Origin of the sequence: Variovorax glucosi (assembly GCF_051216695.1) — a bacterium.
Classification (GTDB): Bacteria; Pseudomonadota; Gammaproteobacteria; order Burkholderiales; family Burkholderiaceae_C; genus Variovorax.
This window is the reverse complement of record NZ_JBPJZE010000002.1, coordinates 964466-1021291: the sequence shown is the minus strand read 5'-3', so window position 1 is coordinate 1021291 and position 56826 is coordinate 964466. Positions and strand designations below refer to the sequence as shown.

Here is a 56826-nt window from a genome sequence, read left to right as displayed (position 1 = left end):
CTCTTCCTTCAGCGCGAGGTCGATCTGCGACGGCAACAGCGGCCGGACGCGGGCCAGCGCCGACGCGTCCGCGAGCCCCAGCGCCGCGAGCGCCGCATCGGCCTGGCGCTCGGCAGTCCTGATGCTGCCGGGCAACGTCTTCAGCTTCTGCAGCGTCGAATCGTTGCGCGCGACTTCGGCCTGCGCGATGCGCAGCGCGGTCCGCGACTCGGCCGACGGCAACGGCTCCGCCTGCACGTCCGAGGCAGCCGCTTCCTGCCGACCGAGATCGTCGTGCTGGTCGAAGGCCTGACGCGCCGACTCGAATTGCCGGACGGCCGCCTCGATCGCGGCCCGCACGGTGCGGGACGGCGCCTGCGCAACCACATCGGATACCGCGCGCCCCGGCGCGATCTGCGCGGCGATGTCGTCGAGCAGGCGCGTCTCGCGTTCCACTTCGCCGCGGGCCTCGACGATTTCGTGCCGCTGCGGATCCACGGTTTCTGCTGCGGCCATCAGGCGCTGGATGGCGGCGCCGGCTGACAGCACGGCCGCATCCGGCAGCAGGGTTTCGAGCACCATGCGATGGCGTTCCGCCTCGGTTGTAGCCTCGCGTGCGTTGTGCAGCGCGTCGAACAGACCGCTTTCGGCTGCCGCGCGCATCGCCGCGGCGTCGGGTGCGAGCATCCGCACTGAATCGAGTTCGGCCAGCGACGCGAGTGCGGCGTCGAGCGTCGCGATCAACGGTGCCACGGCGCGCAATTCCTTCACCTGCAGCAGCGACGCCTGCGAAGCGCGACGCGACCGCTCCAGCGCCGCCAGCGCCTCCGCCGCCGTCTGGTGCTGGCGGAAAAGCTCGGCCCACTGCATCGGGCGCACCAGGCTCTTCTTGAACTCGGCGTTGCGCTCCTCATAAGTGGCGAGCGCCTGGTTGATGCGCGCATTCTTGCCGCGCGCGCCGGGCATGAAGAAGCGGCGCGCCGAATCGTCCAGCCGCGTCAGCACCTGCGGAATGCTGCGCACGCCGGCGCTGGCTTCGAACAGTGCGGCGCCGACGTCGCCCTCGCCTTCCAGCAGCGCCTTGCCGCCCTTGCGCAGCCGCGTGTGGTCGAGCGAGAACATCGATTCGTACTCCTCGCGGGTCAGCCCGCCGGTCAGCAGCGCTTCGACTTCCGCCGGCACCGGATCGCCGACGACGACGGCGCCCGAGCCGCCGCTGAAGTCCGCACGCAGCAAAGTGCCGCCGCGTCCCTTGCGCCGGACGAAACCGTGCAGGCCACCATCGCGGTCGATGAACTCGCCACCGATGCGCATGTCGGCATGCGCGTGAACGAAGTTGTCGCGGCTCTGTGCCGGAATGCCGAAACGCAGGTCGGCCATCGCGCGCAGCGTGGACGACTTGCCGGCCTCGTTCAGCCCGTGCACCAGCACGAGACCGTTGCCTTGCCGCGCCGACCCGAAATCCAGCACGCGGTCGGTAAAAGGCCCGAAAGCCAGCAGATGCAGACGCAGCAACTTCATGCGCGCGCTCCTTCGCCGAAAGTTCCCTGCATGCCCGACAACTGAGCCAGCACCGTCGCCTCGGCGTCGGCCAGCAGGCCACGCAACGTGGCGGCATCGATGGACGCGGGTGCGGCATCGAGCATCGCGCCGGGCAGGTCCTTCATGTCGCCAACCTGTTGCATGAACCAGGCGCGCAGTACCGCATCGTCTTCGCCCAGCCCATCGACCAGCCGCACGACTTCGCCGAGCGCATCGGTCCGGTCTGCGGCGGCGGCGCGGTCCATCGGCGAACGCATCGCGAGTTCGACCTGCTCGATCCAGACGTCGATGCCTTCCATGTCTTGTGTGGCGGCCTGGATCGCCGCGGCGATGGTGCCGGGCTGGTCGGCCTCGATGCGGTGCAGATCGGTCTCGCCGACGACGCGCACGCGCACGGCATGCAGCTTGTCGCTCGCCGCCCGGAACACTTCCTGCGCTTGCCGGACCACCAGCCGGCAGAGCGCATCGACATTGGCGACACCGCTCGCATCGACGGCCAGCTGGTGCCAGCGCACGACTTCCAGACCGACGAAAACCGCATCGACGATGACGCCGCCTTCGACCGTGACCAGCTCGCAACCCTTCGGCCCGGTTTCACCGACGTGCCGACCCTGCGGGTTGCCCGGGAAGACGATGCGCGGCGCCGATTCGCGCACCACTTCACGCGCATGGACGTGGCCGAGCGCGAAGTAGTCGTAGCCCTTGTCGCACAGCACGTCGATCGAGGTCGGCGCATACGGGTCGTGGCCCGCGCGGCCGGTCAGGCTGGTGTGCAGCACGCCGATGTTGAAGCGCCCCGGCAGCGGCGCCGGATACAGCGGCACCAGATCCTCGGGCACCGCGCGGTGCGGAAAGCTGCGGCCGTGCACCGCGACGCCGTGCGCCTCCAGCTCGACCGTCTCGCTCTTTGCCGCGCTGAAGACGTGGACGCCGTCGACATCCGGCAACTGCTTGGTGATCTGGCTTTCGGCGTCGTGATTTCCCTTGACGATGAACACGCGGATGCCGGCCCGGCCGAGCCTCGACATCTGGTCGCGGAAGAACAGTCCGGTACGGAAGTCGGCCCAGTTGCCGTCGTAGATGTCGCCGGCCAGCAGCACGAAGGCGACCGACTCCCGCAAAGCCAGGTCGACCAGCGCGGTCAGCGCGTGACGCGAGGCGCCGCGCAATCGCGCGACGGGCGCGCCCTCGTAGCTGTCGAGGCCGCGCAACGGGCTGTCGATGTGGAGATCGGCCGCATGGATGAATTTCATGGCGCGACGATAGCGCATGGCCCTGCACGTGGGCCGTGCCCCGCGTGCTAGCGTCCCGCCCCGAAATGACCACGAAAAACAACAAACCCCACGCATTCAAGGTCGCGATCCTGACCTTCTTCCTCACCGTCGCGGCCACGCTGCTGGTGCTCAACTTCACCTCCGGCGAACGGAAGATCGAGGAAAAGGTGGAGCGCGAATACGCATTGCGCGACGACCAGTTCCAGCGAGCGCTCGGCGTTCTGCTCGGCCCGCCGATCACCACCGGCAACGTCTTCAAGGCACTGCACAACGGCGACGAGATCTTCCCGCCGATGCTCGAGGCGATCCGCGGCGCGAAGCAGAGCATCACCTTCGAGACCTATATCTACTGGTCGGGCGACATCGGCCGCGCCTTCGCCGATGCGCTGAGCGAGCGGGCGCGGGCCGGCGTCAGCGTGCATGTGCTGCTGGACTGGGTCGGCAGCGCCAAGATCAGCGAAGACTTCCTTAAGGAAATGGAAGCTGCCGGCGTCCACATACGCAAGTTCCACAAGCCGAGCTGGTACGACATCGCGCGGCTCAACAATCGCACGCACCGCAAGCTGCTGGTGGCCGACGGACGAATCGGCTTCACCGGCGGCGTCGGCATCGCACCGACCTGGACCGGCCATGCACAGGACCCGGACCACTGGCGCGACTCGCACTACCGCGTCGAGGGGCCGGTGGTGGCGCAGATGCAGTCGGTCTTCATGGACAACTGGATCAAGGCATCGGGCGAAGTGCTCCACGGCGAGCGCTATTTTCCGAAGATCGTGCCCGGCAATACGAGCGGCGGCCGCGCGCAGATGTTCAGCAGCTCGCCGTCTGGCGGCAGCGAAAGCATGCACCTGATGTATCTGATGGCGATCGCCGCAGCGACGCAGACCATCGACCTCTCCAGCGCCTATTTCGTGCCCGACGAACTCACGCGCAACGCGCTGGTCGCCGCGGCCAATCGCGGCGTGCGCATCCGGATCATTACGCCCGGCCCGCTGATCGACGCCGAATCGGTGCGTGCGGCATCGCGGGCGAGCTGGGGTCCGCTGCTGCAGGCCGGCATCCAGATCAGCGAATACCAGCCGACGATGTTTCATTGCAAGGTTTTTACGGTCGACGGCCTGCTGGTGTCGGTCGGGTCGACGAATTTCGACAACCGCTCGTTCCGCCTCAACGACGAAGCCAATCTGAACATCTACGACGAAGCCTTCGCCGCCCAGGAAACGCAGGTGTTCGAAGCCGACCTGAAGCTCTCGAGCCGCATCACCCTGGAAGCCTGGCAGAACCGGCCGCTGCACGAAAAGGCAAAGGAAAAACTGGCGACATTGCTGGCGAGCCAGCTCTGAACTGCGGGTAAACCCGCAAAAAGGCATATCGACATGCCGATTCAGTATTTGTAGATGGCATGCTCTATGCGTGATGATTCTATTTTTGGATCGTCTCGCATGGAACTCCGTCAACTCGAAGCATTCGCCGCCGTCATGTCGGTCGGCAGCTTCACGGGCGCAGCCAAATTGCTGGCGCGTTCGCAGCCGGCCGTCACGCGGCTGGTTCAGGAGCTGGAAGCGGAGATCGGCTACGCACTTTTCACCCGCAACGGGCCGCGCGTCACGCCGACCCGCCAGGGTTTTCTCCTCTACGAAGACGCCGAACGCGCGCTGGCCGGACTCAGGCAGATCCATGCACGCGCAGCAGAGATCGCGCGCGGCGACGCGGCGCCGCTGCTGATCGCGTCGATTTCATCGATCGGCGTCGGCCTGATGCCCGCCGCGCTCGAGCGACTGGAAGCCGCGCGCGGTTGCGCACCGGTGAACCTGCGAACCGCCTCTCCCGAGCAGGTGGTGCACGCAGTCCTCGAAGGCGCCGTGCAGCTGGGCGCGACCAGCCTGCCGCTGGCGCATGGCGGCCTGCACGTCCACTGGATCGGCGAGCTGCCCTGCGTCGCCGTGCTGCGCGCGGACGATGAACTGGCGCACTGCGCGATCGTTCCGCTGGCCGAGTTGGCCCGGCGCCGGATCGTCACCATGACCAATCCATCCCGCCTGCGCCTCCGGCTCGACGCCGCCATGCGCAACGCCGGGCAACCTGCCGACAGCCGCCGCGTGCTGATCGAGACCAACGCATCGATCAACGCTCAGGCGATGGTGCGCGCCGGCCTCGGCGTTGCCGTGCTGGAACCGCTGACGCCACACGGCGCGCCGCTCGAAGGCCTCGTGGTCCGGCCGCTCGACACGGCCATTCCGTTCTTCTTCGGCGTCATCACGCCGCAGACACGCACGCCGAGCGATGCGGTGCTGGCCCTGGCCGACGCGTTGCTGGATGCATCGAAAGGTCTTCCCGGCTTCGTGCAGCATGCCGCCGCCGATCACGCCACGTTGCTGAATCTGGAGCCGACGACATGACTGCTGCAACCCCGACCCCCATGATTACCGACGGGCTGGCGACGCTCGAAGCGCGGCTGAAGCAGGATTTCCAGTGGCTCGGCCTGCCGGCGAAGCGCTGGGTTCCGGTCTCGCCCAACAGCGATGTGCTCGACGTCGCCATCGTCGGCGGCGGCATGGCCGGCATGGCGCTGGCTGCGGCGCTGCGCAACCTCGGCGTGCAGGCACCGGTTTTCGACCGGGCACGGGAAGGCTTCGAAGGGCCGTGGGCAACCACCGCGCGCATGGAAACGCTGCGCTCGCCGAAGGAACTCACCGGCCCGGCGCTGGGCTTCGCGGCGCTGACATTTCGCGCCTGGTTCGAGTCGCAGTTCGGCCTTGCTGCCTGGAATGCGCTCGACAAGATCCCGCGCCTGCAATGGGCCGACTACCTGCGCTGGTACAGGCGCGTACTGGCGCTCGACGTGCGCAACCGCCAGCGCGTGCTCGCCATCCATCCGCAAGCCGACGGCACGGTGCGGCTCGCGCTCGCCGACGACACGCGCGACGGCGTACCGTATGAAGTGTTCGCGCGCCACGTCGTTCTCGCCACTGGGCGCGACGGCCTCGGCGGTCCGTGGGTTCCCGACTGGGCAGCCGATATTCCGCGCGACCGCTGGGCGCACTCCGCCGACGACTGGAATGCCGCAGCGCTCTCCGGCAAACGGGTTGTCGTGATCGGCGGCGGCGCCTCGGCGATGGACAGCGCGGCGACCGCGCTCGAAGCCGGCGCGGCGCGCGTCGACCTGCTGATACGCCGGGCCGAGCTGCCGCTGGTGAACAAGGGCAAGGGCGCGGGCAATCCAGGCATCGCGCACGGCTTCTCGTCGCTGCCCGATGCGTGGAAATGGCGCTTTCGCCACTACATCAACGTGCAGCAGGTGCCGCCGCCGCACGGCAGCACGCTGCGGGTGTCGCGCCATGCGAATGCGCATTTCCATCTCGGCGCGCCGGTGCGCTCGGTGGCCGTGCGCGACGACGGCGCGCTGCGCATCGACACGGCCAAGGGCGCGCTGGCGACCGATTTCGTAATTTTCTGCACCGGCTTTCGTCCGGACTGGTCGCAGCGGCCGGAGTTCGACGGTTTCGCTTCGCGGGTGCGGTTGTGGCAGGACCGCTTCACGCCGGAGCCGGGCCAGGAAGACGGCGAACTCGATCGGTCGCCCGACCTCGGCCCGTTGTTCGAATTCCAGGAGAAGACGCCCGGCGCCTGCCCCGGCCTGTCGCGCATCCACTGCTTCTGCTATCCGTCGGCGCTCTCGCATGGCGCGGTCGCGGGCGACATTCCGCAGATCAGCGACGGCGCGCGGCGTCTGGCGCAAGGATTGGCGGGCGAACTGTTCGTCGAGGACGCGCCGCTGCATTTCGCGGCGATGGAGCGCTATGCGGAGCCGGAACTGTTCGGCGACGAATGGACGCCGGCCGAATTTCCGGCATACGACGATGCCGCCGTCGAAAGCACGCGGTCATGACCGGCTGGCTGCTCCGCCGTCTCGCGCAGGCCGCGCTGGTCGTGGTGCTGATGACGCTGATCGTCTTCGTCGGGCTGCATGCGATCGGCAACCCGATCGACATCCTGATCGGCGACGACCTGAACCAGCAGGAACGCATCGCCGCCATCGCGCGCCTCGGGCTCGACCAGCCGCTCTGGCGCCAGTACGTCGCCTTCGTGCAGAACGCACTGCAAGGCAACCTGGGCAAGAGCTTCGTCTACCAGGAAGACGCGGTGAAGCTGATCCTGCAGCGGCTGCCCGCGACGATGGAGCTTGCGGTCGGCGCGCTGCTGCTGGCCGTCGTCATCGGCGTGCCGCTCGGGCTGTTCGCGGGCATGAAGCCGGACCATCCGGTGTCGAAAACGCTGATGGCGGCGAGCATCGTCGGCTTCTCGCTGCCGGCTTTCTGGGTGGCGCTGATGTTCATCATGGTGTTCAGCGTGCAGCTCGGCTGGCTGCCCGCGAGTGGGCGCGGCGAGACGCGCGAACTGCTCGGCATCCAGTGGTCGTTCCTGACGCTCGACGGGCTGCAGCACCTGATCCTTCCGGCCTTCAATCTGGCGCTGTTCAAGATCTCGCTGGTGCTGCGGCTCACACGCGCCGGCGTGCGCGAGGTGCTGCCGCAGGACTTCGTGAAGTTCGCGCGCGCCAAGGGCCTGTCGCCGGCGCGCGTGGTGCTGGTGCACGTGCTGCGCAACACGCTGATTCCGCTGGTCACGGTGCTCGGGCTGGAACTGGGCGCGACGATTGCTTATGCCGTGGTCACCGAGACCATCTTCGCCTGGCCCGGCGCCGGCAAGCTGATCCTCGACAGCATCAACTCGCTCGACCGGCCGGTGGTCGTCGCCTATCTGATGGTCGTGGTTGTGATCTTCGTGACGCTCAATCTGGTAGTCGACCTGCTCTACAAACTGCTTGACCCGCGCGTGCGGCTGGAGGGCGCGCGATGACCGAAAAGACAACCAAAACCTTCGGCGAGCGCTCGATCTGGTGGCGCGTCGGCGCGGACTTCCTGCAGTCGAAGGTCGCGATCTTCGGTCTGGTGGTGCTGGCGCTGGTCGTGCTCGCCGCCATCGCCGCGCCGTGGATCACGCCGCAGAACCCGTACGACCTGATGCAGCTCGACGTGCTCGACGCGCGCCTGCATCCCGGCACACCGAGCAGCGAAGGCGGCTACACCTACTGGCTCGGCACCGACGGCCAGGGCCGCGACCTGTATTCGGCCATCGTGTACGGACTGCGCATCAGCCTGCTCGTGGGCATCGGCTCTGCAGCCATCGCCGCGGTGATCGGCACGCTGGTCGGGCTGCTCGCGGCCTATGCGGGCGGCAAGGTCGACGCGCTGCTGATGCGGCTGGTCGATCTGCTGCTGTCGTTCCCGACCATCCTGATGGCACTGATGATCCTGGCCTATGTCGGCAAAGGCGTCGGCAATGTCGTGCTGACGCTGGTGCTGCTCGAATGGGCCTACTACGCCCGCACCGCGCGCGGCCAGGCGCTGGTCGAGACGCGGCGCGAATACGTCGAGGCGGCGCGCGGCCAGGGCATTCCGCGCTGGCGCATCCTGACCGGCCACATCCTGCCGAACTGCCTGCCACCGCTGCTGGTCATCGGCGCCCTGCAGATCGCACGCGCCATCACGCTGGAGGCGACGTTGTCTTTCCTCGGGCTCGGCGTGCCGATCACCGAACCGTCGCTGGGCCTGCTGATTTCCAACGGCTACCAGTACCTGCTGTCGAACGAATACTGGATCAGCTTCTTCCCCGGCATCGCGCTGCTGGCGACCATCGTGGCGATCAATCTGGTCGGCGATCAACTGCGCGACGTGTTGAATCCGAGGTTGCAGAAATGACCGCCATCAAGGAGATTCCGACACTCGAAGTGCGCGATCTGCAGACCAGTTTCCACACCCGTGCCGGCGTGCTGCCGGTGGTGAACGGCGTGTCTTTCACGCTGGAGCGCGGCAAGGTGCTGGGGCTGGTCGGCGAATCGGGATCGGGCAAGTCGGTGACCGGATTCTCGATCATGGGACTGGTGGATGCGCCGGGCCGCGTCGAAGGCGGCGAAGTGCTGTTCCAGGGCCGCGACCTGACGAAGCTCACGCCGAAGGAGCAGCGCGAACTGCGCGGCAACCGCATCGCGATGATCTTTCAGGACCCGATGGCGACGCTGAACCCGGTACTGCGCGTCGACACCCAGATGACCGAGGCGGTGCACGCGCACAAGCGCGCGACGAAGGCCGAGGCACACGCGCAGGCCTCGGCCGCGCTGTCGCTGATGGGCATTCCGAGCCCCGAAGACCGGCTGCGCGCCTATCCGCACCAGCTTTCCGGCGGCATGCGCCAGCGCGTCGCCATCGCCATCGCGCTGCTGCACAACCCCGATCTGCTGATCGCGGACGAACCGACCACCGCGCTGGACGTCACGATCCAGGCGCAGATCCTGTCGGAAATGCAGAAGCTGGTGCGCGAGACCGGTACGTCGATGATCTGGATCAGCCACGACCTGTCGGTGGTGGCCGGGCTGGCCGACGACATCGCGGTGATGTACGCCGGGCGCATCGTCGAGCACGGCACGGTCGACGAGGTGCTCGACCATCCACAGCATCCGTACACGCAAGGCCTGATCGGCAGCCTGCCGAGCGCCAACCGGCGCGGCGAGCGGCTGAGGCAGATTCCGGGCATGGCGCCGAACCTGCTGAGCATGCCGCGCGGCTGCGCCTTCTCGCCGCGCTGCGTGCGCGCCACCGAAATCTGCAGGGCGGAGATGCCGCAGATGACGCATCCGAGGACGGAGGCGCCCGCGCATGCGGTTCGCTGCTTCCATCCCGGCGCGGAGGTGGCGGCATGAAGACGACCGTCCATCCGCTGGTCGACATGCGCGGCGTCACCAAGCGCTTCGGTGCCGAGGCGCCGCCCGGCGCTTTCGGTCGGGCGCTGCGGCGCGCCGGCATCACCGACGCGCCAGTCGTGACGCACGCGGTAGACGGCGTCGATCTGTCCGTGAGTCCCGGCGAAGTGGTCGGCCTGGTCGGCGAATCCGGCTGCGGCAAATCGACGCTGGGCCGCATCGCAGCCGGCCTGCTGTCGCCGACCGAAGGCGAGGTGCGGGTGAATGGAGCGCCGCTCGAAAGCCTGGACGCGGAGGCGCGACTGGCTGCTCGGCTGCGCGTGCAGATGGTCTTCCAGGACCCGTTCGCCAGCCTGAATCCGCGCCTGCGCGTCTCGCGCATCGTCGGCGAGGCGGCGCGCCTGCACGGACTGACCGATACCGCCGGCGAGGACGACTACGTCATCGACCAATTGCAGCGCGCCGGCCTCGACCCTTCCTTGCGCCACCGCTATCCGCACCAGTTCAGCGGCGGCCAGCGCCAGCGCATCGGCATCGCGCGCGCGCTCGCCGTGCAGCCGTCGATGCTGGTCTGCGACGAGGCCGTGGCGGCGCTCGACGTCTCGATCCAGGCGCAGATCCTGAATCTGTTCATGGACCTGCGCGACGAACTCGGGCTGGCCTACCTCTTCATCAGCCACGACCTCGGCGTGATCGAACATGTCTGCGACCGCGTGGCCGTGATGTATCTCGGGCGAGTGGTGGAAAGCGCGCCGGTCGAAGAGCTGTTCGCGCGGCCGAATCATCCGTACACGCAGGCGTTGCTGGCCGAAATCCCGCGCATCGATGTGCGACGGACACGCTTCAACACGATCCGCGGCGAGATTCCGAGTCCGATCTCGCCGCCGTCCGGCTGCCACTTCCATCCGCGATGTCCGCATGCCATGCCGCGCTGCGGCATCGAGGCGCCGAAGCTGCGCCCTGTCGGCGTCGGCGTGCGGCATGCCAGCGCCTGCCACCTGAACGACGCGTCCTGAAAGACGCCTACGCCTTCCGCTCTATTCACCGAATCCGCACATTCTTCGAAAAGGTATCGCCATGAACCGTCTTTCTCTTTCACTCGTCGCCACGGCCGTGCTCCTGTTGAGCGCCGGCGTACACGCCCAGCAGAACCTGTCGATAGCTTTCGCCGACCCGATCTCGTCGGCCGACCCGGAACTCAACAACCATGCCGGCGACCGCTCGCTCGCGCTGCACTTCTGGGATTCGATCGTGCAGGCGAAGGACGGCAGCAAGCTGGAGCCGGCGCTGGCATCGAGCTGGAAGGCGCTCGACGAGAAGACCTGGGAATTCAAGCTTCGCAACGACATCAGGTGGCAGGACGGCACGCCGTTCACCGCCGACGATATCGTGTTTTCGTTCCAGCGCGCCCGCAACGTGCCGGGCTCGGTCGCGTCGTACATCGGCGCGCTGCGGAACGTCGAATCGGTGACTGCCAAGGACCCGGCGACGATCGTCATCAAGGCCGTCACGCCGAACCCGAACCTGCCGATGGAGATCGCTTCGGTCTACATCGTGAGCAAGCACATCGGCGAGAAGTCGAAGACCGAGGACTACAACGCCGGCCGCGCGATGGTCGGCACCGGCCCGTACAAGTTCATCTCGTACAGCCCCGGCGACCGTTCGGTGTTCGAACGCAACCCGACCTACTACGGCCCGAAGCCGGTCTGGGACAAGGTCACCTACCGCTTCATCAACAACGGCGCCGCGCGCACGGCGGCGCTGCTGGCCGGCGACGTCGACGTGATCGACAAGGTCGCCGTCACCGATGTCGAGAAATTGCGCAAGACGCCGACCGTGAGCGTGTTCACCTATCCCGGCCTGCGCGTGCTGCTGGTGCAGCCGAGCCTGCGCGCGGGTCCTAACGACTTTATCACCGACAACGCAGGCAAGCCGCTGGCGCAGAACCCGCTGACAGACGTGCGCGTGCGCCAGGCGCTGTCGATGGCGATCAACCGCAAGGCCATCGTCGACCGCGTGCTGCAGGGCACCGTGACCGAGGCCAACCAGTGGATGCCGAAGAACACCTTCGGCTACAACCCCGACCTTCCCGACATCGCCTACAACCCCGAGCAGGCGAAGAAGCTGCTGGCTGCGGCAGGTTTTCCGGAGGGTTTCAGGATCGCGATCCACGTTCCGGGCGACCGCTATCCGCAGGCGCCGGAGTCGGTGCAGGCCGTGGCGCAGTTCTGGTCGCGCATCGGCGTGAAGACCAGTGTCGAGGTGGTGCCGTGGAGCGTGTATTCGGGCCGCGCCAACAAGAACGAATATGCGGTCAGCGTGGTCGCCTGGGGCAACGGCACCGGCGAGGCGGCTTACGGCCTGCTGAGCACGCTGGCCACGGTCGACCCGAAACGCGGACGCGGCGCCTCCAACTGGGGCCGCTACAGCAACGACGCGGTCGACAAGGCGCTCGACGCGGCGACGGTCGAATTCGACGCGAAGCGCCGCGAAGCCATCCTGCGCCATGCCGCCAAGGTGGTGATGGACGACGCCGGCACCATCCCGCTGTTCCATTACCAGAACATCTGGGCCGCCAAAAAGGGCCTGAAGGTGGTGCCGCTGCTGAGCGACCGCACCACCGCGATGCAGGTCACCAGGATCGGCAAGTAGGTCGGACATGAGTTTGCTGAATGCCTCGCTGTGGATCACGCCTCTCGATGCACTGATCGACGTGCCACGCCGCATCGCGGTGACCGGGCTGCAGCCGGGCGAGCAGGTGACGCTGCGCACGCGCACGCTGCGAGGCCCGGGCGTCGTCTGGCGTTCGGCCGCCGTCTTTCGCGCCAGTGCCGAGGGCCGCATCGATCTCGAACGCGATGCACCCGTCGCGACCGATCCGCCGGGAGGCCCGTACGTCGCCGCTTCGCCGATGGGCCTTATCTGGTCGCAGGCACCCGATGCCGAGGGTGCGCCGCGCGAGGTCTTCGCCGCGCAGCCGTCGGCGCCGCTGATCACTGCGGTGAGGGTGGAGCGCAGCGGAGCGCCCCCGTTGCTCGGGCAGTTCGTGCAGCGGCTCAGGCTCGAAGGCGTGACGCGGCGCGAAGTGCGCGATTTCGGCCTCGTCGGCACGCTGTTCGAACCGGCCGGACCGGGGCCGCATCCTTCGGTGATGGTGCTGAACGGTTCCGGCGGCGGCATCAACGAGCCCCGTGCCGCGCTCTACGCCTCGCACGGCTACATCGCCTTCGCACTCGGCTATTTCAAGGCGCCGGGGCGGTCGGACTACATCTCGAACACGAATCTCGAGTATTTCGAGACGGCATTGCACTGGATGCACCGCGCACTCCGTCCGGCCAACGGCTTCGTCGCGCTCAGCGGCCAGTCGCGCGGAGGCGAGCTGGTGCTGCTGCTGGCTTCGCTGATGCCGCAACTGGTGTCCGCCGTGATCGGCTACGTGCCCGGCGCGGTGGTACACAGCGCGCAGAACGCCTGCGATCCGGCGACCGGCCGCGAAGGCCCTGCCTGGCTGTTTCGCGGTCAGGCCCTTCCCCATCTCTGGGAAAACAACCGCACCGCGACCTGGGCGCCCTGGGATGAAGGCCCGGAGCCGCGCCGCCATGCCGATGCGCTGCGCACCGCGTTGCAGGACGCCGAAGCGGTGGCGCGCGCACGCATCAGGGTCGAGAACATCCGCGGTCCGGTGCTGCTGCTTTCGGCGGCCGACGACGGCTCATGGCCTTCGAGCGACTACAGCCGCATGGTCAATTCGCGCCTTGCCGAAGTCCGGCATCCGCACGAGGCGACCCATCTCGATTTCGACGACGCCGGCCATTCGATCGTCTTTCCCTACGTGCCGACCACGCAGCTCGTCTACGCGCATCCGGTGTCGAATCGGCTCAGCACCACCGGCGGTGCGCCCACACCCAACGCGAAGGCCGACGAAGCCTCGTGGTCGGGCGTGCTGCGCTTCCTGAAAGCTGCGGTGAAGTCCGCTCCCACCTCCGGTTCCGCTTCTGCCTCCAACCCACCGCACGGCATTCCACCCAACGTCTTCTGAACCCGATCTGCCCGACATGCCCGACACCACCGTTCCAGACCTCGTCGACGCCCTCGTTCCCCTGCATGCCGACGACGCCACCGCCGGCGTGTTCGCCGTTCGCCACCGGCGCGACAAGGTCGTCGCCGCCACGCAAGGCAGCTACGACTGCATCTTCGACCCCGCGCTGTCGGGGCCGAGCCTCGCCGAGCGGTTTCTGGCCGCGCACGCGATCGTCCGGCTTGCCGGCATCGCGCCGCTGCAAGCGCACTACCGCAACCGCCTGCTCGCCCTGCCCCGACTCACGCCGGTACAGCAATCAGCTCTCGACGGGGAACCCGTCGAAAGCCTCGCCGCCGACCCGCGCCTGCAGGCCATCCTCCGTTTCACGCAGACGCTGACCGAGCGCCCGGTCGACGGCGACAAGACGGCGTTGCTGAAGCTGCCGGCGGCCGGCCTGGCGACATCCGAGGTCGTCGCGCTGGCGCAGTTAATCGCCTTCGTTGCATACCAGTTGCGCGTCGTCGCCGGTTTGCAGGCGATGGTCGGGCTGGGGGACGACCAGCCGGACGCAACGGCACCGGATGCGCCGCCAGACGCGCCTTTCGTGCATCCGGCCAACCTGCCGAAGCCTGGAGAGCCGTTGCGCGTGAACGGCTACACCAGCGAGACGCTGGAGTGGAAATCGTGGCTGCCGGTGGTCGAACTCGCGCAAGCCACGCCGGCGCAGATCGCGATCCTCGAAAGCAGCCATCCCAAGGCCAAGACCAGCGACTACTACCTGCTGCTGGCCCACCAGCCGCGCATCCTCGAAGAACGCGCCATCGTCTTCAACGCGATCATGTACGCGCCGGGCGGCCTGTCGCGGGCCGAGCGCGAGCTGGCATCGGCCGTGGTGTCGCGGGTCAACGGCTGCGTCTATTGCGCCTCGGTGCATGCACAGCGCTTCGAGCAGCTGACCAAGCGCAACGACGTGATCCACCAGGTGTTCACCGAGCCGCAAGGCGCCGGCACCAGCCTGCGCGAGCGCGCGATCGTCCAGCTGAGCATCGACCTGACGCAGGACCCGGCGCATTTCGGCGCCGAGCAGCTGCGGACGGCGCGGGCGGCCGGACTGTCGCAGCTGGAAATCCTCGATGCGATCCACGCGGCGGCGATCTTCGGCTGGGCCAACCGGCTGATGCTCAACCTGGGTGAGCCGGTTTTCCTGTCCTGATCCGGGCGGCCCGCCTACCGGGTTCGCGCACGCGGTGGCTACGATCGCCGCCGAATGAGATCCCTCCGTGCCCAGCTGATTTTCTTTTGGACCCTGCTGCTGGGCGTTTGCATCGCGCTGGCCGTGGTGATGGTCACGCTCTACCGCAGCAGCGCGGGCGCACAGCTTGCTGCCGGCAAGGCAGCGGCCGAACGATCGTGCGGCGCCATCGCCACGCGCTATGCCAGATCGCTGCCCGACCCCGCTCCCGCGCAGCCGCAGATCGATCTGCTCCAGGTGTTGCTGCAGCTCGTGCTGCTCGAAGCGCCGCAGGTCGAAGGCGGCATCTGGCATGCGAAGGACGGGCTGATCGCCTATGCCTACCCGACCTATGAAGGCAGCGGGGTCAAGCGCGACATTCCTTCGGCCGAGACACCGCTGATCGTCGAGATGGCGCAGGTCGCGGCACGGGCGCAGCAGCCGCAGACCAACGTGGTCCGCGGCACGCAACAGGCGCTGATCGTCGCGTCGTGTCCCCTGGCGTCGCCCGACAGAACTCTCGCCGCCTGGACCATGACCCGCACCTACGCCGGTGCGCTGGCTGCGCAGAACAGCCTTCGCACCGGCCTCGGCGTGCTGATGGCGATGGTGCTGGCGTCGGGTATCTGGCTCGGGCTGATCCTGATGCGCGGCCTGCGGCATGTGAAGCGGCTGGAAATGCGGCTTGCCCAGGCCGAGGGCGACGCAGTGCCGGTGCTCGAACGCACCGGCGTGCGGGAGCTCGACCGCATCGTCGACGGTTTCAACCGCTATCGCCTGCGTTTCGAGGAAGCGCGGACGCATCTGCGCGAAGCCGCAAGCCAGCGCAATCGCGACCAGCGCCTCGCCGCGCTCGGACGCATGACGGCCGGCATCGCGCACGAGATCCGCAATCCGATTGCCGCCATGCGACTGAAGGCGGAAAACGCGCTCGCTGCCGCGCCCGAGCGACAGGCCGATGCGCTGCACACCATCGTCGGGCAGATCGATCGGCTCGAAGACCTGGTGCGCAGCCTGCTGGCACTGGTGCAGCCGGTGACGCTGGCGCCGGTCGCGGTCGACCTGTCCGATTGGCTGGCACAGCGTGCAGCCGCGGTCCGGGACAAGGCGGCCGCGCGCGGTATCGACCTGCTCGACAAACCGCTGCCGCACGGCCTGCCGGACAGCGCCGTCTTCGACCCCCTCCACCTCGCGCGCGCCGTCGACAACCTGCTCGACAACGCCGTGCGCCATGCAGCGCGCCGCGGACAGGTCGTTCTTGCGGCGCTGCGTTCGCCCGAAGGTGCCCTGCTGATCCGCGTCGACGACGACGGCGAAGGCATGCCGGAAGCGATGCACGACCGGCTGTTCGAACCTTTCGCCACCGGCCGGGCCGACGGCACCGGACTCGGCCTCGCGCTCGCCCGCGAGGTGGCGTTGGCCCACGGCGGGGAGCTTCGGCATGTCGCACTGAATCCCGGCACGCGATTCGAACTGGAGCTGCCGTGGCGCGCATCCTGATCGTCGACGACGACGACGCGTTCCGCGAAACGCTGGCCGAGACGCTGCAGAGCCTCGGGCACGAAACATTTCAGGCCGATGGCGGCGCCGAGGGCGTCGCCGTCACACAGCGCACGCGTTTCGATGCCGTGTTTCTCGACCACCGCATGCCCGGCATGGACGGCCTCGAAACCCTGACCGCGATGCAGGCCCGTCTCGCACGGCTGCCGCCGGTGATCGTGCTCACCGCCTACGCAAGCGGCGGCAATACCATCGAGGCGATGCGGCTGGGCGCTTTCGACCACCTGACGAAGCCGATCAGTCGCGATGCGGTGATCGAGGTGCTGACGCGCGCGCTGCATTCCGAAGCGCCGGCCACCGCGGCCGCCGCTACGGATGCCGACGGCTCGGACACCGACCCAGACGCGGACTCGCTCATCGGGCCGAGCGACGCGATGCGCGAAGTCCACAAGCGCATCGGTCTGGCAGCAGCCAGCGACGCGCCGGTGCTGGTGCGCGGAGAAACCGGCACCGGCAAGGAAATGGTGGCGCGCGCGCTGCACAGGCATTCGGCCCGCGCCGACGCACCCTTCATCGCCATCAACTGCGCGGCCATACCCAAGGAGCTGCTTGAAAGCGAACTCTTCGGCCACGTACGCGGCGCCTTCACCGGCGCGATCGGCGAGCGCGCCGGCTGTTTTCGGGCGGCCGACGGCGGCGTGCTGCTGCTCGACGAGATCGGCGACATGGCGCCGGGCGTGCAGGCCAAGATCCTTCGGGCGCTGCAGGAAGGCGAAGTGACGCCGCTCGGCAGCCACAAGACGGTGAAGGTCGACGTGCGCGTGATCGCCGCGACGCATCGCGACCTCGCGGCGGCAGTCCGCGAAGGCAGCTTTCGGGAAGACCTCTTCTACCGGCTGAACGTGCTGTCGATTCGCGTGCCGCCGCTGCGCGATCGGCTGGCCGACATCATTCCGCTGGCGGAGCATTTCCTGAGACTCGCGGCTGCGCGCGCCGGCACGTCGGGCTTCGACGCTGCAAAGAAGCTTTCGGCTTCGGCTGAGCAGTTGCTGCTGCGCCACACCTGGCCGGGCAACGTGCGGGAGCTTCGCAACCTGATGGAACGCTGCAATGCGCTGGTGCGCCAGCGCGTGATCGGCGCGGTGGACCTCTCGGGCGACCTGGCCGTGTCCGCAGGCGAGCTTGCGAACGCCGAACACGACGGCGAACGCAACGGCGAGAACGTCGACGGTGGATTGCCGTCCGACTGGCTCGGCGGCGAGTTGCCGGCGACGGTCGAACGACTCGAAAAACTGATGATCGGACACGCGCTTGCGCAGGCGCAGGGCAACCGCGCGGAGGCGGCGCGGCAGCTGGGCATTCATCGGCAGCTTCTTTATCGAAAGATCGCGCAGTACGGGCTCGACTGACTTGAAGCCGATTGCCTGCGAGTGTCCTGAAACCGGACATGCGTCCGTCCCCAAGTCATCCATTCCAGATCACAAGAGAACCCCAAGTCGTTGATTCATAACGGTTCTTGGGCTGGCACGGCGCTTGATACATGAAAGCATCCCACCAAGGAGCTTTCATGCGATTCGATACTCGTCATTCCCTGCTTTCTGCTGTCGCCGTCATGGCGCTGACAGGCGCCGGCGCCTTTGCGCAGCAGCCCGCTCCCCCGGTCGCTGGCGCCGTGCCACCGACGCCACCGGTTGCAGGCGCGAAAGCGACGCCCCCTGCCCCGCCTTCTCTCAATGCCGAACGCGCCACGCCCGTCGTCACCGGCCGTGTCCAGCGCTGGCTCGTCAATCCAAACGGCGAAGTCGACGGCCTCCTGCTGGCTGACGGTACGCAGGTCGGTTTCCCGCCGCACCTCTCGGCCGACGTCCAGAGTGCACTGAAGGTCGGCGACAACGTCGAAGTCAGCGGATGGCGCGCGCCGAATGCGCCGGTCGTGCGGGCAGCCAGCCTGAAGGCGACAGCCAGTGGTCGCAGCGTGGCGGACAAGCCACCGATGGACGGCGCGATGCATCAGGCGCGCGCGCCGCGCACACCGCGCGATCCCGGCGCGCTCACGGCCATGAATGCCAGCGGTCGTGTGGAACGCATTCTTTACACCGGCCGCGGCGATGCGAACGGCGTGCTGCTCGACAGCGGAACCATCGTCCGCTTTCCGCCGCGCGTGGGCGACGCCTATGAAGGCAATCTGCGACCCGGCAGCGCGATCGAAGCGCGTGGTTGGGGAACCCGCAGCCCGAACGGCAGCGCGCTCGAAGCGACCGCGCTCGGCAGTTCGACCGAGACGATGCGCGACCTGTTCGCCGGCCCCGGTGCGAAGCCTCCCCAGCCAGCGTCCCTGGACCGTCCGGGCAAGGCGCAACGTCAGCCGCCGGCACCGCGCACGTCCGACGCCGCGCCGACGCCGCCGGCCGGACAGGTCCCACCGGCGCCCGCGTCCTGATTTCTTCTTTTTTCCATTCATCACCCACCGAAAGCAATCCATGCCAAAGCCCCATCATGAAATCGATGTCTGGTCCGTCGAAGGCCAGTTTCAGCACCTGATCTACAGCCCGAAAGGCGCCGTCGAAGGCTTCCTGATCGACACCGACGGCGTTCCCACGCAGTTCGTGACCGATCCGCAGGATCCGGCCACGCTGAGCCTGTTCGGCAAGATGAAGCAAGGTCAGTCGGTGACCGTCGAAGGCACCGAGCCGCCGCCGTCGCCGAAGGGCGAGGCCGTGCACTCGATCTACAGGTTCGAACGCCTTTCCGCCGTCGACGGCAAGGAATCGAAGCCGCCGCAGCCGCCGGCCGAGGTGTCCGGGAAGATCGTCCGCTTCAACTATGCGAAACACGGCGCTGTCAACGGCGTGGTGCTCGACAGCGGCGACTTCGTCCATACCAAGCCCGACGGTTTCGACGGTCTCGACCTGAAGGTCGGCGACAGGATCACCGCCGAGGGCGCGATGCATCCGCTCGTGACCGGCGAAGGTCGCGTGGTCGAGGCGATCACCGTCAACGGCAAGCCCGTCGGCCCGGCGCACTGAGCGCGGCCGCAGCGCATCACCGACCCACCGACGCACCGACGAAGCAGCGCCATGCGCGGCCGCTCCTCCCTGCTGGCGCTGACCTGGCTGGCTTTCTTCATGGCGGACGTGCGGGACGGCCTCGGGCCGTTCCTTGCGACCTACCTGCAGGAAAACCACGTCCGCCAGGATCTGATCGGCTACACCATGACAGCCGGCGGACTCGCCGCGGTCGCCATGACGCCCTTTGCGGGCGCCTGGGTCGACCGTTCCCATGCCAAGCGCGCCATGACGGTGGCAGGCGCGCTGGCCGTGCTCGGTGCGAGCGTGCTGGCCTTCAGCACGCTCTCTGGACCGCTGCTGATCGCGTCGCAGATCGTGACCGGTCTGGCAGGCGCGGTGCTCGCGGCCACGATGGCCGCGCTGACGCTCGGTCTCGCCAAATCGTCCGGTTTCAAGCACCAGATGGGTCGCAACGAGGCGTTCAGCCATGGCGGCAACATGGTGTCGGCCATCGGCGCCGGCCTTGCGGCCCATCTTTTCGGCGCGCCGTGGATGCTGGCCGTTATGGCTGCCATGACGGTGGGCATGGTGCTGTTCGTGCTGGCCATCAGGCCGGACGACATCGACCATGAGGCCGCGCGCGGCGACGAACCGCAGGACGAAGCACCGAAGCCCGTCGCTGCAGAGGGGCACTCGCCGGTCCGGACGTTGTTCCGCAACCGCGGATTGCTCCTGTTCGGCCTCACCTGCGCGCTCTTCCACCTGGGCAACGCCGCGATGCTGCCATTGCTCAACCAGCGACTCGCCGCGACAGTCGCCGATTCGGCACCGCTGTTGTGGACGGGCATCGCCATCGTTGTCGCACAGCTCACCATGATTCCGGTGGCGCTCTGGGTCTCGCGCAGCAAGCGTTTCGACATCGTCTGGTTCGTCTACGCCGCGATCCTGGTGCTGCCAATCCGCGGTGCGCTGGCCTATGCGTTCACCAGCGAATGGAACAACATTCCGGTGCAGGTGCTCGACGGCCTGGCCGCCGGCGTGCTGGGTGTCGCAACGCCGCTGATGGTGCAACGCTACGTGCAGGGAACGGGGCGTTTCAACACTGCATTGGGATTCGTGATGACACTGCAGGGCATCGGCGCGGCGCTGAGCCCCGGTATCGCCAATGCGATCGTCGGTAGCGGTCAGCGCTTCGGCCTGGCTTTCGTGGTGCTGGCAACGGCGGCGCTGCTGGCCCTGCCGATGTTCTGGCTGGCGCAGCGAGGTCGGATCACGTCAGCTTGTTGAGACGACAACTCGATCCGGGCGTGATCTGCAGTTCCCAGCCGTAGATCGGCTCCAGATTAAGGAGGTCGCGCAAACGCAGAATCGCGAAATCCGGCGCGATGCCGGTCGGGCGGCGACGCAGCGTCTGCATCGCCGGCACCATGGTCCTGAGCCATGCGCGCGAAATCCGCGTACCGATATTGAAGAACAATTCGAGTGCGAGATCGAATTCTTCCGGTTTCAATTGCACCATGTCTTCGCCGATGAAAACATTTCCGGTTTCAATGCAAAAGCGGTGACCTCCCCACATCAGCCGTATTTCGCTGGTCGGCACCTTGTGGCGTTGCATGAACGAAGTCAGCGTCCGGCACAGTTGCGCAAATGACTGCGATGCCGGAATGACCATGTCGTTCGTCCGAAATCCGGGAATCGCTCCGCCCGAAGCCGCTGCAAAGGAATGAAGGACCGGCAGGTCTTCGCCGATCGCCCGGCGCACGGTGTCGCCGAACTCGGCGTCCGGTTCCGAATCGGCTTCGGCATCTTCTTCGACGTGTTCTACGAATGCCAAGGACAGCTCTCGCGTCCTGGCCCCCATTCTCAGAAACTCCTCCAGGCTGAGGAAAACGAGCGGAACGCACCCGAGCAGACGCAATGCGCGACGTCCGTACTCGCGCGTGCGCGGCGTGTGCGCGAACAACGCGACGCGCGGGCGCGAGTTGGGCGCGAGGGTCGGAGATGTCATTACAGATGGGTACTCCGGACCATTGCCGGGATGGTCGCGGCATGGCCGATGGACGCTCTGTCATTTTTCTTCATGTTCATTCCCTGAATCAACCATTTCATTGCTTCGCGGGCTTACTCCGCTCGCACTGACGCGGGCCGGATGATGTCGTGCGCGATATGTACACAGTCATTTCTATTTAGATATGTTCAGATTTATTCCGATCTCAAAGATGCAACCTTCGGCTTCGTCGCAATGCAAAAAACACATTGTTTAAAACGTAATGCCGTGCAGCACGAATAGCTTGCTGCAATTGGCCCACGCATCTCCGAGAGACTCGAATGTTCAAATCCGCGCATCGAATATCCGCCGCCGCATCTGTTGTTCAGGCCAACGTACTTCTCGCCTTCGCCGCGGGCTGCATCACTTTTCATGTTGCGCTGACGGCGGTCTGGGCCGGTCTGCTCGGCGACGTGCCATCGATGGTCGTCGGCTTCGGCGTGACCGTGCTCGTCACTTATCGGCTGCTGCTGATGGCCTCGGCGACCGACCGCGTCCGCGACGACCTCGGTATCGTCGCGGCGATGCTGGCCTGGTCCGCCTGCGCGGCCTACCGCAGCAGCGAAACCGTCTGCTGGCTGCCGGCGATGCTGGTCGTCGTTTTCCTCGCACCGCAGTGGCTCATGTTCGGCCTGCTCGCGGCAAGCGTGGTGCTGGCCGGGACCGCCGGATGGCTCGAAGGCGCTGCCACGGCAGGCGTCCAGGCCGGCGGCATCGCGCTGGCGACCGGGCTGTGCGCCGCTCTCTACCGGCTGGCGCAAGCCCGGCACGAAGTACAGCAGCTGATGGAGGTCCAGCGCCTGAAGGCGATCGTGGAAGCGGCCGGCGTCGGTTTCATGGAGCTCGACGATCGGGGCAGCGTTCTGCTTCTGTCGCGCAGGCTGCTGATCAAGCTGGGCGCGCAGGACGCCCAGACCGCGATGAGCGCCTGGCGGATGCTGGACCTGTTCCATCCCGACGACCATCTCGCCGCCGCGCGTGCGCTGCAGCGTGCAGCGGCGGGAGAACCGGGCACGCTCGTGCCGCGTGCCTCGTGCGAGTGCCGACTTCTCCGTTCCGACGGCAGCGCGCTGTGGGTCGATGCGCAATTCCTGAAGCCGATGCCGCCGGCGCGAGGTGCGGTCGCCGCGTTCCTGGACATCGCGGATCGAAAGCGCCTGGAAAGCGAACTCGGCGAAAGCCGACGCCGGCTGGATGCGCAGAATCAGGAACTGGCGACCCAGTTCGAGGTTTCGAAGAACGCCCTCCATGCACGCCAGGAGGTCGAGCGACTGGCGCAGCACGACCTGAAATCGCCGCTGAAAAGCATCGCAGCAACGGTCTCCCTGCTGCGCGACGGACGGACGCTGTCGGCGTCGGAAGAGGTGCTGCTCGGTTCGATCGAACGCACCGCAGGACGTGCGCTGGCAATCGTCAGCATGTCCCTCGACCTCTACCGCATGGAGGAAGGCACCTTCCGCTTCGTGCCTGAAGTCGTCGACCTGGGAGAGATCGGGCGACGGGTGATCGCGGAGATCTCGCTCCACGCGCGCACGAAGAACGTGCGGCTGGACTTCGTGGGCATGCGGCAGGCCGTGCGAGCCGTTGGCAACGACGTGTTCGTCACCTCCATCGTCGAGAACCTGGTGCGAAACGCCGTCGAGGCGGCCCCCGAACATTCGGCCGTGCGGCTGGTGCTTTACGACGGCGTCCGGGTCGGACTGATCATCCACAACGAAGGCGCCGTGCCGGAGGAGATACGCGGCAACTTCTTCGAGAAATACGTGACGCACGGAAAACGCGACGGCCTCGGATTCGGCACCTACTCGGCGCGACTCATCGCGCGCGCGCAGGGCGGCGAACTGAGCATGTCCAGTTCGGACCAGAATGGCACGACGCTGACGCTTGAACTCAACCGCAACGCGGGCCTGACCGAGAAACCGATGCAATTCCTCCCTGCCGCCCCACCGCAGAACCTCTCGCCGCTCGATCTGCTGGTGGTCGAGGACGACGACCACAACTGGCTGCTGCTGTCGAGCTGGATGCCCGCGCATGTCAGCGCGCGCCGGGCGATCAACGGTCGCGACGCGGTCGATGCGCTGGTCGAACGCAGGCCCGATCTCGTGGTCATGGACCTGGAAATGCCGGTCATGAACGGCTTCGAAGCGCTGTACCGGATTCGCGAGATGCAGTCGCTCGCCGGCGAAGAAGCCAGCATGGTCTGCGCATTCACCGGCTACGACGATGTCGACACCAGGCAACGTATCCGGTGCGCAGGTTTCGACGGCATCCTGTCCAAACCCGTGGTGAAGGCGGAATTCGACGCACTCCTGGCCTCGATCGCCAGGGAAGAGACACCGGTGCATGAGCGCAAGGTGTGGGTGGAGAAAAAATTCGCCGAAGCTTTCCCCGAGTTCATCGAGTCGCGGCGGGCACTGGTCGACGATATCGAGCGCGCAGCCGCGGCCGGCGATCCGGTGAGTGCGCGCCGCGCGGCGCACACCCTCGCCGGCAGCCCTGCGATTCATGACTTCGATGCCGGCGTGCTGATCTGCAGGAACATCATCGCGTCACCCCACGATGTCGACGCGGCTTGGCTCGCCGCGCAGATCGCGACACTGCGCAAACTGCTGGCAGATCCGGAAATCCGTTGAGACCGTTCGACGCCCGACCGTGTCAGCCGAACACGGCCGTGGCCGGATGTTTTGAACCCCGTGCAGCACACTGGCGCGCCTTGGCAAGCAGCTGCTCCTGCACGATCGGTTTGCTGAGATATTCCACCAGTCCCGCTTCGCGCATTTCGGCGATGCGGTCGGTCGACAGGTAGCCGGTGACGGCGACTATCGGCGTGTGTTCGTTCATCGAACCCTCGGTCCAGACAGCGACAGATGCGTCGATGCCGGTCATGACCGGCATCTGTATGTCCATCAGGATCAGATCGAAACGCTGTCGCGAGCATTCGTCGATGGCGTGTTCGCCGCTTTCGGCAAGATGCACTTTCCAGCCTTCCGTCGACAGCAACGTCATCAGGTAGTGCCGAATGTACGGATCGTCGTCGACCACCAGCACCTGCCATGCAGCAATGTCCGTCGATTCCTCGAAGGCAGGTTCGACCGTGCGGCCGACATGCGGTCGAAGCGGAAGCATGCATTTGAAGCTGCTGCCGCTGACGCCGTCGCTTTCGAAATCGAGCGATCCGTTCATGAGCCGGGTCAGCAGGTTGCTGACGGTCAGGCCCAACCCCATGCCGCCATGCAGACGCCTACTCGATCCGTCGACCTGGTAGAAATTGTTGAAGACGAGCGCCTTCTTCGCTGCCTCGATGCCGATGCCGGTGTCGCGTACGAGGATGCACAGCATCGGTTCGGCGGGCTGCATCGCCCCCCGGTACGAATTCGACCGGTCCTGCGTGCCGGTCTCGCAGCGCAATTCGACGTCCACCCGCCCGGTGTTGGTGAACTTGATCGCGTTGCCAAGCAGGTTGACGACGATCTGCCGGACCCGCTCGGGATCTCCGTAGATCTTCGCCGGTACGTCGGCTCCGTAGGCCGAACCCAGAGCAATGTTCTTTTCCTGCGCCCTGAACCTCACGGACTCCAGAACCTCCTGGATCAGTTTGCGCGGATCGAAGACGGCGTCCTGCAGCGACAGCTGATCGGCGTTCAGCTTGGCTACGTCCAGCAGCGCATCGATCGTCGTCAGGAGCGAGAAGCACGACGTGTCGAGATAGCCGAGGGCCTCCCGGTGCGTCACCAGCATCTGCGCTTCCTGCGCCTTGAGGAGTTTCGTGTAGCCCAGCATGGTGGTCAGCGGCGTCCGGATCTCGTGACTGACGTTCTCCAGGAACTGGTTTCTGGAAACGATGGCAGCCTGGGCATCGGAAAGCAGTTTCACGCGCTCGACGCTGATTTTCGTCATGAGCCGGAAGCCCTCCCAATTTGCCATCGTGCCCCAGGCGACTCCGCATGCCATCAGCAGGATGAGCAGCGTCAGCCAGAGCTGTCCCGTGTGCAAACCCGTCGCTGCGACATAAGTCGACGCCATGAAAATGGGCGTCGCATAAGCCGCAGTGGCCATCGGTATGACGTAGATCGCAGCGGCTGCGCCGGCCGCCAGGAACGAACAACCCATGAAAGCAAACGCCAGGGTATCGAAAGGCGAATCCGGCAGATAGAAGACGATCGCCGCCGCCCAGACCCCGCCCAGAAGGCCGGAATAAGCCGTGAGCCGGCCGATCCTTCGGCGCGAGACAGACGCCGGTCGCGGCATGCCTCTCAATTTCAAATAGCTCGTGCAGACCGGCAGCAGGAAGATCCACATCGCAATCACGAGCAGGTAAGGGTGCGCCGCCTTGCCCTGAAGCGAAAGACTGCCCAGCAACGCCCCGAGCCCGTTACCGAAGATGATCATCGGCAACTGCCGGACGATGGCAACGGATTGGGCGATTCGAAGCTCCGCGTCCAGCAATTCGATGCTGTGCTCGGGAATTTTTAACCGCCGCGATGGATCGTTATCAAGCAATTTTTATTCCGTAAAACCCATGCGAACCAGATTCTCCACGCGAACAAGCGGCCAAGGTTGCACAAATACCAGGCATGCCGACGAAAATTAATTGAGAATAATCCTTTCCAATCCGAAATTCTGTTATCAAACACCGTCTCGATCTGGACTTCTTTGTTAAATATTAATAAATGTTCATATTCTTGGGCCTTCAAATCCATCGTCTGGTGAAAGAATCCTTCAGCGCGATGAAAGACATCTCGCACTAAATCTGCATTTCCATCCCTCGAACCGAAGCAATGGATTGATTACATGCGCATTGCACTTCTTGACGACGACGAAGCCCAGATCAAGCAACTCGTCGGGGCACTCAGAAGCCCGTTCCTGCCCTCGGAAGGCGAAACCAATTGCAGCACCTTTTCCAGCGGTGAAGCATTGCGCCGATCGTTGCGGACCGAGACCTTCGATGTGCTCGTTCTCGACTGGATGATGCCGGACCTCGACGGATTCGATCTGCTGAACTGGCTGCGCACGGAACGCAACGACCAGACGCCGGTCATCATGCTGAGCGTCCGTGCCGCGGAAAGAGATGTCGCTGCCGCACTTGCGCTCGGTGCCGACGATTACATCTTCAAGCCGTTCAGGCCGCTCGAATTGCGTGCCAGAGTTGCGCGGCTATTCGAGCGCAGCCACAAGAGCCGGCTAGGACCCGCATCGCGGTTCGGTCGTTGGGATTTCGACAGCTCGACAAATGTCGTCAAATATCGCGCCGATGCACCCGAAGGCACGAAATCGGAAGAAGTCCGATTGACCGAAAAAGAATTCAAGTTCGCCTTGACGCTTTTCCGCAATCTGGACAAACCGGTTTCGCGCGGCCATCTCCTGGCCGCCGCAGGCTACAGCAGCGAATCGATCACGCGCTCGCTCGACATCCATATCTACCGGCTGCGCAACAAGCTCCGCCTCGACGGTGGTCGCGATGTTCAGTTGCGCACTGTTTATGGACAAGGTTACCGACTGCAGCGCAGCATCGAAATGTCGCCTGCCATCTGAGAATGACCGGCAAGGATTGGGACGCCGCTTTGGTCGTCAGGGCCAACGAATTGCTCGCCGAGGTGCGGCGCTATCACGTCGATGCGGAGGCAACGCGCCTGCAACTGGCTTCGACGGCCATGACGATCACCCGGAAGATCGACGAGATGCCGCAGTCGATCAACGAGTCGATTCAGATGGCGCTGCAGCAGCATTCGTTCAACACCGAGCAGCCTGTGCTGTCTCAACGGCTGGACCGCTCGACGAGAGCGCTCGGCGACCTGGCAACGCAACTTCAATCCTCGGGCGCTTCGTTCCTGCACTACTGGCATCGGGTGGCAGTGGTGATACTGCTTTCCAGCGGACTGGCCAGCGCACTCACGGCGGCCTGGGGCGTCAAGAACTACAGGGAAGCTCTGAGACTTTCGATGCAGGCGTCCGCGCTTCAACAGACGGTGTGGCAACTGGAAAAAGCAGGCGGCAATGCGCGCGTCAAGCCTTGCGTCGATCCGGCAGGACGCCAGCGCGTCTGCGTTCGCGTGGATGAAAGCGCGGGCAAATTCCAGGACTCGTACGCCGCGCTGGCCCGGTAACGTAAAGAAGCCCGCGCTTCCTTTCGGAAACGCGGGCTTCTCTCTCAAAGTCGAACGGCGCGCTGGGCGCCTGGACCGCAGTCCGGATTCAGCGGCTGGGCTTGAATGCCCGCTTCTGCGCGTCGCGCGGAACGAACACCTTGCCGCCGCCAGCATGGCCACCTGCGCCACCGGCAGGCGCACGAGGTGCGAAACCCTCGTTGCGACTCGCGCCAGCGCGTGGTGCATCGCCCCAACCTGGCTTCCGGCCGTAGCCTTCATCGCGACCGGCACCGAATGCCGCGTTCGGATTGCCACGCGGACCACCACGAGCAGCCGGTGCTGCACCGCGCGGACCACGGTCGTTGAAGCCGCTGGCGCCGGCGTAGTTTCCGCCGCCATTTCCGCCACCATTGCCACCGCCGCCGAAACTGCCGGCGTTGCCGCCGCCGAATCCGCCACGCGACTCGCCACCGAAGCCACCGCGGCTTGCGCCGCCGGGGGCACCGCCACCGCCGAAGCTGCGACCACGCGAACCGTTGTCGCGGCTGTCGCGACCACGGCCACCGAAGTCACCTTGCGGGGGGCGCGATTGTGGTGCGCGCTGCTGCGGTTCCAGGCCGGGAATGACTTCCGACTTGATCTGCTGACGCGTGTAGGCTTCGATGTCGAAAATCTTCCGGCGATCGCGGAATTCGGCAAACGTGATGGCCAGGCCATCGCGGCCGGCACGACCGGTGCGGCCGATACGGTGCGTGTAATCCTCGGCCTTCATCGGCAGGCCGAAGTTGAAGACGTGCGTGATGGTCGGCACGTCGATGCCGCGAGCGGCAACGTCGGTCGCGACCAGAATCTGCACCTGACCTTGGCGAAGCGCCATCAGGCGGCGATTGCGCAGGCCCTGGCTCAGGGCGCCGTGCAATGCAACAGCGCTGAAACCGTCTTGCTGCAGATCGTTGGCCAGACCATCGCACTCGACCTGGGTGCTGGCGAAAACGATGGCCTGGTTGATGGTGGTGTCACGCAGCCAGTGGTCGAGCAGCTTGCGCTTGTGCATCGTGTTGTCGGCCCAGAACAGCGACTGCTTGATGTTCGCGTGCTTTTCCTGCGGCGAATCGATCTGCACCTTCTGCGGCTGACGCATCACGCGGGTCGCGAGCTGCTGGATGCGCGGCGCGAACGTCGCGCTGAACATCATGGTCTGCTTGCGCTGGATCGTGAGCTGGTTGACTTCGGCGAGGTCGTCGGAGAAGCCCAGGTCGAGCATGCGGTCGGCTTCGTCGACGACCAGGAACTGAACCTGATCCAGCTTGATCTGCATCGAACGCTGCAGGTCGAGCAGACGGCCCGGCGTTGCGACGACGAGATTGGCGTTCTGCAGCTTGGCGATCTGCAGCTGATACGGCATGCCGCCGACCACGCTGGCCACACGCAGGCCGCGGCAATGCTTGACCAGATCGATGGCGTCGTGTGCGACCTGCTGGGCAAGTTCGCGCGTCGGGCAAAGGATCAGCGCGCCGGGCGTTGCCGCCTTGAAATTGCGCGTGTTTGTCGGGTCCTTGCGCTTGGCTTTCTTCGGCGGCGTTTCACCACGCTCGGCAGCTTCGGCTGCCTGGCGCTGGAATTCGGCCTTGGCAAGTGCTTCGGCTTCGGCTTCCTGCTTAAGCAGGGTGTGCAGCACGGGCAACAGGAAAGCGGCGGTCTTGCCGCTGCCGGTCTGGCTGGACACCATCAGGTCGATCAGGCGGGCGTCGCCGTCGTCCGAGCTGGTCAGGGCGAGGGGAATGACCTTGTCCTGAACGGTAGTCGGCTGGTCGTAGCCGAGGTCTGCGACGGCAGCAACCAGTTCGGCAGCCAGGCCGAGGCGGACGAAGCCGTTCGGCAGGGCCGGCTTTTCAGCTTCGACCGGTGCATCGACTGCATCAGCAGCGACAGCGATTTCAGGCTCGTTCAGATCCAGCACGGAGATGCTGGTCAGATCGTCGTTGGTTGCCGCAATGGCGAATTCATCAGATTGCACAGGCGCGAAATCGCCCTGCGCTTCGTAAGCGTCGGTCATATTTATCTCATACGCGAGCGCTGCCGTAAGCGGCGCTCCGTCGGGTGGTGAAAAACATCAACCATCCAACGACATTCAACTGAGCTGCTTAACCTGCCGGAATTTCCGGAGGGTTCGCCTCGGCTGCGGCCCTTTCGGTCGGGCGCGTGTGCAAGATAGGGAGATGCAAGAAACGCTGCGGCTCTGCAGCGAAGCCTCGAATTATGGCACGTTTACGGGTTTTTACCTAATCTTCCAGGCGAAGAAAGGTTTCGCGGTAGTGCGCAAGCTCTTCGATTGACTCGTGAACATCGGCCAGCGCCGTGTGTGCCTGCTGTTTCTTGAAGGCGGCGTAGGCAGCAGGCTTCCAGCGCTTGGCCAGCTCCTTGAGCGTGCTGACGTCGAGATTGCGGTAGTGGAAGTACGCCTCCAGCTTCGGCATGAACTTCACCAGGAAGCGCCGGTCCTGGCCGATGGTGTTGCCGCACATCGGCGAGCCCTGCTTCGGTATGTAGCGCGAGATGAACTCGAGCAGTTGTTTTTCCGCCTCGGCTTCGTCGACCGTCGAGGCTTTCACCTTGTCGATCAGGCCGCTGCGGCCATGCGTGCCCTTGTTCCAGCTGTCCATCGCATCGAGCACTTCGTCGCTCTGGTGCACGACGATCACGGGGCCGTCAATGCGCGGCGTGAGATTCGGGCCGGTCACGACCACGGCGATCTCGATCAGTCGCTCTTTCTCAGGGTCGAGGCCGGTCATTTCACAGTCGAGCCAGACGAGGTTCTGGTCGCTTTTCTTCAGCACGGGTACCGGCGCGGCCGGTGTCGGGTCAAGGGATTCAGGCATCAGGAGATTGTCGCCGAAGCTAAACTCGCGCCCCATGCCCGACTCACTTTTCCTGACCTACGCCTTCGCCACTGCGCTTGTCGCAGGACTCGCCATCAAATTCTGGCTGGCGTCGCGGCAGATGCGCCACGTCACGCAGCATCGCGACACCGTTCCTGCCGCGTTCGCCAGCACGATGACGCTGGCCGCGCATCGCAAGGCCGCCGACTACACCGTCGCCAAGTCGCGCTTCGGCCTCGTCGAAACCGCCTTGAGCGCTGCCATCCTTCTATGCTGGACGCTGCTGGGCGGCATCGACATGCTGAACAAGTTGCTGCTCTCCTGGATGGGCGGCGGCATGCTTCAGCAGCTTGTCCTGCTTGCGGCGTTCGCGGGGATCGGAGGGTTGCTCGATCTGCCTTTCACGCTCTGGCAGACGTTCCGTCTGGAAGAGCGCTTCGGGTTCAACAAGATCACCTTCAAGCTCTGGCTGGCCGATGCAGTCAAGAACACCCTGGTCGGCACGCTGATCGGCCTGCCGATCGCGGCGCTTATTCTCTGGATCATGGCTGGCACCGGTACTTTCTGGTGGGCCTGGGCCTGGGCGGCATGGATGGGCTTCAACCTGCTGCTGATGCTTTTCTACCCGACGTTCATCGCACCGCTGTTCAACAAGTTCCAGCCGCTGGACGATGCCACGCTCAAGGCGCGCGTCACGGCCCTGATGCAGCGCTGCGGCTTCGCGGCGAAGGGCTTGTTCGTCATGGACGGCAGTCGCCGGAGCGCGCATGCCAACGCGTACTTCACCGGCTTCGGCGCCAGCAAGCGCGTGGTGTTCTACGACACGCTGCTGCGCCAGCTGAATGGCGACGAGGTGGAGGCCGTGCTGGCCCACGAGCTCGGCCACTTCAAGCATCGGCATATCGTGAAGCGCATGGGCATGATGTTCGCGACGAGCCTGGCCGGCTTCGCTCTGCTCGGCTGGTTGTCGGGCCAGGCGTGGTTCTATGCGGGCCTGGGCGTCCAGCCGAACATGGCCGCGCCCAACGATGCCTTGGCGCTTCTGCTCTTCATGATGGCCGCTCCTGTTTTCGGCTTCTTCGTCGCGCCGCTGACCGCCCGGCTGTCGCGCAAGCACGAGTTCGAGGCCGATGCCTACGCGGTTGCCCAGACCAGCGGCGCCGACCTGTCGGCCGCCCTGCTCAAGCTTTACCAGGACAACGCATCGACGCTCACGCCCGATCCGCTGTTCGTCAAGTTCTACTATTCGCATCCGCCAGCCTCCGAGCGCCTCGCGCGCATGGCGGCGGCCTGACAGGAGTTTCGTTTCCATGACCAGCATGCTCGTTATCAAGAACTGGGCAATCGAAAAGCGGCGTGCGCTCGGCGCCACCGAGATCGTCAGCGGCCTGTCGCGTATCGACGGCTGGAAACTGACCGGCGATGGCGCCGATGTGGCCATCGAAAAGACGTTCGGCTTTGCGAACTATTTCGAAACCATCGCCTTCGTGAATGCGCTGGCGCTCATCGCCCACCGGCAGGACCATCATCCCGACCTTTCGGTGCACTACAACCGCTGCGTCGTGCGCTTCAACACGCACGACGTCGCCGGAATCTCTCAGACCGACCTGGACTGCGCGACGCAGGCCAATGCGCTGCTGGCCGCCCCGGCTGCGGCATGAGCGATATGAGCAACACGGCAGAGAACTGCAAGCGTGGCTAAGCGGCATGGCGCTGCGAGCGCCGCCGCACTCAACGACGGGCTTGTCGTTGCAAGCCACGGCCGTCACTGCCTGGTCGAAACACCGGCCGGCGAACGGCTAATCTGCCATCCGCGCGGAAAGAAAAGCACTGCGGTCGTCGGCGACCGCGTGCGCTGGCAGTCGAGCGAAGACGAGGGCACGATCGAGCAGGTCGTGCCGCGCAAGAACCTGTTCTACCGGCAGGACGAGATCCGCACCAAATCGTTCGCGGCCAACCTCGATCACGTGCTGATCCTGATTGCGGCAGAGCCCGAGTTTTCCGAGCACCAGCTCGCGCGCGCGCTGATCGCCGCCGAAGCCGAGCGCATCACGCCGATCATCGCGCTCAACAAGAGCGATCTGGTGGTGCCGTTCGAGCGCGCCTGGGCGCGGCTGTCGCCTTACCGACGCATGCACCACGGCGTGGTTTCGCTGTCGCTCACCGCATCTGGCGATGTCGACCGCGTGTCGCTGATGGCGCTGCTCGAAGGCAAGACCACGCTGGTCCTGGGACCGTCGGGTGCCGGCAAGAGCACGCTCATCAACCTTCTGGTGCCGGGCGCCACCGCGCTCACCAACGAGATTTCCTACGCGCTCAATTCCGGCAAGCACACAACGACAAGCACGACCTGGTACTGGGTCGACGCCGCGCGAAAGACCGCACTCATCGATTCACCGGGCTTCCAGGAGTTCGGGCTGAACCATATCGAGCCGATGCAGCTGGCCAAGCTGATGCCGGACATCGCGGAACATGCGGACAACTGCAAGTTCTACAACTGCACGCATCTGCACGAGCCGGGCTGCGGCGTGATCGCGCAGGTCGATGCGCCAGGGCATCCGGGTGCGATCAATGCGACGCGGTATCGGATCTATGGCGAGCTTTTCGCCGAACTCAGTCAGATTCGCTACTGACCTGATCCGCTCGGACGAGCATGCATCCAGTCAGCGGGCGTGCTCGCGCATCACATCGCGCATGGCTGTCTCGTATTCGGAGACGACCACATCGGGATGGAAGCTGCGCAGATGTCCAGGCGCTGCATCGAGCAGGCGCTGTTGAAGCGGCTTGTCAGCAAGCAGATCGCGTACAGCATTCGCGAGCGCACGCGCGTCCTCGGGCTCCACAAGGACGCCACAAGGTCCGACCGATTCAGGCAGCCCGCCTTGCCGACAGGCGATCATCACGCAGCCACTGGCGATCGACTCGATAGGCACCAGCGGAAGCGCTTCCGGCGGTTCGGGCCTCGATGGGACCACCACCACCGTGTGACGACGCATCGCATCGCCCAGCGCGGGTCCACGCATCACGCCGAGCCAGGTCACCTGTCCGGCAAGGCCGAGTTCCGTAGCTCGCGCTTCGAGCCGCTTCCGTTCGTCGCCATCGCCGGCCACCGAGAGCTTCGGCGTCAGCCCTTCGGCCTTGAGCAGCGCGAGCGCCTCGATGAGCACGTCGAGGCCCTTGGCTCGCACGACGCGTCCGACAAACAGCAATTCGCGATCGCGCACTGCCGCATCCGTCCCTTGGGCAAGATGAAATGAGCTGGCATCGTAAGGATTGCGGATCACGCGCGATGAAGGAAGCGTCACGCTCCTGAGGTATTCCGACACCGCGTAGACGCGAGCGCGCCCTAGACTCACGAGCTTCAGACGATCGCGCCATGTGCGCTCTCCGCTCGGCCGGCTAATCGGCGTGTGATTGACGACAATCCAGGGACGCGAAAGAAGCCCGGTCATCAGCGGCCACGAAAGCCCGATGCTGACATTCGACTGGACGACGACGTCGGCCCAGCGCAACGTCGAAAACAGCACCGGACCTGAAGGACGCCGCAACACGCGCGTATCCGTATCGCCACCAGCCGCAGCCAGCGTATTGGTCACCACGCGGACATCGTGACCGCGCGCGCGCAGTCCATCGACCAACAGCTGACTCACCGTTTCGATGCCTCCTACGCCTGGCGCATACGCATAGGAAAGTAGAGCCACCTTCATTGGCTTGTCGTGAGTGGTGGGATTTGGCATGGCAAGAAAAGGTAACGATTTATGACGTTGCGACTGTAGCCGCGATTTGGGGTGTTCCCGAGCACGAAATCAGACAGCCAGAATCGCACCCAGCGCATCCACCAGCACCCTGCACTGTTCGCGAGTACCGACGCTGATCCGAAGAAACTGGTCGATGCGCGGTTGCCGAAAGTGCCGCACCAGCACGGCCCGTTCGCGCAAGGCCGCTGCCAACGCGCCGGCGTCATGCGCCGGATGTCGCGCGAAGACGAAGTTGGCTTTCGAAGGAAGCACCTCGAAACCCAGGTCTTCCAGCTGCAGGACCAGCCCTTCGCGCGTGTGGACGACGGCATCGCGCGTCTTGCGAAACCATGCGTCGTCATCGATTGCAGCGACGGCGCCTGCGAGCGCCAGCTTGTCCAGCGGATAGGAGTTGAAGCTGTTCTTGACCCGCATCAACGCGTCGATCAGGTGCGCCTGCCCGCAGGCGAATCCCACACGCAAGCCGGCCAGCGAGCGCGACTTGGACAGCGTCTGCACGACCAGCAAATTCGGGTGGGACGCGATCAGCGACAGCGCGCTCTCCGCACCGAAATCGACATAGGCCTCGTCGACCAGAACGACCCGGTCCGGGCAGGCAGCGAGCAGTCGAACGATCCGCGACAGCGGCATCGCGTGGCCGGTGGGCGCATTCGGATTGGCTACGACGATGCCGGCGCAGCCTTGCCGAGCGCGCGCTGCGAGTGCGTTGACATCGATCTCCAGCGCCGCATCGACGGGCTGCAATTCGACGGCGATGTCGTAGAGCTGCGCGTAGACGCGATAGAAGCTGTACGTGATGTCGGGAAAGAGCAGCGGCTCGGCGTGCTGGAAGAACGCAAAGAACGCATGCGCCAGGATCTCGTCGGAACCGTTTCCGGCGAACACCTGGTCGCTGGTCAGACCGTATCGGCGAGCGACGGTGTCGCGCAAGGCCGACGATTCCGGGTCGGGATAGCGCTCGAGTCCCGATTCCGCCGCAGCCTGGATGGCATCGACGACGCGCGGCGATGGCGGATACGGGTTCTCGTTGGTGTTGAGCTTGACCAGGTTCGCGATGCGCGGCTGTTCGCCGGGAACATAGGGCTGCAAGGCGCCGACGCGCGGGCTCCAGAAAGTTGGAACGGCCAAGGAAATGCTCCTTCGACTCAGCCGAGCAGGCGCGCCAGCGTGAGCAGCGCCAGCAGCACCATCCACATCACGACGGAACGCCAGACCAGGCCGACCACGCTGCGCAGATGCGCCAGATCGGGCTCGCGTCCCGGCGTGCTGCCGCTGTCGATCCGGATTCCCGAAATGCCCGGGAGCTCGTCGGCCACCGCGCGCGGCAGCGCATCGCCGGAAGCCACGACCACCGGCGTCAGCATCCCACCGCCGAGACGCACGTTCACGGCGCCCGAAGTGGCGGCGAGGATCACGCCGTCGTTGGCATCGGGAAAGCGTCTGGCATCGTTGCGCCAGCAGTCGATCGCATCTTCGAAACTGCCCACGACTGCAAAGCCGAGCGCCGTGATGCGAGCGGGCAGCCAGTCGGTCACCGCCCAGGCGCGCCGCGCCACGCTTTGCACCCAGACGCTGGACGGCTGCACTGCGGCACCGTCCTTGTGGGTCCAGTAGCGCGAGACGAACTCGCTCATCCGGTAGAAAACCGCGCCTGCCGGACCGAGTCCCAGCGCCGCGAGGATCGAGAACCAGGCCAGCACGCCGAACACGTGACGGTGCGCCGCAATCACCGAATGCTCGATGACGTGCCGCACGATCTCGCTGCGCGGCAGATCCGCTGCATCCACATGCTGCCAATGTGCCAGCAACGACCGCGCCAGCGGCTCGTCGCCGTCTTCCAGAGCGTCGCGGATGCCGGTGAAATGGTGGCTGAACTGACGGAATCCCAGCGTCGCGTAGAGCACCGCGATGCTCCACAGCACGGCAAACGGCAGACCCAGCGTCAGCACGAGCAGCCAGTGCACGCCGAGCGCGATCAATGTGGGGAAGGCAACCGCGAGCGTCCATGCCACCCAGCCATGATGCGGCTTGCCGGCATCGAAATTTCGGCTGATGAGACGGGTCCAGCCGAGGACGGCGCCATAGACGGGATTCGGATACGCGAGCGGCCGGACCTGCTCCAGCAGCAGGGCGCACAAGATGGCGAAAAAGCTCATCGGTCGATGATAGCGAGTGCCTCAGGCAGCCAGAAAACGGTACAGGTTGCGCAGCATGCCTGCCGTCGCGCCCCAGACGAAACGCTCGTCCGGGCCGTCCTGGTACGGCATCGAGAACCACTGCCGCGCTTCGACGCCCTCACCCACCATCGCGTGACGCCGGTGGTTGGCGGGGTTCATCAGGTGCGAAAGCGGCACTTCGAATACGTCCGCAACCTCGGACGGGCTGGGTGTGATCGTAAAACCGGGCTGCACCCACGCGATCACCGGCGTGACGATGAAGGAGGTGACCGTCGTGTAGGTCGGCAGACGACCGAGCACCTCGATGTAATCCGCGGAAAGACCGACTTCTTCCCACGCCTCGCGAAGCGCAGCGGCGTCGACGTTGGCGTCGTCAGGATCGACACGGCCGCCCGGAAATGCAACCTGCCCGCTGTGCGTCGACATACGGGAGGCACGCTCGGTAAGCAGAACCGTAGGTTCGCCGCGCCGGACGATCGGCACGAGTACGGCTGCCTGCGCAGGCGCCCGGTTGCCCATGCGCGGTTCGCGGCGCAGCTCGGGAGTCCAGACCGGCGGACGGGCGAAGCGCGCACGCAGTGCTTCGCGCGTCATGCGCTCTGGCGGAATGGCCGGCAAGTCGCTGTCGATGCGCACCACCGGCACGGCGCGCGGATCGAAAGCCGCGAACGAGACGGCATTGATCGGTTCGACCGGAACTGCGGGCACTGCGGGTTCCATGAAAGAAGCTTTCCGTGATGTGAGGAATGACGCCAATGCAAAAAGCCGCCCAGTAGGCGGCTTTCTGCTTTGCAAGGCAAAGGCCGAAGCCTTCGAACTGCTTACTGAGCGGCCTTGGCAGCCGCCGTCTTCTTGGCTGGCAGCTTTTCCTTGATGCGTGCCGAACGACCGCTGCGCTCGCGCAGGTAGTACAGCTTGGCGCGACGGACATCGCCGCGACGCTTGACTTCAATACCGGCGATCAACGGGCTGTAGGTCTGGAACGTACGCTCCACGCCTTCGCCGCTGGAAATCTTGCGCACGGTGAAACCGCTGTTGAGGCCACGATTGCGCTTGGCAATCACGACGCCTTCGTAAGCCTGGACGCGCTTGCGGGTGCCTTCGACGACGTTCACGCTGACGATGACGGTGTCACCAGGCATGAAGGAAGGGATGACTTTGCCGAGGCGGGCGATTTCTTCCTGCTCGAGTGTTTCGATGAGATTCATGAGAGTCCTGATTCGATCATGCGCGGGCTACACAAAAGGCGGCAGGACGGACCGAGCGTGAAGCAAGGTGCCAATTCCGGAGGGCCGCGGCCGGGAGAGGATCGGGGAGCCTCGGATTATAGCTTTTTCTGGAGCAGCTTTTCATCGACCTTCGTCAGACGGCCTGCAGCGCGAGCCGCGTCGATGAGGTCGGGTCGGCACGCAGCCGTGATCGACAGCCGCTGGTCGCGCCGCCAGCGCTCGATCTGCACGTGGTGGCCGGACATCAGTGGCGCCGGCACCGAGTGACCGTTCCATTGTTCGGGCCGCGTGTAGTGCGGGCAATCGAGCAAACCATCCAGCGCAGGGTTGAAGCTGTCCTGCACATGACTGTCGGCATCGCCGAGCACACCGGGCTGCAACCGCACCACCGCGTCGAGAAGCGCAAGTGCAGCGATCTCGCCGCCCGACAGCACGAAATCGCCAAGACTGATCTGGTGCGTGACGCGAGTGTCGATGAAGCGTTGATCGATGCCTTCGTACCGTCCGCAAACCAGCACGGCGCCCTCGCCTGCCGCCCAGTCGGCGACGGCGGAATGACGCAGCGTTTCGCCGATGGGCGAAAACAGCACGACCGGCGCCGCGGCACCGCGCGCGGCCAGCGCCGCATCGAGGCATGCCGACAGCGGCTCGGCCATCATCACCATGCCGGGGCCACCGCCGAAAGGACGATCGTCCACGCGCCGGTAATTGCCGCCCGCAAAATCGCGCGGATTCCAGAAGACGACTTGTACCTGACCGGATTCATACGCACGTCGCGTGACGCCGCTGGCCAGAAAGGGCGCGAACAGTTCGGGAAAGAGAGTGAGGATGTCGAATCGCATCGCAGGCGCTCGTGAAGCAGTGCGATCGGGACCGCATCGGCCGGATCAGTAGTCCGGCTGCCAGTCGACGGTGATGAGGCGACCGGCGATGTCGACCTTGTCGACGAAAGCCGAAACGAAAGGAATCATCCGTTCGACGACGACCTTGGCCGCAGCCTCGTCGACCTCCTCGGACTCCAGCACCAGCGTCGTCTGGGAACCGCCGGCAAGCAACTCGCGCACGATGCCGAGCGTGACGCCTTCGCGGTTGACGACGGACAGGCCGATCAGGTCGACCCAGTAGTACTCGTCTTCGGCGGCGGTCGGAAAACTGGATCGCGCGACGAAGATGCTCGCGCCGCGCAATGCTTCGGCCGCCGTGCGGTCGAGGACTTCCGGCGACGTGGCAACGATGCAATCGGAGTGTTCCTTGGCCTCGCGAATCGGAAGCAGGAACGCCTCCGTCTTGCGGGTGACAGCCGTGGCTGCCGACCTCGCACCTGCGGGACCGGAAGAAGGCTGGATGAACCAGCGCTTCGAAGAGAAAAGCGCTTCGGGTTGCGCGCTGTGAGGCAGGACCTTGAACCAGCCCTTGATGCCCCAGGCATCGGCGATGCGGCCTACCTCGATCGCATCCGCGGGCAAGACCGCGGTTTCGAGTGTGGGCAACATCGCTGAGCCGGGTCGCTGGCTGATTAAGCCGCGGCCTTGGGTGCTGCGGCTGCAGCTTGCTTGATCAGGCGGGTCACGGTCGGCGAAGCCTGGGCTCCGACGCTTTCCCAGTAGGTCAGGCGGTCCTGAGCGATGCGGATGCTTTCTTCGTTCGACTTTGCGATCGGGTTGTAGAAACCCAGGCGCTCGATGAAACGGCCGTCGCGGCGAACACGCTTGTCCGACACGACGATGTTGAAGAACGGACGACCTTTGGAGCCGCCGCGGGAGAGTCGAATGACGACCATGATTTATCCTTCGGGTGGTGCAGCAAACCCGCAAGGTTCGCCCACAAGTGTTCTTTCAGCGTAGAGACACGCGACATGGCCACCCGGCCAGCGACACGCTGAATAGCCCACGATTATAGCCCGCATGCATTCGCGGCTTCATCTTTTCCTGAAAACGACTTCGACTGTGCCTCTGACCATCCGCCCCAGCCGCGACGAAGACGTCGCCGCGATGACCGCAATTTACGCCCACCACGTGCTGCACGGCACCGGTACCTTCGAGACCGACCCGCCCAGCGAAACCGACATGGCCGCGCGTCGCGCCGACGTGCTCTCCAAGGCGCTGCCTTATCTGGTAGCCGAACGCGACGGCGTCCTGCTCGGCTTCGCGTACTGCAACTGGTTCAAGCCGCGGCCGGCCTACCGCTACTCCGCCGAGGACTCGATCTATCTCGCGGACGCCGCGCGCGGGCAAGGCGTCGGTGCTCGATTGCTGGCCGAACTGTGCAGAGCGGCTGAAGCAGCAGGCGTACGCAAGCTGATTGCCGTCATCGGCGATTCGGCCAACGCCGGCTCGGTCGGCGTACACCGGTCGCAGGGCTTCGAGCACATCGGCGTGATGAAGGACGTCGGCTGGAAATTCGGCGAATGGCGCGACGTGGTGCTGATGGACAAGGTACTTGGCGCCGGCAGCTCCTCGTCGCCCGAATGAAGAACAAGACTGTCGCGGCCTGGCTGGCCTTCGTCGCCGGGCCGTTCGGACTGCACCGCTTCTATCTGCACGGGCTGGGCGACATGCTCGGCTGGCTTCTGCCGATTCCGACGGCTCTCGGCATTTACGGCATCGAACGCGCCAGGATGTTCGGGCTGGACGACGGCCTGAGCTGGCTGCTGATTCCGTTGGTCGGCTTTACCTTTGCCGGTTGCGCGCTGACCGCCATCGTCTACGGGCTGATGACGCCGGAAAAGTGGAACGCCAGCTTCAACGCCGGTGCACCGCCAGATGCCGCGCCGGGGCAGACCGGCTGGATCACGATCGGTGCAGTGGTGCTGGCACTGTTCTTCGGGACGACGGTGCTGATGTCGAGCATCGTCTTCAGCTTCCAGCGCTACTTCGAGCACCAGGTAGAGGAAGGACGGAAGATTTCCCAATAACTGTATTTGTGTACAGTCTTTATCATCGCCGGTTCGCATAATGGATTTTTAACGAAGCCATTGGCGGAAAGGCATCGACGATGTCTGCACATTTTCAGTTGAAGCCCTCTGGGTCCCAGTTCATGTTCAACTTCAAGGGAGGGAACGGCGAGACGGTCCTGACAAGCGAGCTCTACGCGTCCAGACAAGGTGCGCACGGCGGCATAGCATCCGTCAAGGCCAATGCGCCTCTCGATGCGCACTATGACCGCCGCACGAACAAAGGCGGTGCACCCTATTTCGTGCTGAAAGCCGCGAACGGCGAAATCATCGGAACGAGCGAAGCCTATTCGTCGACCGGCGCCAGGAATACCGCGATTGAATGGGTGCGTGCGAATGCGCCGTCAGCGACCACCCGCGAATGATCAATGCGGCGGGGTGACTCAGAAAATCTGCATGCTCACCCAATAGGCCACCGCCGCCACGAAGGCCGATGCCGGAATCGTGAAGATCCAGGCCCAGACGATGTTTCCGGCCACGCCCCAGCGCACCGCGCTCGCGCGCTGCACCGATCCGACACCGACGATGGCGCCCGTGATGGTGTGTGTGGTCGACACCGGGATGCCCAGCGCAGTCGCCAGAAACAGCGTCAGCGCGCCGCCGGTTTCAGCGCAGAAACCGCCCACAGGCTTGAGCTTGGTGATCTTTTGCCCCATCGTCTTCACGATGCGCCAGCCGCCGAACATCGTGCCCAGCGCGATGGCGGTGTAGCAGGCGACGATGGTCCAGGTCGGCGGCGCGTCCTGACCGGAATAGCCGGTGGCGATCAGCAGCATCCAGATGATGCCGATGGTCTTCTGCGCGTCGTTGCCGCCGTGACCCAGGCTGTACGCGCCGGCCGAAACCAGCTGCAGCCGCCGGAACCACCGATCGACGCGCGAAGGTGTCGCGCGTCGGCAGACCCATGCAACCAGCACCATCATGGCCGAGCCGAGAACGAAGCCCAAGACCGGCGACACGAAGATGAAGGCGACCGTCTTCCAGATGCCCGCCGCGACCAGCGCACCAGAGCCTGCCTTGGCAATCACCGCACCGACGATGCCGCCGATCAGCGCATGCGACGAGCTGCTCGGAATGCCGTAGTACCAGGTCACCAGATTCCAGGTAATGGCGCCGATCAGCGCGCCGAAGACCACGTGCACGTCGACGATGCCCGGCTGGACGATGCCCTTGCCGACCGTCGCCGCCACGCTCAGGTGGAAGACGAAGATCGCGACCAGATTGAAGAAAGCGGCAAACACGACCGCCTGACCGGGCTTCAACACCCCGGTCGACACCACCGTCGCAATGGAATTCGCCGCGTCGTGGAAGCCGTTCATGAAGTCGAACGCGATGGCCAGGACCACCAGCAGCACGACGACCCACAGCCCTACCTGAACCGATGCCATGAAAATCCGCGCTTCAGGAGTTCTCGAGGACGATGCCCTCGATCACGTTGGCCACGTCTTCGCACTTGTCGGTGATCGTCTCGAGCAGTTCGTAGATCGCCTTGAGCTTGATCACCTCGCGCACGTCCGGCTCCTCGCGGAACAGCTTGCTCATCGCGCTGCGCATGACGCGATCGGCATCGGATTCGAGCCGGTCGATTTCCTCGCACGTCTTGAGCACGGCCTCGGCCACGGCCGGGTCGGCGATCTTGCCGAGGTACTTGACGGCGTCCTTCAGGCGGTCGCAGCACTTCACGCTGAGGGCGGTCAGGCGAACGATCTCGTCCGTCATGTGGCGCACGTCGTAGAGCGCCATCGTCTCGGCCGAGTCCTGAATCAGGTCAGCCACATCGTCCATCGTGTTGATGAGCTTGTGGATCTGCTCGCGGTCGATCGGCGTGATGAAAGTCTTGTGGATCAGCCGGTTGACGTCGTGCGTGACGCGGTCGGCAGCGCGCTCGGCGTTGTCGACGTCGCGGTTGTACTGCTCCCGCAGATGCACGTCGTTGTAATTGGCCACCAGATTCTCGAAAGCACGGGCGGCCTCGACGATGCGCTCGGCATGCTGGTTGAACATCTCAAAAAAATTGCCCTCTCGGGGCAGCAGCTTGCCGAACATTTGCGTTGGCTCCTTAAACGATGCGTGTGTCGTCGCGATGACGATTTTGTGACAGGCGGGAGTGTAAGGGCCGACGCGGCCGGAGGCGTTTCAGTCGTTCAGGCGCTCGATGGCCTGCAACGCGACCGCGGCGAGTTGCTCCGGCGTCACGCGCGCCGGCGCGATTTCGGCCAGCGGCAACAGCACGAACGCGCGTTCGGCCAGGCGCGGATGCGGCAGCGTCAACTTCGGCGTTTCGATGTGGACATCGCCGTAGTGCAACAGATCGAGATCGAGCGTGCGCGGCGCGTTGCGGTACGGCCGTTCGCGTCCGGCACCCTGCTCGATGCGCTGCATTTCGATCAGCAGCGCCTCGGGCGCCAGTGCCGTCTCGAGCGCGACGACGGCGTTGATGAAGTCGGGACCTGTGGCGTCGACCGGCGCGCTCCGATAGAGCGACGAGCGCGCCGTCAGCCGGCTTTGCGGCAACGCGGCCAGAGCATCCATGGCCTGCAGGACCGCCGCACGCGCGTCGCCCAGGTTGGCGCCCAGCGCAACGAAAGCCAGCGTCATGCGCCGTCGGAGGGTCCGAAATTGCCGGCGCCGCCGCTGCCGCCGCTGCTTTCACCACCCTCGCCGCCCGCACGCGGCTTGCGACGACGGCGACGCTTGCGCGGCGCTTCGCCGTCGGGCGGAACGGCGGACGATGCATCGTCGTATTCCTGCCCATCGTTGCCGGTCTCGCGTGCAGTCGCGGCGACATGGTTCTCGCCGTCGACCGAACCGGCCGGCCGTGCCGCCACCGGATCGCGCGTACGCACGCGGGTCCGCACCGGCGCCTTCTGCTCCTCGCGCACCTGATCGAGCAGGTCTTGACGGCGCATGTCGTCGGCGGTGCTGAATTCCTGCCACCACTCGGCGATGGCCTCGCCCACTTCGCCGACGTCGGCGCGCAGGCGCATGAAATCGAATGCAGCGCGGAAGCGCGCCTGCTCGACCAGACCGTAAGGCGTCTGCCCGACGCGCTTGTCGAAACGCGGCTGCATCATCCAGATCTCGCGCATGTCGCCGGCCAGCTTGCCGCGACCGGACACATCGCCGATCCGCGAATTGAAGACATCGTCGACCGCGTCCTGCAGCGCCGGGAAGGCCGGAATGCCGCGCTGTCCATGACGGCCCTCGACGCGCTCGGCCCAGCCGTCGCGCACGTCGGCCCAGAGCACGCAGGCCAGCAGGAAGCTCGGCGCGACCGGCTTGCCTTCGCCGACACGACGGTCGGTGTCTTGCAAGGCGGCTTTGACGAACGGCTGATCGGCGCGCTCGACCACCACATCCAGCAGCGGATAGATGCCTTTCGACAGCCCGAGCTTGCGCAGTTGGGCAATCGTTGCGACGGCATGTCCGGTCTGCAGCAACTTGAGCATCTCGTCGAACAGGCGGCTCTGCGGCACGTCGGCCAGCAATCGGCTGGATTCGATCAGCGGCGCGGCGGTCTTGGGCTCGATCTCGAAACCGAGGGCGGCGAGCTTGGCCGAGAAACGAATTGCACGAATGATGCGCACCGGGTCTTCGCGGTAGCGCGTGACCGGATCGCCGATCATCCGCAGCACGAGTTTTTTCGCGTCCTTGATGCCGTTGTGATAGTCGACCACGATCTGGCTTGCCGGGTCGTAGTACATCGCGTTGACGGTGAAATCGCGCCGCGCCGCGTCTTCGTCCTGCGGGCCCCAGACGTTGTCGCGCAGCACGCGTCCGCTCGAATCGACCGCATGCGTCATGCCGGCGAGTTCGCCCTTGCTGGTGCGCTCGTTGCCCTTGACCTGCTCGGCCGCCGCGTTGTCCATGTAGGCGCGGAAGGTCGATACCTCGATCACCTCGTGCTCGCGGCCGCGACCGTACACCACGTGGACGATCCGGAAGCGCCGGCCGATGATGAAGGCGCGGCGGAACAGGCTCTTCACTTGCTCGGGCGTGGCATTGGTCGCGACGTCGAAATCCTTCGGCCGCAATCCGAGCAGCAGGTCGCGCACCGCGCCGCCGACCACATAGGCTTCGTAGCCGGCGTCCTGCAACGTGGTGACCACGTTCTTCGCGCGCTCGTCGACCAGCGCCGGGTCGATGCCGTGCACGCTGGCCGGCACTTCCACGCGCTTGCCGAAGCGCGACTTCGCGCTGCCGGCCGAGCCGGACTTGCCGAGCAGTTTGTCGATGAATGTCTTGATCATTTTGAGAAGGGTCCGGACGCTGCGCGTCGTGTGGTCGTCATTGGGTCATTCGTTTTCGAGCATCGATCGGATGAGCGGGATCGTGACCGCGCGCTGCGTCTGCAGCGCATAGCCGTCGAGTTGCACGAGCAACTCCATCAGGCTGCCGAGGTCGCGGCTGAAGCGGTGCAGCATGTAGTCGAGCACCTCGTCGGACAGCAGCACGCCGCGCGAATCGGCGGCCTGCCGCAGCACGGCGCGGCGTTCGGCCTCGCTGAGCAGATGCAGGTGGAACACGTGGCCCCAGCCCAGGCGCGTGCGCAGGTCCTCGCGCAACGGCAGGTCGGCAGGCGGCAACGCACCGGCGGCCACCACGCCACGCAACAGCGACTGCGCATTGACGAACCAGTTGAAGGCGGCGTGTTGCTGCACCGGGTTGTAGAGATGCACGTCGTCGAGCATCACCGCCGTCCAGCGCTCGTCGAATTCGGGCGGTGCCAGCTGGCCAGGATGCATCCACCCGACTCGCGCGCCCTGCTCCCGCAGGCCGGAATGCACGGCTTCGAGCAGATGGCTCTTGCCGCTACCGCTTTCGCCCCAGAGATAGGTAGGCACAGGCGAATGGACGGTCGGCACGCCGGCGTCGCCGACCCAGACGCTCAGGTGCTGGCGCGCCGCCTCGTTCGGGCCCGCGAAGAAGCCCGCCAACGTCGGGCCTGTCGAAAGGCCGATGTCGAGCGCGAGTTGCTTCATTCGAATCGATTCATGCCGGGGAGAAGGGGGTTCGGGTAACGGGGCGTTGACGGCCCTTAAAATCGTTTCAATTCTATCGGTCCGGCCACATCGGCCTCCCTCTCACTCCATCGCGCCATGAACTCCACCACGCCCACCCCGCTCAGCTACAAGGACGCTGGCGTCGACATCGACGCCGGCGACGCGCTGGTCGACCGCATCAAGCCGCTTGCCAGGAAGACGATGCGCGAAGGCGTGCTGGCCGGCATCGGCGGCTTCGGCGCGCTGTTCGAAGTGCCCAAGCGCTATAAGGAGCCGGTGCTGGTCAGCGGCACCGACGGCGTCGGCACCAAGCTGCGCCTGGCCTTCGAATGGAACATGCACGACACGGTCGGCATCGACCTGGTCGCCATGAGCGTCAATGACGTGCTGGTACAAGGCGCGGAACCGCTGTTCTTCCTCGACTACTTCGCGTGCGGCAAGCTCGATGTCGACACGGCTGCGGCCGTGGTCGGCGGCATCGCACAAGGCTGCATGCTTTCGGGCTGCGCGCTGATCGGCGGCGAAACGGCCGAGATGCCGGGCATGTACCCGCCCGGCGAATACGATCTGGCCGGCTTCGCCGTCGGCGCGGTCGAGAAATCGAAGATCCTCACCGGCCAGGACGTGAAGCCCGGCGACGTGGTGCTGGGCCTCGTGTCGAGCGGTGTGCATTCCAACGGATTCAGCCTTGTGCGCAAGGTGATCGAGCGCGCGGCAGACGATCTGCCCGAAACGCTCGACGGCCAGCCGTTCCGCACTGCGGTCATGGCGCCGACACGGCTCTACGTGAAGCCGGTGCTCGAAGCGCTGTCGAAGCACCCGATCAAGGCGCTGGCGCACATCACCGGCGGCGGCCTGCTGGAGAACATTCCGCGCGTGCTGCCCGATGGCACCGCTGCGCACCTCAAGAAGGGCAGCTGGCCGCAGACCGAGCTGTTCGCCTGGCTGCAGAAGGTCGCCGGCATCGACGATCTTGAAATGAACCGCACCTTCAACAACGGCATCGGCATGGTCGTCGTCATCGACGCTGCAGATGCGGCTGCCTGCGCCGAAACCCTGCGCGCTGCCGGCGAAACGGTGCACGAGATCGGATCGATCGCCGAACGCGGCGACGGCGCCGCAGTCGTCGTCGCCTGACCGCGCTGCGCTCGGCGTGAACGACGTTCGCGGCACCGGCACCGCTGCCCACCGTGCTGTCGTCGGGGCGAGTTATGCCCTTATGGCGGCCGTGCTGCTGCTGGTCATGTGGGAAAACCTGTTGCCGGGCCTGCTGTGCGTCTGCATCGGCTTCCTGGCGACGCGCTGGCTTGCTGCTGCGTTCGACAAGGCATTGAAAAGGCGCGGCATCGTGCGCGCGGTGCCTGCATCGGACGCATGGCCCGAATCGACGACGTCGACCGCCGCCCGCCTCGTCGCTGCGACGCTGATCATGCTGCTGCCGCTGTTCCTGCTCGCGCTGGCTTATTCGGGCGCACGCGATTTCGTGCTCAACGCATCGGAGCAATACCGCGAGCTGCTCGACTACATCGCTCGCACCGTGCTGGAGCTGCGGCTGAAGCTGCCGACCGACATGGCCGTCTACCTGCCCGAACGCGCAGCCGAGGTGCAGCGCATCATTGCCGGCTACCTGCGCGCGCGCGCGGGCGCATTGGCGATCACCGGCCGTGCCTGGCTGGGCGGGCTGCTCTTTGCATACGTGGGCCTGATCGTCGGCTCGCTGGCGGCCGTGGCGCGATCTCCTGTCGTGCGCAAGCCGCTGGCAGACGAGCTGTTCAAGCGCATCACGGTTTTCGGCGACACCTTCGGGCAGATCGTCGCGGCGCAGTTCTGGATCGCGACCTTCAACACCTTCCTGACCGCCGTCTTCCTGCTCTTCGTGCTGCCGATGTGGGATCTGCGCCTGCCCTACACGCCCGCGCTGATCACGCTGACGTTCATCGCCGGACTGGTGCCGATCGTCGGCAACCTGCTGTGCAATGCGGTCATCACGCTGGTCGGCCTGTCGGTTTCGCCGACGACGGCGCTGGCCTGCCTCGGTTTCCTGATACTGATCCACAAGGCCGAGTACATCATCAACGCCAAGGTCGTCGGCAGCCGCACGCACATGTCGGTGTGGGAACTGCTGGCCGTGATGTTCGTCGCCGAAGCCGTGTACGGTCCCGCCGGGTTGGTGGCGGCGCCGTTGTTCTACGCCTACCTCAAGAAAGAGCTGCAGCTGGCGGGGCTTGTCTGAGTCCCGCGCGCAGCGCCCATGCCATGACTTCAAGCGACGACGAGCCGATTCCCTTTCCCCAATGGCGGGTCGCCATCCTGGCTTTCGACGGCGTCGAGGCGCTCGACTTCGCCGGGCCGTTCGAGGTCTTCACCACAGCCAGCCGCATGCACCGGCGAACGCTTTCGCCCGACACGGCCGCCATGACGCCCGATCTGTTCGAGGTTTTTTCGGTCGGTGCGACAGGCGCCGGCGGCATCGTGACTGCGCGGGCCGGCCTTCGCCTGTTGAGCGACCACGGTCTCGACGATGCACCGCAAGCCGATGTCCTGATCGTGCCGGGCGGCGTCGTCGACCAGCCGATGGCGAGCCCCGCCACGCTCGCGTGGATCGCCAACCAGGCCCGGTCGGCCTACGTCACTGCTTCCGTCTGCACCGGCGCTTTTCTGCTGGCCGCGAGCGGCGTGATCGGCACTGGCGAGAAAGCGACGACGCACTGGGAGGACATCGCCGACCTGCGCGCCGCCTTCCCGGCCCTGGACGTGATGGAAAGTACGCGCTGGGTCGACAACGGCAAGGTGGTGAGTTCGGCGGGCATCAGTGCGGGAATCGACATGAGCCTGCATCTGGTGGAACGCCTCGCCGGGCGCGCACTGGCGGAGCGGACGGCGCGGCAGATGGATTTCGGGTGGACGGAGAACGCCTGAGACGAGACTGAAGCCTTCCAGCTTCAGCCGGCGGACACCTCTTCGGAAGCCTCCGCGGCTTCCGTCTTCCGCAGCCACTCGTCCGCATGTCCCCGCAACGCGTCGATCTGCAGCCAGACCAGCGTCAGTTGCGTCCGAAACAACCGCGCCGCCGGGTCCGACTCATCGCCCGGCCCGACCAGTTCTGCAAGTGCCTCGCGTGCAGCCGGCTCCGTCGGCGAAACAGCGACTCCGCCGGCGCCAGCGCCGACAGCCGTTCCGGCATCGCCGGAAGCCGGCTCCAGCGCCAGCCGGATCGCCAGTGCATCCAGCGCCACGGCCGCGGCTTCGGCGGCCTCGCGCAATGCTTCCACGCGGCCCGGCGTCGCGCTCGCCCGGAGCGCGGCGCGATGCGCGCCCAGCGCCGACATATAGCTCAGCAGCGTGTGCGAGCGGATCAGGAATCGCAGCACGACGCCAGCCCGCGGCCGCACGAAATTTGGTTCCCGGAACATGTCGCCGACGGCTTTCGACAGGCCGGCGTCGGCGTTGTGCGCATTGCGCCGGGCCAGCCGGTAGGCCAGATCGTCCTTCGCGCCTGTCTTGTACTGGCCGACGATCTGCCGCAGGTAGCCCGCATGACTGCGCATGGCGCCGGCCGCGAGCTCGTTGATGCGGCGCGCCTGCCAGTGCGGCAGCACCAGCAGCATGGCCGCGCCGGCAATCGCGCTGCCGATGGCGGTGTCGACGAGCCGAGGCACGAGCAGCATGCCGCTGTCTCCGATCTGGTTGAAGCACATCAGCACCAGCTGCGTCATGGCGGCGGTCGCGAGCAGGTAGCGTTCGCGCCGGTTGGCGAAAAACACCACGCCGGCGCCCACCGCGAGCAGCGACTGCAGCCACGGTTGCGGGAAAAGTTGCAGAACCGCCCAGCCGGCCACCACGCCGATGGCTGTGCCGGCAATGCGCTGGCCCATACGCGACATCGTTTCGCCATACGTCTGCTGGCAGACGAACAGCGTGGTCAGCAGAATCCAATATCCCTGCGCCGGATGAATGACGCGCATGAACACGTAACCGGCGAAAAGCGCCACCGACAGCCGCAGCGCATGGCGGAACAGCGGCGATTTCGGCGTCAGCTGGCGCCGCACGCGCTCCACGCTGTCGCGCCAGCCGCGCGGCGATCGGTCGAACAGCCCCATGTCGGTCCGCCCGGCCTGAGCCGACGGCTTGCTGGCGCCTGCGAGCTGGCCATCGAGCTGCGCAAGATTGCGCGCTGTCGCCTCGACAGATGCCAGCAGCGCCATCCGCTGCGGCGTGTCGGCGCGGGCACGTTCATGTTCGATCGCGCCGCGCAGGTCGGCCAGCGCCTGCACGGTGTCCGGGCCGACGTCGAAAGGCTCGCGCCGCGCGATCGAAACCGCGAGCCGCTGGCAGGCGATGCCCTGCAGCGCCAGCACACGCTTGCAGCGATACAGCAGATCGCTGTGGAAGAAGGCATCGGCCAGCGCGTTGTAGTCGTCGTGCGAAGAGCTGGCGCGCTCGTGCACGTCCTGCGCGATCAGGTACAGCCCGCGATAGCGCGAGATGCGCCCGGTCGGCGCCCGTTTGCGGATGCGCCGGAAGATGCCGTCCTTGGCCGCGTTCAGCTCGGCCACCACGTCGGTGTTCATCTGCGCCAGCGACAGCCGTTTTCGCTCGATGTCGACGCCGCGCAACGGCTCGAACAGCGACGCTTTGAAGCGCACGTAGTCGCCGAGCACGGTGAAAAGCTTCACCAGCATCGCCTGCACGGGCTGCGCCGGAAAGATCGCAGCCCAGGAAATCGAAAAGACGCCGTACCAGGCCGCGCCGGTCATCAAAAGCATCGGCTCGTGCCAGCGGCTCTGGGCCACCGCGTCGGGGTGGTCGATGCTCAGCGTCGTGTACATCGCGAGGATCAGCGTCGCGTAGCCGATCGCCTTGTAGCGCGCATCGACGGCACCAAGCATGGTCAGGCAGAAGGCGGCGAACGACAGGCCGCCAATGAAGAACCACGACTTGTCGAAAAGCAGCGCGACAGCGAACGAGATCACCGCGAAGCAGACCAGCGTGACGATTTGCGCCCGCAGGCGGCCGCGCCAGCTGTCGTCGGTTTCGGACAGAGCGCTGGCGATGGCGCCGAGGAAAAGCGGAATCACGGCGTCGTGATGCCCGGTGATCGCGCAGATCGCCATCAGGCTGCCGAGCGTGAGCAACACGCGCAGCGGCTGGCCACCGGACGCGAAACTGCGCAGGCGCTGGCGGAGACCGAAGGGGGAGATTGGAGCGTCGATGGCGGTTGCGATCATGTGGCGTGGACACTGCAGGATGCATGCCACGCCGGAATTTCAAACGAATGACTAGATATAACCGCCAAACCGAAGGATGTGACCGTCGGGCTCGCGAATCGCGAATTCGCGCAGGCCCCAGGGTTGCGAAACGGGCGGTTCGACGATGTCGACGCCACGCTTGACGTATGCCGCATGCAGCCCGTCTACATCGTTGCCGACGTGTATCGCGATCTCGCCGCGCCACGGTCGCGCATCGCGCACGTTGACCTGCCACAACCGCAGATAGACCGGATCGCCCCAGCCGCGCTCGCCTTGCGGCCGGACGCCCATTTTCACCCGCGCGTAACTCGGTGGCTCGCCGGCGACGAAGTCCAGCTCGAAACCGAGCACGTTGCAGAAATAACGCGCCGCGCGAACGACATCGGCCACCGGCAGCACCGGCTGCACGCCATGGAACTGGTGCAGCACGCCCAGCGTCTGGGGCGGGGCCGGGGCCGGCGTGATCGGGACGGCGGCATCGGACATCAGTTCAGCTCTCGCCGGAGGGTCGCAACGCGCTCGGCGATGACGTCGAGATCGAGCGCGTCGTCGGCCTCGCGGATGTACGTTTCGAGGTCCTGCACGGCCAGCGCCGCGTGTCCTTGCGCCGCATGCGCCAGGCCACGGTCGCGGTATTCGCCCCAGGCGTCGGGCAGCAGCGCGATCAATCTGTCCTGCACGGCGATCGTGCGTTGCCAGTCTTCCTGCGCCGCATGCACTTCCTTCAGGTTGCGCAGCATGCGGGTGATGATTTCGCGTGGCGTCGCCGGCTGCAGGTACAGACCAAGCGGCACGTCGAAGTCGCCGACCAGTCCGTTGCCGCGCTTGTACGGTTCGATCCGCTCGCTCAGTTCCTCGCGCGACAGCGATTTGCCGGTGAACGGATCGATGACCACCTGCCCTTTTGGCAGCGTCACCTTGAGCATGAAGTGGCCGGGAAACGAAATTCCACGCGCCTGGAGCCCCAATCCCTGCGCCAGCTCGATCCAAAGCACCGCCAGCGAGATCGGAATACCGCGACGGGTGCGCAACACGGCGTTGAGATAGCTGTTGTCCGGATCGTAGTAATCGTTGACGTTGCCGCCGAAGCTCAGGTCGTGAAAGAAGAACTGGTTCAGCGCCCGAAGACGGGCCAAAGGAGCGGCGTCGGCGGGCAAACGGCGCTTGAGGCGCGCGAGCAGCTGGTCGACATCGCCCAGAACCTGCGCGACGTCCATGTCGGGATACTCGTCCTGCGCCAGGCTGGCGGCGGCTTCGAGAAGCGGGAACTGGTCGTCGCTCTGGACGAGCGACGAGAAATATTCGAGGGCGGTCGGGGCCGAATAGCGAAACATCATGTGGCTTTGTAGAGGAGCATGCCGGGAGCGTCAAGGCATCCGGCGGCTTTCACCGTTTGATGAAACCGCGCAGCCTCAGCCCCATTGCCGTCAGCGCTACGAAATAAAGTACGCCGGCGCCGCCGACCATCGCAGCCAGCAACCCGATGCGCTGCAACCGAACAGCGCGCATGCCGACCCAGTCGAAATGCTGCGCGCCCCATGCCAGCAACAGTCCGAGAAGACCCGCCGCCACCAGGACCCGCAGAACGAACAGGCCCCAGCCCGGCTCCGGGCGGTAGCTGCCGCGGCGCAACAGGCCGATCAATAGCCAGATCGCATTCACCACCGCGCCGATGGCGATCGTCAGCGTCAGCGCCGCGTGCTGCAGAACCGGCACCAGCACCAGATTGAGCAGTTGCGTCAGCACCAGCACGCAGACGGCGATCAGCATCGGCGAGCGCATGTCGTGCCGCGCGTAGTAACCGGGCGCCAGCACCTTGATCGCCACGATGCCGACCAGCCCGACGCCATAGCCCATCAGCGCGACGGTCGTGCGCTGCACGTCGAAGTCGCTGAACGCGCCGTTGTGGAACAGCACCGCCACCAGCGGTTTGGAGAAAACCAGCAGCGCCACCGCGCACGGTACCGACAACAGCACCACCAGCCGCAGGCCCCAGTCGAGCAGCGACGAGTAGCGCGCATCGTCCTTCGCAGCGCGGGCGCCGGCCAGCTGCGGCATCAGCACCACGCCAAGCGCGACGCCCAGCATGGCGGTCGGGAATTCCATCAGCCGGTCGGCATAGCTGACCCAGGTGACGCTTCCCGGCGCCAGGTGAGAGGCGATCTGCGTGTTGATGAGCAACGAAATCTGCGCCACGCTGACGCCGATCAGCGCCGGCAGCATCAGCTTGACGATCTTGCGCGTCGTCGGGTCGGCCCAGGCGATGCGAACGGCACGCCAGCTCGCCCCGACGCGCGGCAACATGCCGATACGGCGAAGCGCCGGCAACTGGATGCCCAATTGCAGCATCCCGCCGATCATCACGCCGACGCATTGCGCATAGATCGGCTCGATGCCCCAGCGCCGAAACAGCGGCGCGCCGACCAGAATCGACAGGATCAGCGCCAGATTCAGCAGAACCGGCGACGCCGCGGGCACAGCGAACTTGCGCCACGTATTCAATATGCCGCCGGCCAGCGCCACCAGGGACATGAAGCCGATGTACGGAAACATCCAGCGCGTCATGACGACAGCCGCCTCGTAGCCCTGCGGCGTCTGCGCCAACCCGCTCGCCATCGCCCAGATCATCAGCGGCGCCCCGACCACGCCAGCGATGCACAGCAGCACCAGCGTGTAGGTCAGCAGCGTCGCCACATGGTCGACCAGCGCCTTCGCACCCGCGTCCCCGCTTTCGGTCCGCGTCGCAGCCAGCACCGGCACGAACGCCTGACTGAAAGCCCCCTCCCCCAGAACCCGCCGGAACAGGTTCGGAATCCGGAAAGCGACATTGAAAGCGTCGGTCAGCGCGCTCACGCCGAACACCGAAGCCATGAGCAGATCGCGCACCAGCCCCGTGATGCGGGAAGCAAGGGTCAGCAGCGAAACGGTGGAAGCGGATTTGAATAGGGACACGGCGCCGGAGTGTAGGCCCGAGTAACAGCGCCCCATTCACCGCAGAAGGTGCGAAGCGCCGCACTGCTGTTCCAAAGACGCCGCGGAACCGGCTTCGCCGGGCCGCTGGCGTCGCCCCCGGCAGGGGGTTGGCGGCTACACGAAGTGAGCAAGCCTGGGGGCGAGCTATAATCTTTGGCTTTGCTGCATCATCCTCAGACACTAGGAAACACAATATATGGCATCCGCCAAGCCCAAAAAGAAGAACCCGCGCCTCGCTTCAGGCCGTAAACGCGTCCGCCAGGACGTCAAGCTCAACGCCGCGAACACCTCGCTGCGCTCCAAATACCGTACCGCGGTCAAGAATGTCGAGAAGGCTGTGCTGGCCGGCGACAAGACCAAGGCCACCGAACTGTTCGCGAAGTGCCAGGCCATCGTCGACACAGTCGCCGACAAGGGTATCTTCCACAAGAACAAGGCCGCTCGCGATAAGAGCCGCCTCTCCGCCAAGGTCAAGACCCTGGCACTGGCGCCTGAAAAGGCCGCCGCCTGACCCCAGTCAGGCAAACAGCCCGGACCGTCTGAACGATTTCAGACAGTCCGCCGTTTGATCGGGGTGCGCTGCAGCAAAGAAAAAGTGAAACACCGCCTTCGGGCGGTTTTTTCATTTCAGCATCGCGTCATGCAATCCCGGCACCGCCGGTGACGCCGAAAACCTCACCGTTGATGAAGCTCCCCTCCTGGCTGGCGAGCAGCACGTAAACAGGCGCGATCTCCACCGGCTGGCCCGGCCGTCCGAACGGGCTTTCGGTACCGAACTTCATCACTTTCTCCGGCGGCTGACCGCCTGACGACTGCAGCGGCGTCCAGAACGGACCCGGCGCGACGACGTTGGCGCGCACGCCCTTCTCGAGCAATTGCTTGGCCAGCGCCTTGGTGTAGGCAACGATGCCCGCTTTCGTCGTCGCATAGTCCAGCAGGATCGCCGAAGGATCGTATGCCTGGACCGACGCCGTCGTGATGACGGACGCTCCCGGCGGCAGATGCGGTACCGCAGCCTGCGCGATCCAGTGCATGGCATACAGGTTGGTCTTCATCGTCTTGTCGAAATCGTCCGACGACACCTTGGAAATGTCCTCGCGATTCTGTTGCCGTCCGGCGTTGATGACGAGGATGTCGAGCCCACCGAGCTTTTCCACCGACGAAGCGACGAGCTCGCGGCACCATTTCTCGTCGGTGATGTCGCCCGGCAGATCGACAGCAATGCGCCCTTCGGCTTCGATCAAGCGGATGACTTCCTGCGCATCGGCTTTTTCCGATGCCAGATACGAGATGGCGACATCGGCACCTTCACGAGCGAAAGCGATGGCAGCGGCCCTGCCGATGCCACTGTCGCCGCCGGTGATGAGCGCCTTGCGGCCCGTCAGCTTTCCGGAGCCTGTGTAGCTGGTTTCTCCGTGGTCAGGTACGGGATCCATCTTGGACGCCTCGCCCGGCACCGGTTGCGGCTGCCGCGGAAAAGGCGGCTGGGGATATTGGGTGCGGGGATCCTGCATGAAAAGTCGGTCGGACATTGGTGTACTCCAGTAAATCAGATTCGGCCTGTTCGTTCGTTCAGAACGGACAGCGCCATGAGGTGAGCGAGATGGCTGAGGCCCTGGGGCAGGTTGCCGAGAAAAGCGCCGGTCGCCGGGTCGACCATCTCGGCCAGCACGCCGTGCCCTTGCGACAGGGCTGCCGTCAGCCGGTCGTACCTGTCACGAGCGTCGGCACGTTGCCCCAGTTGGGCACGCGCCGCCACGATCCAGAACGAGCAGGCGAGAAAACATCCTTCTTCCTGGTCCATTCCGCTGTAGCGATAGTGGAACGGGCCGGTACCGAGTTCGCGGTCGATCGCATCCAGCGTCTTCTCGAGCCGCTCGCGACCGTCGAAGCCGAAACGCACCGCCAGCGCCAACGAGGCGTCCAGCTTGTCGCTGCCCGGATACATCACGAAAGCCTGTTTCGACGCCGACCAGCATTCCTTCTCGATCCAGTCCTTGACCCGCTCGCGCTCCCGCGCCCAGCGATCCCGGCAGGTCGTTGGAAGCTGCCCCTGGTCCGCCAGCTCGACGGCGCGGGTCAGGGCCTGCCAGCAGCTGATCTTCGACATCGTGTAGTGCTGCTCTTCCTGCAGCTCCCAGATGCCGGCGTCCGTCGTGCGCCAGCGATCGGCGCATTCGTCGGCGAGATGGGAAAGCAGCTCGGCGCTCGCCCTGTCGAGAATATTTCCGCTGCCGACGAAACACGACGCCGTCTCGAAGATGTCGCCGTAGACGCCATGCTGGCGTTGGGAGGTCGCAGCGTTGCCGGTAACCACCGGTCGCGATCCGCGATAGCCCGCCAGGTCGAGCTCCTGGAGATCGGGAACCACCTTGCCGTCGAGGGTGTAGACGACTCTCGTGCCATGGTGGCGCAACTGGTTGAGCAGCCAGGTCAGGGCTGCCTTCGCCTCGGCCTGAAGGCCTGCAGTGAGGAAAGCCTTGATGGTGTAGCCCGCATCGCGCACCCAGGCATAGCGGTACTCGAAGTTCTTCTCGCCGCCGATCGATTCCGGCAGCGAGGTCGTGGCGGCGGCGGCGATGGCACCGGACGGTGAATAGAGAAGCAGCTTGAGCGCGAGCGCGCTGCGAATGAAGGCAGAACGGTCCGCCAGGTTATCGCTCTCAAAAGAGACCCCCTTGCACCACACTCGCCATGCTTCGTCGGAGCCGTCAATGCGCTCGTCGATTTCCTCGATCGACGGTACGACCAGAGGCTCGTCGCGACCGGCAACGACTGAGACGATGCGCCGCTCGCCGGCCGAAACGACGAAGTCGCCCGTCACTCCTTCGTCCGACCATTCGAAGCGAACCTCGTCGCTGTGAATGAGAAGTGCCATCACGCGCCCGACATGCAGCACGACCCGGCCGCCGATCGTCGATCGATACGGATTGACGGTATTTCCCCGCCGCCCGGGCTTCATGACCAGGTTGAAGCGCACGCTACCGTCGAGGCCATCGACCCTGCGCGCCAGTTCGGCCCACGGCAGACGCCCCGCCGTACCGCTGTTCAGCGACTCGGTGAGCTTTGCCCGCCCGTCGGGAGTCGTGAAGATCGTTTCCAGGACATTGCTGTCGTCTAGGTAGCGACGCTCGACCTCGAACGGCTCGTCCGGCTG

General features: G+C 65.5%; 53 protein-coding genes (2 of these 53 only partly in view). 28 read left to right on the top strand and 25 right to left on the bottom strand.

Annotated features, from left to right (window positions below; translation table 11 throughout):
* Together ACSFA3_RS13010 and ACSFA3_RS13005 are read right to left on the bottom strand one after the other, a co-directional pair.
* Positions 1 to 1500, bottom strand: the 5' portion of a protein-coding gene (locus tag ACSFA3_RS13010; RefSeq protein ID WP_435505859.1) for an ATP-binding protein. The gene continues 2076 nt to the left of window position 1, outside the view; the window shows 1500 of its 3576 coding nt (coding positions 1-1500); the start codon lies at positions 1498 to 1500; its stop codon lies off the left edge, out of view.
* On the bottom strand, positions 1497 to 2774 hold the full coding sequence (locus tag ACSFA3_RS13005; RefSeq protein WP_435505858.1) for a metallophosphoesterase family protein: 1278 nt from the start codon (positions 2772 to 2774) through the stop codon (positions 1497 to 1499). The genes ACSFA3_RS13010 and ACSFA3_RS13005 overlap by 4 nt, the downstream gene beginning before the upstream one ends.
* A gap of 65 nt (positions 2775 to 2839) precedes the next feature.
* Here ACSFA3_RS13005 and ACSFA3_RS13000 point away from each other — a divergent pair, with 65 nt between their 5' ends.
* From ACSFA3_RS13000 to ACSFA3_RS12930, 15 genes are all read left to right on the top strand, one after another.
* Positions 2840 to 4138 carry a phospholipase D-like domain-containing protein gene (locus ACSFA3_RS13000; protein ID WP_435505857.1) on the top strand — a complete coding sequence of 433 codons (1299 nt, stop codon included), beginning with the start codon at positions 2840 to 2842 and terminating at the stop codon, positions 4136 to 4138.
* Positions 4139 to 4237: 99 nt separating this feature from the next.
* Complete coding sequence (locus ACSFA3_RS12995; protein ID WP_435505856.1) at positions 4238 to 5194, top strand: LysR substrate-binding domain-containing protein; 957 nt, start codon at positions 4238 to 4240, stop codon at positions 5192 to 5194.
* On the top strand, positions 5191 to 6684 hold the full coding sequence (locus ACSFA3_RS12990; protein ID WP_435505855.1) for an NAD(P)-binding domain-containing protein: 1494 nt from the start codon (positions 5191 to 5193) through the stop codon (positions 6682 to 6684). The genes ACSFA3_RS12995 and ACSFA3_RS12990 overlap by 4 nt, the downstream gene beginning before the upstream one ends.
* The gene (locus ACSFA3_RS12985; protein WP_435505854.1) at positions 6681 to 7655 is read left to right on the top strand and encodes an ABC transporter permease; all 975 of its coding nucleotides are present in this window, start codon (positions 6681 to 6683) and stop codon (positions 7653 to 7655) included. Before ACSFA3_RS12990 ends, ACSFA3_RS12985 begins: the two co-directional genes overlap by 4 nt.
* Positions 7652 to 8557, top strand: coding sequence for an ABC transporter permease (locus ACSFA3_RS12980; RefSeq protein ID WP_435505853.1), 906 nt, complete (start codon positions 7652 to 7654; stop codon positions 8555 to 8557). Before ACSFA3_RS12985 ends, ACSFA3_RS12980 begins: the two co-directional genes overlap by 4 nt.
* On the top strand, positions 8554 to 9555 hold the full coding sequence (locus ACSFA3_RS12975; RefSeq protein WP_435505852.1) for an ABC transporter ATP-binding protein: 1002 nt from the start codon (positions 8554 to 8556) through the stop codon (positions 9553 to 9555). The genes ACSFA3_RS12980 and ACSFA3_RS12975 overlap by 4 nt, the downstream gene beginning before the upstream one ends.
* Entirely contained in the window at positions 9552 to 10571 is a 1020-nt protein-coding gene (locus tag ACSFA3_RS12970) for an ABC transporter ATP-binding protein (RefSeq protein WP_435505851.1), read from the top strand. Before ACSFA3_RS12975 ends, ACSFA3_RS12970 begins: the two co-directional genes overlap by 4 nt.
* 61 nt (positions 10572 to 10632) lie before the next feature.
* On the top strand, positions 10633 to 12207 hold the full coding sequence (locus ACSFA3_RS12965; RefSeq protein WP_435505850.1) for an ABC transporter substrate-binding protein: 1575 nt from the start codon (positions 10633 to 10635) through the stop codon (positions 12205 to 12207).
* 7 nt (positions 12208 to 12214) lie between these two features.
* Entirely contained in the window at positions 12215 to 13594 is a 1380-nt protein-coding gene (locus ACSFA3_RS12960; protein WP_435505849.1) for an acyl-CoA thioester hydrolase/BAAT C-terminal domain-containing protein, read from the top strand.
* Positions 13595 to 13610: 16 nt separating this feature from the next.
* Positions 13611 to 14789 carry a CMD domain-containing protein gene (locus ACSFA3_RS12955; RefSeq protein ID WP_435505848.1) on the top strand — a complete coding sequence of 393 codons (1179 nt, stop codon included), beginning with the start codon at positions 13611 to 13613 and terminating at the stop codon, positions 14787 to 14789.
* Between the two features lie 54 nt (positions 14790 to 14843).
* A complete protein-coding gene (locus tag ACSFA3_RS12950) occupies positions 14844 to 16307 on the top strand; it encodes a sensor histidine kinase (protein WP_435505847.1) in 1464 nt (487 codons plus the stop codon).
* Complete coding sequence (locus ACSFA3_RS12945) at positions 16292 to 17716, top strand: sigma-54-dependent transcriptional regulator (RefSeq protein ID WP_435505846.1); 1425 nt, start codon at positions 16292 to 16294, stop codon at positions 17714 to 17716. Before ACSFA3_RS12950 ends, ACSFA3_RS12945 begins: the two co-directional genes overlap by 16 nt.
* Before the next feature lie 158 nt (positions 17717 to 17874).
* Positions 17875 to 18747 (top strand): hypothetical protein, encoded by an 873-nt coding sequence (locus ACSFA3_RS12940; RefSeq protein ID WP_435505845.1) that lies wholly within the window; start codon positions 17875 to 17877, stop codon positions 18745 to 18747.
* A 40-nt stretch (positions 18748 to 18787) separates the two neighbouring features.
* Entirely contained in the window at positions 18788 to 19333 is a 546-nt protein-coding gene (locus tag ACSFA3_RS12935; protein ID WP_435505844.1) for a hypothetical protein, read from the top strand.
* Between the two features lie 51 nt (positions 19334 to 19384).
* The gene (locus tag ACSFA3_RS12930) at positions 19385 to 20602 is read left to right on the top strand and encodes an MFS transporter (protein ID WP_435505843.1); all 1218 of its coding nucleotides are present in this window, start codon (positions 19385 to 19387) and stop codon (positions 20600 to 20602) included.
* Here the strand turns inward: ACSFA3_RS12930 and ACSFA3_RS12925 are convergent.
* A complete protein-coding gene (locus ACSFA3_RS12925; RefSeq protein WP_435505842.1) occupies positions 20586 to 21323 on the bottom strand; it encodes a hypothetical protein in 738 nt (245 codons plus the stop codon). The two genes, ACSFA3_RS12930 and ACSFA3_RS12925, sit on opposite strands and share 17 nt — an antisense overlap.
* A 320-nt stretch (positions 21324 to 21643) precedes the next feature.
* Between ACSFA3_RS12925 and ACSFA3_RS12920 the strand changes: the two genes are divergently transcribed.
* Positions 21644 to 23995: a response regulator gene (locus tag ACSFA3_RS12920; protein ID WP_435505841.1), complete on the top strand. Its 2352-nt coding sequence runs from the start codon at positions 21644 to 21646 to the stop codon at positions 23993 to 23995.
* Between the two features lie 22 nt (positions 23996 to 24017).
* On the opposite strand, the gene ACSFA3_RS12915 is transcribed toward ACSFA3_RS12920, so the two are convergent.
* Positions 24018 to 25751 (bottom strand): response regulator, encoded by a 1734-nt coding sequence (locus tag ACSFA3_RS12915; protein ID WP_435505840.1) that lies wholly within the window; start codon positions 25749 to 25751, stop codon positions 24018 to 24020.
* Between the two features lie 402 nt (positions 25752 to 26153).
* Between ACSFA3_RS12915 and ACSFA3_RS12910 the strand changes: the two genes are divergently transcribed.
* Positions 26154 to 26894: a response regulator transcription factor gene (locus tag ACSFA3_RS12910; RefSeq protein WP_435505839.1), complete on the top strand. Its 741-nt coding sequence runs from the start codon at positions 26154 to 26156 to the stop codon at positions 26892 to 26894.
* A gap of 2 nt (positions 26895 to 26896) precedes the next feature.
* The gene (locus tag ACSFA3_RS12905) at positions 26897 to 27466 is read left to right on the top strand and encodes a hypothetical protein (protein WP_435505838.1); all 570 of its coding nucleotides are present in this window, start codon (positions 26897 to 26899) and stop codon (positions 27464 to 27466) included.
* A gap of 88 nt (positions 27467 to 27554) precedes the next feature.
* Here ACSFA3_RS12905 and ACSFA3_RS12900 read toward each other — a convergent pair whose 3' ends face one another.
* Together ACSFA3_RS12900 and orn are read right to left on the bottom strand one after the other, a co-directional pair.
* On the bottom strand, positions 27555 to 29504 hold the full coding sequence (locus tag ACSFA3_RS12900; RefSeq protein ID WP_435505837.1) for a DEAD/DEAH box helicase: 1950 nt from the start codon (positions 29502 to 29504) through the stop codon (positions 27555 to 27557).
* Between the two features lie 226 nt (positions 29505 to 29730).
* A complete protein-coding gene (orn, locus tag ACSFA3_RS12895) occupies positions 29731 to 30327 on the bottom strand; it encodes an oligoribonuclease (protein WP_435505836.1) in 597 nt (198 codons plus the stop codon).
* A gap of 34 nt (positions 30328 to 30361) precedes the next feature.
* Here orn and ACSFA3_RS12890 point away from each other — a divergent pair, with 34 nt between their 5' ends.
* The 3 genes from ACSFA3_RS12890 to rsgA are packed head-to-tail and all read left to right on the top strand — an operon-like array spanning position 30362 to position 32960.
* Positions 30362 to 31621 carry a M48 family metallopeptidase gene (locus tag ACSFA3_RS12890; RefSeq protein ID WP_435505835.1) on the top strand — a complete coding sequence of 420 codons (1260 nt, stop codon included), beginning with the start codon at positions 30362 to 30364 and terminating at the stop codon, positions 31619 to 31621.
* 16 nt (positions 31622 to 31637) lie between these two features.
* A complete protein-coding gene (locus ACSFA3_RS12885; protein ID WP_435505834.1) occupies positions 31638 to 31988 on the top strand; it encodes a 4a-hydroxytetrahydrobiopterin dehydratase in 351 nt (116 codons plus the stop codon).
* A 33-nt stretch (positions 31989 to 32021) separates the two neighbouring features.
* Positions 32022 to 32960: a ribosome small subunit-dependent GTPase A gene (gene rsgA / locus ACSFA3_RS12880; protein ID WP_435505833.1), complete on the top strand. Its 939-nt coding sequence runs from the start codon at positions 32022 to 32024 to the stop codon at positions 32958 to 32960.
* A gap of 30 nt (positions 32961 to 32990) precedes the next feature.
* Here rsgA and ACSFA3_RS12875 read toward each other — a convergent pair whose 3' ends face one another.
* From ACSFA3_RS12875 to rpsP, 8 genes are all read right to left on the bottom strand, one after another.
* A complete protein-coding gene (locus ACSFA3_RS12875) occupies positions 32991 to 34064 on the bottom strand; it encodes a glycosyltransferase family 4 protein (RefSeq protein ID WP_435505832.1) in 1074 nt (357 codons plus the stop codon).
* 69 nt (positions 34065 to 34133) lie between these two features.
* Positions 34134 to 35213, bottom strand: coding sequence for a histidinol-phosphate transaminase (gene hisC / locus ACSFA3_RS12870; protein WP_435505831.1), 1080 nt, complete (start codon positions 35211 to 35213; stop codon positions 34134 to 34136).
* 17 nt (positions 35214 to 35230) lie between these two features.
* The gene (locus tag ACSFA3_RS12865; protein WP_435505830.1) at positions 35231 to 36241 is read right to left on the bottom strand and encodes a CobD/CbiB family protein; all 1011 of its coding nucleotides are present in this window, start codon (positions 36239 to 36241) and stop codon (positions 35231 to 35233) included.
* Positions 36242 to 36262: 21 nt separating this feature from the next.
* On the bottom strand, positions 36263 to 36982 hold the full coding sequence (locus ACSFA3_RS12860) for a CoA pyrophosphatase (protein WP_435505829.1): 720 nt from the start codon (positions 36980 to 36982) through the stop codon (positions 36263 to 36265).
* A gap of 101 nt (positions 36983 to 37083) precedes the next feature.
* The gene (rplS, locus tag ACSFA3_RS12855; protein WP_435505828.1) at positions 37084 to 37470 is read right to left on the bottom strand and encodes a 50S ribosomal protein L19; all 387 of its coding nucleotides are present in this window, start codon (positions 37468 to 37470) and stop codon (positions 37084 to 37086) included.
* Positions 37471 to 37586: 116 nt separating this feature from the next.
* Positions 37587 to 38333, bottom strand: coding sequence for a tRNA (guanosine(37)-N1)-methyltransferase TrmD (gene trmD / locus ACSFA3_RS12850; RefSeq protein WP_435505827.1), 747 nt, complete (start codon positions 38331 to 38333; stop codon positions 37587 to 37589).
* A gap of 45 nt (positions 38334 to 38378) precedes the next feature.
* Positions 38379 to 38984 (bottom strand): ribosome maturation factor RimM, encoded by a 606-nt coding sequence (gene rimM / locus ACSFA3_RS12845; protein ID WP_435505826.1) that lies wholly within the window; start codon positions 38982 to 38984, stop codon positions 38379 to 38381.
* A gap of 23 nt (positions 38985 to 39007) precedes the next feature.
* Entirely contained in the window at positions 39008 to 39271 is a 264-nt protein-coding gene (gene rpsP, locus ACSFA3_RS12840; protein WP_296307973.1) for a 30S ribosomal protein S16, read from the bottom strand.
* Between the two features lie 166 nt (positions 39272 to 39437).
* Here rpsP and ACSFA3_RS12835 point away from each other — a divergent pair, with 166 nt between their 5' ends.
* From ACSFA3_RS12835 to ACSFA3_RS12825, 3 genes are all read left to right on the top strand, one after another.
* Positions 39438 to 39962: a GNAT family N-acetyltransferase gene (locus ACSFA3_RS12835; RefSeq protein ID WP_435505825.1), complete on the top strand. Its 525-nt coding sequence runs from the start codon at positions 39438 to 39440 to the stop codon at positions 39960 to 39962.
* A complete protein-coding gene (locus tag ACSFA3_RS12830) occupies positions 39959 to 40405 on the top strand; it encodes an NINE protein (RefSeq protein ID WP_435505824.1) in 447 nt (148 codons plus the stop codon). Before ACSFA3_RS12835 ends, ACSFA3_RS12830 begins: the two co-directional genes overlap by 4 nt.
* A 122-nt stretch (positions 40406 to 40527) precedes the next feature.
* Positions 40528 to 40809 (top strand): YegP family protein, encoded by a 282-nt coding sequence (locus tag ACSFA3_RS12825; protein WP_435505823.1) that lies wholly within the window; start codon positions 40528 to 40530, stop codon positions 40807 to 40809.
* Positions 40810 to 40827: 18 nt separating this feature from the next.
* On the opposite strand, the gene ACSFA3_RS12820 is transcribed toward ACSFA3_RS12825, so the two are convergent.
* The 5 genes from ACSFA3_RS12820 to hda form a co-directional block, all read right to left on the bottom strand.
* Complete coding sequence (locus ACSFA3_RS12820; protein WP_435505822.1) at positions 40828 to 41832, bottom strand: inorganic phosphate transporter; 1005 nt, start codon at positions 41830 to 41832, stop codon at positions 40828 to 40830.
* A gap of 13 nt (positions 41833 to 41845) precedes the next feature.
* A complete protein-coding gene (locus ACSFA3_RS12815; protein WP_435505821.1) occupies positions 41846 to 42490 on the bottom strand; it encodes a DUF47 domain-containing protein in 645 nt (214 codons plus the stop codon).
* A 90-nt stretch (positions 42491 to 42580) separates the two neighbouring features.
* Positions 42581 to 43042, bottom strand: a complete 462-nt coding sequence (gene folK / locus ACSFA3_RS12810; RefSeq protein WP_435505820.1) for a 2-amino-4-hydroxy-6-hydroxymethyldihydropteridine diphosphokinase — start codon at positions 43040 to 43042, stop codon at positions 42581 to 42583.
* Complete coding sequence (pcnB, locus tag ACSFA3_RS12805; protein ID WP_435505819.1) at positions 43039 to 44694, bottom strand: polynucleotide adenylyltransferase PcnB; 1656 nt, start codon at positions 44692 to 44694, stop codon at positions 43039 to 43041. The genes folK and pcnB overlap by 4 nt, the downstream gene beginning before the upstream one ends.
* Positions 44695 to 44739: 45 nt before the next feature.
* The gene (gene hda / locus ACSFA3_RS12800; RefSeq protein WP_435505818.1) at positions 44740 to 45426 is read right to left on the bottom strand and encodes a DnaA regulatory inactivator Hda; all 687 of its coding nucleotides are present in this window, start codon (positions 45424 to 45426) and stop codon (positions 44740 to 44742) included.
* 117 nt (positions 45427 to 45543) lie between these two features.
* On the opposite strand from hda, the gene purM reads away from it, so the two are divergent.
* The 3 genes from purM to ACSFA3_RS12785 all read left to right on the top strand — a co-directional run bounded on the left by purM (position 45544) and on the right by ACSFA3_RS12785 (position 48366).
* A complete protein-coding gene (gene purM, locus ACSFA3_RS12795; protein ID WP_435505817.1) occupies positions 45544 to 46584 on the top strand; it encodes a phosphoribosylformylglycinamidine cyclo-ligase in 1041 nt (346 codons plus the stop codon).
* Between the two features lie 82 nt (positions 46585 to 46666).
* Positions 46667 to 47680, top strand: coding sequence for an AI-2E family transporter (locus ACSFA3_RS12790; protein ID WP_435506220.1), 1014 nt, complete (start codon positions 46667 to 46669; stop codon positions 47678 to 47680).
* Between the two features lie 23 nt (positions 47681 to 47703).
* Positions 47704 to 48366 carry a DJ-1/PfpI family protein gene (locus tag ACSFA3_RS12785; RefSeq protein ID WP_435505816.1) on the top strand — a complete coding sequence of 221 codons (663 nt, stop codon included), beginning with the start codon at positions 47704 to 47706 and terminating at the stop codon, positions 48364 to 48366.
* 23 nt (positions 48367 to 48389) lie between these two features.
* Here ACSFA3_RS12785 and yccS read toward each other — a convergent pair whose 3' ends face one another.
* The 4 genes from yccS to murJ are packed head-to-tail and all read right to left on the bottom strand — an operon-like array spanning position 48390 to position 53648.
* Complete coding sequence (yccS, locus tag ACSFA3_RS12780; protein ID WP_435505815.1) at positions 48390 to 50675, bottom strand: YccS family putative transporter; 2286 nt, start codon at positions 50673 to 50675, stop codon at positions 48390 to 48392.
* A gap of 51 nt (positions 50676 to 50726) precedes the next feature.
* The gene (locus tag ACSFA3_RS12775; RefSeq protein ID WP_435505814.1) at positions 50727 to 51182 is read right to left on the bottom strand and encodes a bleomycin resistance protein; all 456 of its coding nucleotides are present in this window, start codon (positions 51180 to 51182) and stop codon (positions 50727 to 50729) included.
* Positions 51182 to 52033 (bottom strand): SirB1 family protein, encoded by an 852-nt coding sequence (locus ACSFA3_RS12770; RefSeq protein WP_435505813.1) that lies wholly within the window; start codon positions 52031 to 52033, stop codon positions 51182 to 51184. The genes ACSFA3_RS12775 and ACSFA3_RS12770 overlap by 1 nt, the downstream gene beginning before the upstream one ends.
* Positions 52034 to 52082: 49 nt before the next feature.
* Positions 52083 to 53648, bottom strand: a complete 1566-nt coding sequence (gene murJ / locus ACSFA3_RS12765; RefSeq protein WP_435505812.1) for a murein biosynthesis integral membrane protein MurJ — start codon at positions 53646 to 53648, stop codon at positions 52083 to 52085.
* A 217-nt stretch (positions 53649 to 53865) separates the two neighbouring features.
* Between murJ and rpsT the strand changes: the two genes are divergently transcribed.
* On the top strand, positions 53866 to 54180 hold the full coding sequence (gene rpsT, locus ACSFA3_RS12760) for a 30S ribosomal protein S20 (protein ID WP_435505811.1): 315 nt from the start codon (positions 53866 to 53868) through the stop codon (positions 54178 to 54180).
* Between the two features lie 127 nt (positions 54181 to 54307).
* On the opposite strand, the gene ACSFA3_RS12755 is transcribed toward rpsT, so the two are convergent.
* A complete protein-coding gene (locus ACSFA3_RS12755; protein ID WP_435505810.1) occupies positions 54308 to 55201 on the bottom strand; it encodes an SDR family oxidoreductase in 894 nt (297 codons plus the stop codon).
* A gap of 17 nt (positions 55202 to 55218) precedes the next feature.
* On the bottom strand, positions 55219 to 56826 hold the 3' portion of the coding sequence (locus ACSFA3_RS12750) for a glycoside hydrolase family 15 protein (RefSeq protein ID WP_435505809.1). 207 nt of this gene lie beyond the right edge of the window; only the last 1608 of its 1815 coding nucleotides appear in the window; its start codon lies beyond the right edge, outside the window; its stop codon occupies positions 55219 to 55221.

Bases quoted from the DNA above. Each gene is read 5' to 3' on its own strand.
- ACSFA3_RS12885 (WP_435505834.1), top strand. From the start codon at position 31,638: ATGACCAGCATGCTCGTTATCAAGAACTGGGCAATCGAAAAGCGGCGT.
- ACSFA3_RS12865 (WP_435505830.1), bottom strand. From the start codon at position 36,241: ATGAGCTTTTTCGCCATCTTGTGCGCCCTGCTGCTGGAGCAGGTCCGG.
- hda (WP_435505818.1), bottom strand. From the start codon at position 45,426: ATGAAGCAACTCGCGCTCGACATCGGCCTTTCGACAGGCCCGACGTTG.
- ACSFA3_RS12955 (WP_435505848.1), top strand. From the start codon at position 13,611: ATGCCCGACACCACCGTTCCAGACCTCGTCGACGCCCTCGTTCCCCTG.
- ACSFA3_RS12970 (WP_435505851.1), top strand. From the start codon at position 9,552: ATGAAGACGACCGTCCATCCGCTGGTCGACATGCGCGGCGTCACCAAG.
- ACSFA3_RS12905 (WP_435505838.1), top strand. From the start codon at position 26,897: ATGACCGGCAAGGATTGGGACGCCGCTTTGGTCGTCAGGGCCAACGAA.
- ACSFA3_RS12940 (WP_435505845.1), top strand. From the start codon at position 17,875: ATGCGATTCGATACTCGTCATTCCCTGCTTTCTGCTGTCGCCGTCATG.
- ACSFA3_RS12935 (WP_435505844.1), top strand. From the start codon at position 18,788: ATGCCAAAGCCCCATCATGAAATCGATGTCTGGTCCGTCGAAGGCCAG.
- yccS (WP_435505815.1), bottom strand. From the start codon at position 50,675: ATGATCGCAACCGCCATCGACGCTCCAATCTCCCCCTTCGGTCTCCGC.
- ACSFA3_RS12775 (WP_435505814.1), bottom strand. From the start codon at position 51,182: ATGTCCGATGCCGCCGTCCCGATCACGCCGGCCCCGGCCCCGCCCCAG.
- ACSFA3_RS12860 (WP_435505829.1), bottom strand. From the start codon at position 36,982: ATGGAACCCGCAGTGCCCGCAGTTCCGGTCGAACCGATCAATGCCGTC.
- ACSFA3_RS12820 (WP_435505822.1), bottom strand. From the start codon at position 41,832: ATGGCATCGGTTCAGGTAGGGCTGTGGGTCGTCGTGCTGCTGGTGGTC.
- purM (WP_435505817.1), top strand. From the start codon at position 45,544: ATGAACTCCACCACGCCCACCCCGCTCAGCTACAAGGACGCTGGCGTC.
- ACSFA3_RS12960 (WP_435505849.1), top strand. From the start codon at position 12,215: ATGAGTTTGCTGAATGCCTCGCTGTGGATCACGCCTCTCGATGCACTG.
- trmD (WP_435505827.1), bottom strand. From the start codon at position 38,333: ATGCGATTCGACATCCTCACTCTCTTTCCCGAACTGTTCGCGCCCTTT.
- folK (WP_435505820.1), bottom strand. From the start codon at position 43,042: ATGACGCTGGCTTTCGTTGCGCTGGGCGCCAACCTGGGCGACGCGCGT.
- rpsT (WP_435505811.1), top strand. From the start codon at position 53,866: ATGGCATCCGCCAAGCCCAAAAAGAAGAACCCGCGCCTCGCTTCAGGC.
- rplS (WP_435505828.1), bottom strand. From the start codon at position 37,470: ATGAATCTCATCGAAACACTCGAGCAGGAAGAAATCGCCCGCCTCGGC.
- ACSFA3_RS12830 (WP_435505824.1), top strand. From the start codon at position 39,959: ATGAAGAACAAGACTGTCGCGGCCTGGCTGGCCTTCGTCGCCGGGCCG.
- ACSFA3_RS12975 (WP_435505852.1), top strand. From the start codon at position 8,554: ATGACCGCCATCAAGGAGATTCCGACACTCGAAGTGCGCGATCTGCAG.
- ACSFA3_RS12930 (WP_435505843.1), top strand. From the start codon at position 19,385: ATGCGCGGCCGCTCCTCCCTGCTGGCGCTGACCTGGCTGGCTTTCTTC.
- orn (WP_435505836.1), bottom strand. From the start codon at position 30,327: ATGCCTGAATCCCTTGACCCGACACCGGCCGCGCCGGTACCCGTGCTG.
- rimM (WP_435505826.1), bottom strand. From the start codon at position 38,984: ATGTTGCCCACACTCGAAACCGCGGTCTTGCCCGCGGATGCGATCGAG.
- ACSFA3_RS12950 (WP_435505847.1), top strand. From the start codon at position 14,844: ATGAGATCCCTCCGTGCCCAGCTGATTTTCTTTTGGACCCTGCTGCTG.
- ACSFA3_RS12990 (WP_435505855.1), top strand. From the start codon at position 5,191: ATGACTGCTGCAACCCCGACCCCCATGATTACCGACGGGCTGGCGACG.
- ACSFA3_RS12770 (WP_435505813.1), bottom strand. From the start codon at position 52,033: ATGATGTTTCGCTATTCGGCCCCGACCGCCCTCGAATATTTCTCGTCG.
- ACSFA3_RS12755 (WP_435505810.1), bottom strand. From the start codon at position 55,201: ATGTCCGACCGACTTTTCATGCAGGATCCCCGCACCCAATATCCCCAG.
- ACSFA3_RS12875 (WP_435505832.1), bottom strand. From the start codon at position 34,064: ATGCCAAATCCCACCACTCACGACAAGCCAATGAAGGTGGCTCTACTT.
- ACSFA3_RS12815 (WP_435505821.1), bottom strand. From the start codon at position 42,490: ATGTTCGGCAAGCTGCTGCCCCGAGAGGGCAATTTTTTTGAGATGTTC.
- ACSFA3_RS12915 (WP_435505840.1), bottom strand. From the start codon at position 25,751: ATGATCATCTTCGGTAACGGGCTCGGGGCGTTGCTGGGCAGTCTTTCG.
- ACSFA3_RS12925 (WP_435505842.1), bottom strand. From the start codon at position 21,323: ATGACATCTCCGACCCTCGCGCCCAACTCGCGCCCGCGCGTCGCGTTG.
- ACSFA3_RS12785 (WP_435505816.1), top strand. From the start codon at position 47,704: ATGACTTCAAGCGACGACGAGCCGATTCCCTTTCCCCAATGGCGGGTC.
- ACSFA3_RS12965 (WP_435505850.1), top strand. From the start codon at position 10,633: ATGAACCGTCTTTCTCTTTCACTCGTCGCCACGGCCGTGCTCCTGTTG.
- ACSFA3_RS12995 (WP_435505856.1), top strand. From the start codon at position 4,238: ATGGAACTCCGTCAACTCGAAGCATTCGCCGCCGTCATGTCGGTCGGC.
- ACSFA3_RS12920 (WP_435505841.1), top strand. From the start codon at position 21,644: ATGTTCAAATCCGCGCATCGAATATCCGCCGCCGCATCTGTTGTTCAG.
- pcnB (WP_435505819.1), bottom strand. From the start codon at position 44,694: ATGATCAAGACATTCATCGACAAACTGCTCGGCAAGTCCGGCTCGGCC.
- ACSFA3_RS12890 (WP_435505835.1), top strand. From the start codon at position 30,362: ATGCCCGACTCACTTTTCCTGACCTACGCCTTCGCCACTGCGCTTGTC.
- rpsP (WP_296307973.1), bottom strand. From the start codon at position 39,271: ATGGTCGTCATTCGACTCTCCCGCGGCGGCTCCAAAGGTCGTCCGTTC.
- ACSFA3_RS13005 (WP_435505858.1), bottom strand. From the start codon at position 2,774: ATGAAATTCATCCATGCGGCCGATCTCCACATCGACAGCCCGTTGCGC.
- ACSFA3_RS12790 (WP_435506220.1), top strand. From the start codon at position 46,667: ATGGCGGCCGTGCTGCTGCTGGTCATGTGGGAAAACCTGTTGCCGGGC.
- ACSFA3_RS12825 (WP_435505823.1), top strand. From the start codon at position 40,528: ATGTTCAACTTCAAGGGAGGGAACGGCGAGACGGTCCTGACAAGCGAG.
- ACSFA3_RS12985 (WP_435505854.1), top strand. From the start codon at position 6,681: ATGACCGGCTGGCTGCTCCGCCGTCTCGCGCAGGCCGCGCTGGTCGTG.
- ACSFA3_RS12900 (WP_435505837.1), bottom strand. From the start codon at position 29,504: ATGACCGACGCTTACGAAGCGCAGGGCGATTTCGCGCCTGTGCAATCT.
- ACSFA3_RS12980 (WP_435505853.1), top strand. From the start codon at position 7,652: ATGACCGAAAAGACAACCAAAACCTTCGGCGAGCGCTCGATCTGGTGG.
- ACSFA3_RS12910 (WP_435505839.1), top strand. From the start codon at position 26,154: ATGCGCATTGCACTTCTTGACGACGACGAAGCCCAGATCAAGCAACTC.
- ACSFA3_RS13000 (WP_435505857.1), top strand. From the start codon at position 2,840: ATGACCACGAAAAACAACAAACCCCACGCATTCAAGGTCGCGATCCTG.